Below are 55,154 nucleotides of genomic sequence, written 5' to 3'. Positions count from 1 at the left end.
TATGTTCGCCTCAGGCGGAATGCCAAGCTCCCACACCTCGACCGTCGTCGCGCTCGCGACCGCGATCGGCCGGGCTGAAGGCCTCGACTCAAGCATGTTCGCCCTCGCGCTCACGTTCGCGACGATCGTCATGTACGACGCGACCGGCGTCCGTCAAGCCGTTGGTTTCCAAGCCCGTCTATTGAACGACTATTTTAAAGGGATCAAGCACGACACGCCGATCTTGAACGAACTCGTCGGCCATACACCGTACCAAGTCATCGTCGGCGCATTGCTCGGCCTCGTCGTCGGACTATTTTTCCCAATGTAAACGATACACATGTCCAGGCATGTCGGTCCCCTCTCAAAAACTGTCCATCTTTTTGTGAACTTTCACAACAGAGACGGTATAGTGATAGAGAGGAGGAATCGACATGCCTTTTTTACAGAAATCATATGAATCACTCGACACGCTCGCCGAAGCGATCGGGCAAGCGATCCGCGCACCGATCACGATCGAAAATCGCCACCATCAGCTACTCGCCTATAGCACGCATCCCGACTCGACCGACCCGGCTAGGATTGCGACCATCATCGGCCGTCGCGTCCCGGAAGCCGTCATCGAGGATTTGTGGGAAAGCGGTATCCTGCAAGAGCTGATCGACCGAGACGAGCCTGTCGTCATCCCGGCCCGGATGGCCATCGGTCTAGGCGAGCGCGCCGCCGTCGTCATCAAGCAGCAAGAAGACGTGCTCGGCTACATTTGGAGCCTGGCCCGGACGACCCCTTTCTCCGAGCAGGAGCTCACCGTCTTGAAGGAAGGGGCAAGTATCGCCAAGAAACTGCTCATGACGATCGCCATGCACGAACGTCGCATCGATGCCGAACTCGAGCGTTTCTTTTTAGAAGTGCTCGCTTCGCCATACCTCGCTTCCGCACATCGGGAACGCTTGAACGAACTTGCCCCGATTGCCGTCGCGAGTCGCCTGACGATCATCGACTGCTTGCAGCCGATCACTCCGCAATTCGCTGAGCGGTTATTTTATGCGCTTGCGACACAAGAAGCGATCGAGGTCGTCCTCCACGCTATCGACGGCCAACAACTGCTCGTCTGGCATTATATGAAGTCCGAGCTGTCTGAAGAAGAGGGCGCCCTCCTCCAGTGGGCCGGTCGCTTCGAGACCCAGCTTCAAGACAAGTTCACTGACGCCGAACCTCGCCTCGGGATTAGCGGGCGTTTCTTCGAAAGCGATACGCTCTATGCCGCGACCGAGGAAGCAAGACGGGTCACATCGCTACGCCGGAAGTTCCCGTTCGAGCTCGCTAGTGCCCGGGCGTTCGAACAAATTGGCATCTATCAACTCGTCCCCGATTTGTCCAGACGAATCGGCCTGCGCCTCGAGACGCACCCGACGATCGAACGGTTGCAAGCGTATGACCAAGTCCACCGCACCGAACTCGTGACGACGCTTGAATGGTATTTCTATTTTGACGGGAACGTCAAACGAGTCGCCGCCCACCTCCATATCCATCCGAACACGGTCTTGTATCGGATTCGACGGATCGAAGAACTGACGAGCATCACCCAAGTCTCGCTCCCGGAACGGGCCGCTATTTATTTAGCGATCAAGGCCGGACAATATCGTCAAGACGACTGACCCCCACTTTGTGAAAAATCACAAAGTGGGGGTTGTCGCTTTTAGAATCCATGCTAAAGACAGCGATTTCACTTGGGTCTATACTAGAGGTGTGAACAAATTGTGTCAGCAGATAGAAAGGGGAATTACACATGAAAATCGGGGTACTGAAAGAGATTAAAAATAACGAAAACCGCGTCGCGTTGACGCCGATGGGTGCATCAGTCTTGACGGAACTCGGACACGAGGTGCTCGTCGAGACGGGAGCCGGCATCGGGAGCGGCTTCACGAATATGGAGTACATCGACGCTGGGGCAAGCATCGTCGATTCAGCACAGGACGTTTGGGGAGACGTTGAACTCGCCTTGAAAGTAAAAGAGCCACAGCCGTCAGAGTATCAATATTTCCGTTCAGACCTTACGCTCTTCACGTATTTACATTTAGCGGCCGAACCTGAACTCACGAAAGCGCTCGTCGATTCAGGCATGACCGCCATCGCCTACGAGACGGTCGAAGTCGACCGCACGCTTCCGCTGCTCACACCGATGAGCGAAGTCGCAGGACGGATGGCTGCTCAAATCGGGGCGCAAATTTTAGAAAAACCGCATGGCGGCAAAGGGATCCTCTTGTCAGGTCTTCCTGGAGTGCCTCGTGCGAACGTCACCGTCATCGGGGGCGGTGTCGTCGGGATGAACGCGGCCCGCATCGCGATTGGTCTCGGAGCCAACGTGACAATCATGGACATCAGCCCGGCTCGTCTCCGCCAAATCGACGACCAGTTCGGGAACACGATCAACACGCTCATCTCGAACCGCTATAATATCGCGAAGCAAGTCGCCGAAAGCGACCTCGTCATCGGTGCCGTCCTCATCCCGGGCGCGAAAGCACCTAAGCTCGTCACGAAAGAGATGGTGCAACAAATGTCACCGGGGTCCGTCATCGTTGATGTCGCCATCGACCAAGGTGGGATCTGTGAGACGATCGATCATATTACGACGCATGACGCACCGACGTACGAACGCTACGGTGTGCAGCACTATGCCGTCGCCAACATGCCAGGGGCGGTCCCGCGCACGTCGACGCTCGGTTTGACGAACGCGACGATGCCTTATATCGTCGAGTGCGCTCAAAAAGGAATCTTCCCGGCGCTTCGCGAAAATGCAGCGCTCCTCAAAGGGTTGAACGTCATCGACGGTACGGTCACATACGAAGCCGTCGCCCGTGACCTCGGCTACACGTTCGTACCGGCCTCTGAAGCCGTCACGAAGCAGCTCCACGCGTAATCGAACACATCCGAAATATGCGGACAGAAAGACGCCCGAACGGAAAATCCCGTTCGGGCGTCTTTCGTATGTTTATGCGTTTTCGACAGTGATATCCTCACCGATGATTTTCACCTCAGGTTCAAGTTCAATCTCAAACTTCTGTTTGACCGTCGCTTGGACGTGACGAATGAGCGAGATGTACTCAGTCGCTGTCGCCTGATTGATATTGACGATGAAGCCCGCGTGCTTGAGTGATACTTCCGCCCCGCCGATGCGCTTGCCTTGCAGTCCGCAATCTTGAATCAGTTTACCGGCAAAATAACCGGGCGGGCGCTTGAACACACTACCGCATGACGGATATTCGAGTGGCTGTTTCGATTCACGCTTATGCGTCAAATCGTCCATCACGTCTTTGATCGCTTCATAACCGAGCGGATCGAGTTCGAACGTCGCCTCTAGGACGATCAATCCTTCTTTTGAGACCCGGCTCGTTCGATAATCGAGGTCAAGCTCATCTTTCGAGAGCGTGAGCAGTTCGCCGTCTGGCGTCAAAACGACCGCACTCGCGATCACGTCTTTCGTCTCGCCGCCGTAGGCACCCGCGTTCATGTAGACGGCGCCTCCGACCGTTCCCGGAATACCGCATGCGAACTCCAGTCCAGACAGCTCTTCAGTGAGCGCTTGGCGCGACACGTCGATGATGGCCGCTCCTGCTTGGGCGATGATCCGGTTGCCGTCGCGGCGAATCGTGTTCAACTCGTTCAAGTTCAAGACGATGCCACGCAGGCCGCCGTCTCGAACGATCAAGTTGGACCCGAAACCGAGAATCATGAATGGTACGTTCTCGCGATGGGCGAGCTCAAGGACGGCTTGAACTTCTTCATACGTGTGTGGGGCCACGAAATAATCCGCTTTCCCGCCCAGTTTTGTATATGTGTGTGCTGACAGCGGCTCGTCTTGCTTGAAGCGCTCGGCCGGGATGATTGTGAGTAGTTGGTCTAAAAAGCTCATGCGTTGCCTCAATCCTTTACGGTCTATTTTATTAGTGCCGCAAGCGAAAAAGTTCGCCTCGGACACGTTGCTGAATGGTTTCAGTACGAAACACAGTATACAAATGTTTACCGAGAGTGACAAGCAACGTTTTCTTTACAATCTAGCAAATGGTTTACAACAATAATGATGTCGCGACGGCTACGACAATCGGGATTGTGAAATTATCCCAATCTCGATACGAAATCGCTTCTGTTAGCGTCGCTATGATAGAAATGATAAACCCATAAGTTACCACTTGCCACATCGGAATATCTTTCCACAAAAACAATAAAAAGAGTACCGCGTACGAACTTAAGAACATGGCCATGCTGCCTTGGAACGATCGCTTTTGCCCATACAGGTCATAGATCACCGTCCCGTATTTGCGTCCAATGAGGGCTGCTAAGCCGTCTCCCCATGCCAATACGAGCGAGCCCGCTAAAAAGGCGAGCGGTTCCGTCTCGAAAAAGAAGAACAAGATGACGAGGAGTGCGATCGGGTAATAGACGGTCCCGAGCGACTTCCGCTCGGTCTGATGGACCGGAGACGGGCTCTTATATAGAAGCCACGCGTTTGCGAACGTAAAGAAAACGAGCGGTATGGCGGCGATGTACCATGTGTCCATCAACCAGACGGCGAGCAATGACCAATGCCCGACCGCAATATGTACGCTCTTTCGAATTGTCTCATCCGTCCAGCCGAGGCGCTTGCCAATCTGTTCGAGACCGACGAGAAACACCAGGACAATGACGATGGACAGAATAGAACTGACCCATTCATTCATCCTTGGACCACCTTTATGTGCGATTTTTATACGTATTCATTATACCTTAATCAGGCCAGAACCTAGCTTCCTTTTCAAACATTTGGTAGAATGAGGTCAAATGACTGTATAGCCCGCGAACGAAGTCGGCTATAGAAAGGATGCCTGTATGCGCGATGCAATTTCGATTCAAACGTTGGCTGATTGCCTTCACTATATGCGGGTTGGTGACGTCGATCGGGCCATCTCACTTTTTCCTGAAGAAGTGCGTGAGCATTTCCCGAAAGAGCTTCGTAAAATCCATTTGTTTCATATTGAAAAGAACGGATTGTCGATCAATCAAATCGTGGCCTTGGCCAACACACTGACTGGAGAACATTTGTCCGCGACGACGATTCAAAACTGGACGAAACGCGAAGTTCGCAAAATCATCGGTGTCCCTCGGGTCGGCAAAAAATATTCACTGCAACAGGCTGCGATCATTTATTTGCTAGACGACTTGAAGCATTTGTTTTCGCTCGAAGAGACGAGCTCGCTGCTCGCACTCATCTTCAACAATCCCGACCGCGACGAGGACGACCTCATCTCCCCGATCGACTTCTACCGCTTGTACGCGGAGTATGCCAAGTCGACGAGCCCGATCGAGATGTTAGACACTCGTGCGAAGCGTTCGATCGAGAAGATGGGACATACCCATCCAAACATCATGCACGTCCTGAAGCTTTGTTTGTACGCGCACCGCGTGACGACACTCGAGCTCGAGGCCAAACACTATTTAAGCCGCTTCATTTGAGCCAATCAAATGAAGCTTTTTTTGTGGAACGCAAAAAAAACACCAGTCGCAGTGACTGGTGTTCGTCATATTGGTTAGACTGACATGGCGACCGGCATCCGTGATTTGACCGTCAACGTCTTCAAAACTGACAACAACTCGAACATCGAGAGCTGATCCGCCTCTTTCGTCAAACAGAAAGAATCGTCATCTTGTTTGCGAAGTTCCGCCACAAGTTTTCCAGCTTTATCGCGAACACTGAACTTGTAGCGTTCGACATCGTATTGAATCGTGTAGAGACCACGTTCATAGACGTTGTATTCACACTTTTTCCCGAATAACGAGAACTTGTCTTTCAATTGACCAATCGCTTGCCCGTCGTGGTTCATGACGACCCACTTTTGACAGTTTGGGATGTACTTCCCGTGAGCGATTTGTCGACCGGACAAGTTGTGCACTTGAACACTGCCCTCCGTGTCGCGGTGAACAGATCCGATTGCATCATTTGTTTCGTCATAAATGGTCGCCTCGCCTTGCGTAAAGACACAACCTTTTACATAAATTAATTTGCGCACCGCTTTTTCCTCCTACTACGTTCCAACCTCGATTTTTGTGTTTGTTCGGTTGGTCATTCTGTGAAACCCCAATTTAGTTTCTAGTAGTCGTGTTTCTCTGTTCAACTACTACATATTTCATATGACGAAGATGATTATTGCACCGTTTGAGGAAAAAGACAACCCCTTTTTCTTCGACACAATCCGCCAGTCTGTCAAAGCTGTGAACAGGCGCCACTTTAGCGCTTAAATCCAGCCTGTTTGAGCAGCTGTTCGAGCTCTGTTCTTGCAATCAGACGAACTTGATTTGGTTCGGCGAGTTCGTATGCACTATCCGTATAGGACGAGTTCGTGACGACCCATCCTTCGTTCGCTCCGTAGTATGGAACGGACGCGGCTACTTGCTGGACCGCTTCGAGTCCGACAACTTTTTCATAGCGTTTTGCTTGGACCGCGATCGACCAGCCGTCCGACGTTTCAAGGAGCAAATCCGCCCCGAAATCACGTGACGCCGGCGTGACCGTCACGGTGTACCCGAGCGCTGTGAATACTTCTTCTAAAAACAGCTCAAACTCACGGCCGTCCATTCGATCAATCCGATCAATCGTCGACAGGCGCATCCGCCAGATGAGCCAAGCAATCCCGAGAGCGAGCACCGTGACGACGCTCCACATCGGTACTCCCCACCACCATAATCCGATGGCGATCAATAGGCTAAGCGCCATTCCTTTCACGTCAATCGTCCTCCCTACCTTTTCTTTTATTTACTTTACCGAATCAATGCAGGAAAACAAAGGGTCTTCTGTCGAATGTATTCCAAATGTACCCGTTTGATATAAAGAAGGAGGGATCAAACGTTAATGGAGAAAAGGATGTATCTCCAAAACGAACTGCTGCACGCTTTACCTTACGGCGTCGCGCTGATTACGAAGGACGGTACGATCGTTCAGGCGAATCGTCCGTTCATGGAGCAGTTTCCTGAAGACTTACAGACGAAAACGAATATTTTCCACATGGTCAACCAGTCACCTCTCACCATGGAATTGTCGCGCCGGATGGAGCAAGGACTTCCTTGGATATACGAGATGCCGACGATTCGCGTCCATGCGATCCCATATGAACATATATATATTCTCTCCATCGAGCCGCTCCCGCTCGACACGCGGGTCACGGTCCAACATAACGCCTTTGAGGCGATGATGCATACCGAGCTCGACATGGCGATGATCATGACAGATGCCAATCTGCTCATCAATCGCTTCAATAAAGGAGCGACCGAGCTGTTCGGCTATCAACCTCACGAAGTGCTCTATGAGATGACACCGTTCGCCTTGTTCGAGTCGCGAGAACTGAGTGAGAAGCGAACGCATTATCAAGACGAGACGGAGCGCTTGTTGTCGTTCGAACAGATGCTGCGCGTCGCACTCGATCGTGGAGACCGAGAATGGAAGTTTCAGCGTAAAGATCGTACCCATTTTGTCGGCAAACTGTTCATGCAGCCGGTCTATGAACACAATCAAATCATCGGCTTCTTTTTCTTCGTCTTTGATGTCAGCCCTGAAATCGCGCTCAAAGGCGAACTGCTCCATAAAGAGCAGCGTTACCGCATGTTTGCTGAGTCCGTGATTGAAGCTGTCCTGTTTCACGAAGGGGGAACGATTCTTGACGCGAACAAGGCAGCCGAAACGATTTTCCGTATCCCGGCCGAGGACATGGTCGGACGCCAAACGATCGAATTTATCGCGGAAGGCTACCGGGCCGATGTCCTCAGACGGGTCCGTAATCACATTCAAACCCCTTACGAAGTCATCGGACGGCGCGAGGACGGTACCTTTTTAGAGATGGAAGTCTATCCGAAAGAAGTGACGTTCCAAGGCCAGACGCTCCGCGTCGCCGTCATGCGCGATATTAGTGACCGTAAAAAAGTCGAGCGCATGCTTGAACGAGAGAAAAATGCGATTGCTCGTCAGCGCGACATCATCCAATCGATTCTGCAAGCATCGAACGAGGCGTTCGTCTTGACCGAATCGAACGGTAGTGTCCTGTTCATGAACGTACATGCCCGGCGCTTACTCGACCTGCCTGGCATCGCTCCGAACAAGATGCAGGAACGCATCCCGCTCCTGACGACATTCCGGGGCCGTGATCGCACTGAAATGTTAAAGAAAATCGACCTCTTGCTCGACGGGTCGGCTCGTGAAGTGTCGCTCCGTTTTTCGATTCCGCAACCGAACGATCGCGACGAACAGTATTATGAGATGTACGGAACCGGAATGGACACAAAACGGCAGATTGGTATGGATAGTGGCTTTTTGTTCGTCTTCCGCAACCGGACTGAAGAAGAACGGATGGACCAAATCAAAAACGAGTTGGTCAGCACCGTCTCACACGAGTTGAGAACGCCATTATCTTCTCTATCGGGATACATCGAATTGATGCTGACACGTGACTTGTCGAAGGACAAGCGCGAGCGCTATTTAAAGACGATGGCGAAAGAAGCGAAGCGGTTGACGGACTTGTTGAACGACTTCCTTGATATTCAGCGCATGGAAGATGGCAATCAAGAGTATAAACAAGACCGCTTCGTCCTGAACGAGCTCGTCCGTGAAGTCGTCGAGCGCTTCCGCGAGACGACTGACCACTCGATTCATTTCGATGATGCCGACGAGTTGCTCGTTCTCATCGCCGACAAAGACCGGATCGAGCAAGTCATCATCAACTTGCTTTCAAACGCCATCAAGTACTCACCTCACAGTCATGAGATTGAAGTTCGCGTCCGGAAAGAGCACAAGCAAGCCCACGTGTCCGTCCAAGATTTTGGAATCGGGATTCCCGAGCACGCGTTCGAAGAACTGTTCAAAAAATTCTACCGTGTCGACAACTCAGATACGCGTCAAATCGGAGGCACCGGCCTCGGGTTGTCAATCTGTAAGGAGATCATCGAGTCGCACGGCGGCAGCATCGAAGTCGAGTCGAGCGTAGGCGTTGGCTCGACGTTCACGTTCACGTTAGATGTAGCGGAGGAGACGTCATGAATCAATATGCCTTTACCGGTTTCCCAGGATTTTTAGCAGGAAAGCTGATTACCCATCTCGCGACATTGCCAGATCAGATTGGAACGATCTATGCGCTCCATTTACCGGCACAACGACCAGAAGCGCTCGCTTTGAAACAAGAACTGTTAGCCACGACTTCGCTTCAAGCCGAGCAGTTAGTGCTTGTTGAAGCCGATATCACACTCCCGGAAGTCATTCTCGACCCGATCATGCGGTCGGTCATCGAACGGGAAGTGAATTATATCTTCCACTTAGCGGCCGCTTATGACTTGAGCATCCCGTATGACGTCGGCTACCGAGTCAACTTGCTCGGGACGAAGCATATGACGGCGTTCGCCAAACGGACAAAACATTTAAAGCGATACGTCTACTTTAGTACCGCCTACGTCTCCGGACGCCGCCAAGGGACCGTCTATGAGAACGAGCTATGGCATCGGGTCCAGTTTAAAAACCATTACGAGGCTACGAAGTATGAAGCGGAAGCCATCGTCTCCCGTGAACTCGGCTCGATACCCGCGACGATCATCCGTCCCGGTATCGTCATCGGTCATAGCAAGACCGGAGAGACGAAAAAATTCGATGGCGTCTACTTCGTGTTGAAGTTGATGGACCAGTTGCGTCAAGCGGCGCCGCTCCCGTATATCGGACGGCAAAACATCGAAGTGAACCTCGTACCGTATGACTACGTGGTCGAAGCGACTGCTTATCTCGCCCACGCCCCAGTCGGTCTAAAGCGCACGTTCCATTTGACCGACCCGTTCCCGCATGGGGCTCGGGAAGTGTACCGTATGATCCATGAAGCGATGTTTGGTCGCTCGCCTCGCGGAACGATTCCCCATTTCGCCGCAGAAACCGGATTTTCCGCTTTGCAGCTATCGGAACGATATGGGGTTCCAAAAGAACTGCTCGCCTATTTTAAGCATCAAGTCCATTTCGACACGACGCAGACGCTCCGAGCGTTAAACGGGACCGGCATCGTTTGCCCGGATTTACAAGACTACTTGCCTGACATCGTCGCTTATTACAACACACACAAAAAGCCCTGACCAGGGCTTTTTGTGTGTCTTCATCCAATTAACAGCTTCTCTTTCGGATAACGGATCTTCCGGTCCATCTGTCGTGCGACCGTGAACAGAATGGTCAGCGAGCCGACACGGCCGAGGAGCATCATGAACATGATGAACCCTTTCCCGGCGTCATTCAGTTCAGCCGTGATGCCGAGCGAGAGCCCGACCGTTCCGAAGGCAGACACGGTCTCGAACAAGAGGGCGGTCGCAGGAATGTGATCATTCGTCAAAATCGTGAGTGCCGTGATCAACAAAATAAAGAAGAAACTCGAGATGGCGACGACGTATGCTTTCTTGATTTGAAACGCGTCGATCGTTCGCTCGAGAATGACCGTTTCTTTTTTACCGGCGATGAACGCCCACATGTCCGCTAAAATGACAGCGACGGTCGTCACTTTGATACCAGATCCCGTTGATGCCGCCCCGGCCCCGATATACATCAAGATGAGGATTAATCCGATCGACACCGGCGCCATCATCGAGATGTCCACCGTATTGAATCCAGCCGTCCGTGTCGTCACCGCTTGAAAGAACGTGACGTTTAGCGCCTCGCCAATCGGGCGGCCGTAAAGTGCACCTTCCACTGATACCCACTCGAATAGCATAAGTCCGAACCAGGCGATCCCGTTGATGACGCCAAGCGAAGCAATCATGATTTTCGAATGCAAAGCGAGTCGCTTCCATCGTTTCACTTCGGTCGCGTCGGCAATCGTCGTGAATCCGAGACCCCCAATCATCAAGAGCATCGAAATCGTGACGACGATGGCCGTATTCTGCTCGAACTGCATCAAGCTGTCGGGCCATAATGCAAAACCTGCGTTATTGAACGCCGAGACGGCATGGAAAAAGCCATAATATAGTGCTTCGCCGAACCGATAATCGCTCGTGCTGTAAAGTTCGACCGTCAAAAATAACATTCCGATGAACTGGACGATGATGGTCGTGAAGACGATGTTGCGGACGAGGCGGACCGTTCCGCCCGGACCTGACAAGTTGAGCGATTCTTGGAGTAAGATGCGCTGTTTTAAGCCGATTTTCTTACCGAGCACACTGAGCAGCATGAGCGCGACCGTCATGAATCCGAGTCCGCCGATTTGAATCAAGGCGACGATGACGAGCTCGCCGAACGTATTGAACGATGAGCCGATGTCGATCGTCGACAGGCCGGTCACCGTGCCTGCTGACGTCGCGATGAAGAGGCAATCGATCCAAGAGACCGGTTCGGTTTGGGCGAATGGCATGTACAGTAACGTCGCTCCGATCAAGATGGCGAGTAAAAATCCAGTCGCGATAAATCGGGCCGGTTTTTCAAAGATGAGCCGGTATAGCGCCTCAATTCGTTTAAGGCGCAATTCCCGTACGGTCAATCGATGTCGCATCTCGCTATCTCCTTTAAATCGAGTTTTCTAAGCATCATCTTACTCCTCGACGTGTAAATTGCCAACTAGAAAAATGTATCGCTAACCCTTCCTATATTTTTTTGGTAATATGAGAGATAGACTTTATGAATATTGAGGAGGTTGAATGAAACCGTGGACCCTAGTACGGTAGATCATTCGCTAAAGGATGTCTCGCGAAGGTTGGAGCGTCAATCACAATGTATGCCCGCCCATCTCTATTTCCAGCTCGAAGAACTGTTGAATTGGTCACTTGATCAAGAAGTTATGAATCAATTGTACGCATTATTAAAAAAATACGATGTGCTAACCGATATAGAGCGTGAAGAACGAAATATCAGCATCCAACTGCTGATTGACGAAAACGGCGCTTAACCATCGGAACGCATTTGCGGGAGACGAGTTAAGTCTCTCGCTTTTTTCATATCTTGATTTTTTTTAGAAAGGTGGAAAACATAGACATGGATGTCGTCACTTTAGTCGGACTTTTACTCGGTTTCTTTACGTTAATCGGAGGGATGATTTTGAAAGGAGCGGGGGTCGCTCCGCTGATCAACCCTGCGGCGCTCGTCATTATTTTTGTCGGGACGGCGGCCGCGGTCAGTATCGCCGTTTCGAAAGAACAGCTACAGACGGTACCCCAACTATTTAAGATTTTATTCAAAAAACAAGAACTGCCAAGCAAATCTGGTTTGTTGACGCAATTCGTCGACCTGTCGACGCAGGCACGTAAAGAAGGCCTGCTGTCACTCGAGACGGCACTCGAGCAAGTCGAAGAACCGTTTTTGAAACAAGGCATGATGATGGTCATCGACGGTCAACCGTCTGAATATATCGCCGAAGTGATGTCGCGTGATATCGAGAATATGGAAATACGCCATAAAGCGAACGCTGATGTGTTCACGCAAGCAGGCACGTACGCTCCGACGCTCGGTGTACTTGGAGCCGTCATCGGGCTCGTCGCCGCGCTAAAAGACTTATCCGATATTGATAAACTCGGCTACGCCATCTCCGCCGCCTTTGTCGCGACGCTGTTCGGGATTTTCAGTGGATATGTTCTTTGGTTCCCGTTTGCCAACAAGTTGAAGCAATATTCGAAAAGCGAGGTCGTCGTCAAGGAAATGATGATCGAAGGAATTTTGTCGATTCAAGGCGGAGAGTCACCAAAGACGTTAGAAGATAAGTTGGCCGTGTATTTGTCTCCAAAGGAGCGAGCGAACTATGAAGCGCAAAAAGAAGCATGACCATGAAGAACACATCCCGGAAGGCTGGCTCATCCCTTACGCTGACCTGCTGACGTTACTTCTCGCTTTGTTTATCGTGTTGTTCGCCTCAAGTAACGTCGACCAGACGAAGCTCAATAAGATGTCTCAATCGTTCAATCAAGTGTTCTCAGGCGGCACGAGTGTCTTCCAAGCCTCAACGGCGTCAAACAGTGACATTAGCCGAACGGACAAGACAGATACGACCGCCAATCCGCGGACGTATGAGCTAGCCAAACTCGACGAGTTAAAAGAAGAAGTGAATCAGTACATTAAGAAAAATGGATTAGAAGACGAAATCGAGGCGACCATCAACTCAAGTGGGCTCGTCCTGACAATCCAAGACCGGGCTTTGTTCAGCATGGGGGAAGCGACACTCGACGCTGACGCCCGCACGGTCGCCCAGTCGATCAGCGGCATTCTCGAACAAGCCGGGAATCGAGAAATCGTCGTGTCCGGTCATACCGATAACGTGCCGATCAATACGGCTCGTTTCCCGTCGAACTGGGAACTCAGTTCAGCCCGAGCGACTGCGTTCATGCGAGGTCTGTTGACGAATGAGTCGCTCAATCCGAATCAGTTCACGCTCGCAAGCTACGGGGAATATAAGCCGATTGCGACGAACGAAACGGACGCCGGGCGTTCTAAAAATCGCCGTGTCGAAGTATTGATCAAGCCGCTCGTCGACTTATCAGAAGGTTCACCAAAAATGATCGAAACGCTCGTCTTACCATGAAGAAAAGCCCACTCTGCGACAGAGTGGGCTTTTTGTTAACGTGTCCATTCAAAATATTTTCGGGCGAGCTCGGTGAGAGGGCTCTCGAAGAGCCGCTTCCGCCAGTATAGATCGGCCGCTTTCTTAACGGCCTCGCTCCGCGAAGGATACGGATAGATCATACGTGACAACTTGCCGATCTTATCACCGCGTTGCATCGCATAGACGACAATCTGCATCCAATCGCCAGCCGTCATCCCGACCGCGTGTCCTCCGAGAATCTTGCCGTTCTTCCGGGTGATGATTTTGACGAAGCCTGTCTCTTGGCGATCGGCGACGAACCGATCGACTTCGGACAGCTTCGCCTCAAAGATTTCGATGTCATCCCCGTGACGCTCACGCGCCTCGGCCTCGGTCAATCCGACATGGAACACTTCCGGGTCGGTAAACGTGATCCAAGGCATCTTGCTGTAATCGACCTTGTTCCATAGCCCGAACAAGGCGTTGGCGACGACCGCCTTTCCTTCTTCGCCGGCCGCATGTGTGAACGGTAACGTCTTGATCGTATCTCCGATGGCGAAGATGTGGGACTGTGACGTCCGATACGTCGACGTCACATCGACATAGCCGTCTTTCACGTCGACTTTCGCCCGATCAAGGCGAAGTTCTTCGATGCGTGGAGCACGTCCTGTCGCCATGAGCAGTTTTTCCGCCTCATACTCGACAGTTTCCCCATCGACTTCGGCTGTGACTTTGATGCGTCCTGCCACTTCAGCAATCTGTTTGACCTTGACACCGATTTCTAGATGCAGCGCCATCTCAAGCTGTGAGCGGAGCAACGCACTGACAGACTCGTCTTCTTTCGGCAAGAACGCGTCTTGCGCCTCGAGCACGGTCACTTGGCTACCGAGCCGCGCGAACGACTGTGCCAGCTCAAGTCCGACCGTGCCGGCCCCGATGACGATGATGCTCTCTGGGAGCGTCTCTTCTTCAAACACGTTTTCATTCGTTAAGTAGGAAACGTTGTCCAATCCATCGATTGGCGGGACGGTCGGTTTCGACCCGGTCGCGATGACGAACTTTTTACCGATCAGTAAATCGTCACCGACTTTCAGTTCGTACGGGCTTTGGAACGACGCTTCTCCGATGTATACATCGACCCCGATCTTTTCGAAACGCTCCGTCCCATCGTGTTCTTGAATGATCGCCCTCGCTTTGTCGACTCGTGCTTTCGTCGTCTTATAATGATCGCGCCCGTCAAACTCGGCTCCGAGCACACGTGCGGCCTGCATCATCGAACTCGCATCTTTCGAGGCTGCGATGAGCGCCTTCGACGGGATACAGCCGACGTGGAGACAATCGCCACCCAGATGTTTTTTCTTCTCAATCAGTGCGACTTTCACACCTAAATTCGCGGCACCGGCTGCGACCGTCATCCCGGCCGCGCCTCCCCCGATTACAATCAACTGATAGTCCTTCATCCCATCAACCTCCGATATCGTTTGCTTACGTCGTCCATCCGTTTCCGGTTCACACCAAAGTCGGAATGACCGAGTCGTGAAGCAGAACGAAATTCTACTTGTCTCGCTTCATCGTCAAATAAAAATTCCACATCATCTTTAAAACGCATCACTTTCGAAGAGACGACGTAATGGAGCGTGTCCGTCGTCTCCTCGGCAAGCTCCGTCCGAGGTAGCTGCCCCATCACCATTTTGATGGTTTCGACCGTTTGATCGCGGTCTTTTCCATACGGAAGCGGGTCCATGTGCAGCGCTTTGATCGACGTTTGTGTCGATACGGCATTCGGACTTCCTTTCAACGGTTTCAATGTTTTTGCGGCCACGACAAAAAACCTCCCTCATTCTACATACAATTGTATGTATCCTGAATTCGGAAGGTTTAACCCTTTTATTGCAGTTCGCTCGGGTCGAGCGGTAACAGAACTGTCACAGTCGTCCCTTGTCTGACTTCACTTTCGATGACAAGTTTCCCTTCATGCGCCTCGATCAACTCCTTAGCGATCGCAAGGCCGAGGCCGCTGCTGCCTTTCGTCACTTGCGCTTGATAGAACATTTCCGTGATGCGCTGCAAGTGTTCTTTCGAGATGCCAGGTCCTTGGTCGATAATCGAGATGAAGGCGACCCGCTCCGACTGGACGAAGCGAACCGTGAGCGTCCCGCCGACTGGTGAGAACCGGATCGCGTTTTCAAGTAAGTTTAAGAATACTTGCTTGAGCCGGTTCTCATCGAATAGACCGACCGACTTGGCCGGGTAGCGCTCGATCAACGTAATCTGCTTATCTTCAAGCGATTGTTTCAGTTGAATCGTTACTTTGCGTAACAGGGAGACGAGATCGAGCTCTTGACGATAGAGCACGAGACGACTCTCCTCGATTTTCGTGTAGTCGAGCAATTGCTCGACGAGACCGATCATTCGCTCGGTCTCCGAATGAATGATACTCAGACCGAGCTCTGTCTCGTCTGACAGTTGTTCGTCCCCGCCTCGGATCGTCTCAGTCCAGCCTTTGATTGAAGTGAGCGGCGTCCTGAGCTCATGGGAGACGTTCGACAAGAATTCGTTGCGCGTCGATTGGTGCTGTTGCACTTTAGCGCCTAAGTAAGTCAGCGTCCGGGCAAGCGCCCCGAGCTCGTGCTTCTCGTTCGAATATACCTCGACGTCGAAATCACCTTGCGCCATCTCGTCAGCCGTCTCAATAATCTCGCGGATCGGACGGACGAAGCGGTCCGCGATTCGGATGACCGCGTATAGCGCCACGAGCCAAATCAAGACACCGATCATGAGGACCGCCATCCAAATCTCGCGGATGAGCGTATCTAAGTCTGCGAGCGGACGAGTGAAACTGATGGCGAACTCACCCGTTCCCTCGGTCATGATTGGGCTTGTCACCGACAGAAAGTGTTCTTCGTTCACGTCATAGTCTTGGACGACCGACTCTCCTCTAGCGAGACGCTCGAGCTGCTCAGGTGTATACGACGCTTGTTGTGCTCGCTGTCCGGTCGTTTTTATAATCGCGCCAGAGCGGTCGACCATCGTCAAATCGGTACCCGGATACCCGAACGTCCGGACGAGGACCGAGAACGCGCTCGGTGTCTCAAATCCGACTTGCGCCTGTGGATACAAATAAGCGCTTGTCGTCGCATGGCTGACCAACGCATCGGACTCATACTCGTAGTAATAACGGTACGTACCGTACGACAGGACGCTTACGAGCAGTAAGAGCACGAGTGTCACGACAATCATCATGCGGATGACGAGCTGTTGTCTCATCCGTCATGTCTCCGCCACTTATAGCCATGCCCCCATAGCGTCTCGATATAGGCAGGATGGCTCGGGTCGTCTTCAATCTTTTGCCGTAAGCGGCGAATGTTGACGTCCACCGTCTTCCGGTCCCCGAAGTAGTTGATGCCCCAAACCGCATCAAGAAGCGCATCACGTGATAAGACGACTTCTTCGTTTTGGACGAGATGACAGATCAAGTCATATTCGGTCGGCGTCAAATCGATCGATTGTCCGTATTTCGTCACTTGTTTCGCCGCCAAGTCGATGGCGAACGGTCCTGACTTGAGACGTTTCTTCTCTTTGCGCTTCACTTTTTCGACGCGTCGCAGGAGCGCATGAATGCGCGCGATGAGCTCGCCCGGGCTGAACGGCTTGGCGATATAGTCGTCCGCCCCTTTCCCGAGACCTTCGATTTTATCTTCTTCAAGCGTGCGTGCCGTCAACATGATGATCCCGACGTTCTCGTCTAAGTCACGAATTGCGGCGCACGCTTCAAAGCCGTCCATCTCAGGCATCATGACGTCTAGCAAGACGATATCGAACGGTTCACGATCGAACGCGGTGACCGCTTCACGGCCGTTCGTTGCCTCAAAGACATCAAATCCGGCTCGTTTTAAATTTACGATGATAAAGCTGCGAATCGCATGCTCATCTTCGGCTACTAATATCCGATTCATATTTCCACCTCTTCTGGAGTTCACTACTCTACATTATAGTTACGTTTTTGCGACAAGGTTGTCAATTGACCTCAAATCGTATTAGGATGGAGTCATTAGATTCTGAAGGAGGACTCCTTACCACTATGAGTTATAACATGATTGTTTTAGATATGGACGATACGCTCCTCACGAGCGACCACACGATTTCCCCTGTCACGAAAGCGGCGTTACTTGACGTCCAAGAACGCGGCCACAAAGTCGTTTTAGCAAGCGGACGTCCGACGTACGCCATGTGGGAAGCAGCTCGTGAACTCGAGCTCGCCAAATATGGTAGTTACATCTTGTCATTCAACGGTGCTTCAATCATCAATTGTGAAACAAATGAAGAAATCTTCTCAAGCACGTTAATGCCAGACACAGTCGCCCACCTCCATGATATCAGTGTCCGGGAGGAAATCGCGATTCATACGTACATCGGTAACGAAATCGTAACCGATCAGCCGAACCCGTATACCGATCTCGAAGGCGAATTGACGGGCATGCCGGTCATCCACGTCAACGATTTCAAAGAAACCGTCACGACCCCTGTCGTCAAATGCCTCATGCTCGGCGATGGAGAAACGCTCGCCCCAATCGAGACGAAGCTACAAGTCGAGCTCGAAGGCAAGCTCGCCGTCGCCCGTTCGAAACCGTTCTTCCTCGAGTTCACGGAAGCCGGTGTGACGAAAGGGACGAGCCTCGCCTTTTTGGCTGACCACGTCGGAATCGACCAAGCACACGTCATCGCTTGCGGAGACGGCAACAACGACTTGACGATGATCGAATGGGCCGGACTCGGTGTCGCCATGGGTAACGCCAACGCCACGGTCAAAGGGAAAGCCGACTTCATCACGAAGTCAAACAATGAAGATGGAATCGCCCACGTCATCGAGACGTACATGAGCAGTGTCGTTACGAATCGTTAAGCAATAACCGTTTGAACCAAGGAGGAATCACGATGAATAAAGGATTGAAACGAGCTGGACTCGGACTAGTCGGAACGGCCGTCGCCGGTGCTGCCTACGTCTTCTTGTCACCGAAGCCTGCGTCCCGTCTCGTCAAAACTTCATTTACTGGAGGCAAGGAAGTCGCGATCAAAGGATTCGACGAAGTCGTTCAAAAGACGTCGGTCCGTAAAGACATCGATTACTATTCTGCCTACGAGAACGGGACGTTCGATTTGATTCGCTATGAAGGCGATAAGCATGTCGTCCCGACAATCTTTTGGGTGCACGGTGGCTCGTTCGTTGGCGGTGATAAGGCCGATGTGTTCAAGTATGCGACGTCGATCGCAAGCAACGGCTACAACGTCGTCAGCATCAACTACGCCCTCGCCCCGGACGTCACGTATCCGGTGCCACTCCAGCAAATCGAAGAGGCGTACACGTATATTGCCGACAACAACGATCGCTTCCGACTCGATCTCGACCGCGTCTTTTTCGCCGGAGACTCGAACGGAGCGCAGCTCGTCGCCCAATTCATCGGGATTCAACTGAACGATGACTATGCACCGTCAGCCGAAGTGAATCAAGTCGTCCCGCAAGACTCGATCCTCGGCGCGGTTCTCTTGTCTGGCCCGTATGATTTGAAACGGACGATTCTCGAGTCTTCGAAAGCCGTCAACCGTTTCTTGTTCAAGCGGATCGGTTGGGCCTACTTCGGGACGTACAATTGGGAGAACCTCCCCATCGTCAACGAAGCGTCTCCTCTCGTCAACATCCCGGCCACGTTCGTCCCGACGTTCATCACCGACGGGAACACGGGGTCGTTCGAGACACAAGCGAAAGAGTTCGCGACGATTCTCTCCGGACGGACTGACGTGACGAGCGTCTTCTATAATCGAGATGAATACGAACTCGGAAACAGCTATCACTTCGAGATGGATCAACCAGCAGCCAGTTCAACGTATCGTCGCTTGATCACGTTCTTGCGTGAAACGACCAAATAAAAACAACCCCGACTTTTTTCAAAGTCGGGGTTGTTTGCGTCATTTGAGCAAATCCATTGCGCGGGCAATCAGCTCGTTGCGAGAGTCTGAAGTTTTCCGTAACGCTTGTAGCCGGTCGATGAGTGCTTGACGAAGCTCGTCTGACTGAACGAGTTCCAAGCATTCAATCTGAGCCAACCAGGCGTCTGCATGCTCAGAGAGGACCGTTGGGACGAGAGCGTCGATCGACTCACCTTGTTCACGCATGAGCCGGATGCGATTGAAGAGTGGGTCGTCTTCCGTCCACGTCCGGGCGTCCCGTTCGATTTGAACCGGTTTCTCTAAGACGACGAGCTCTTCGACGTCCGTGCCCGGGAAGATCGACGGTAGCGAATCGTGTCTCACTTCAAGCGTCGCGAGCTCGATTTGTTTGCCGTCGATGTGCACGCTCACGTCTTCTAGCGTGATCTCGTCTGTCGTCTCGCTGACGATGCGGCCATCGAGGCGAACGTCCGCTTCCGCGAGCGCTTCTTGGATTGGTCCATCTAAAACGAGTAGTCCGTGATTGCTCAAATTGCGAAGCTGGCCGTGGTCAACTTTCACGCAGTCCCCCCATTGAACGAGGGCAACTCGGCCTGTGTTCGTCACGTGTCGAACCGTTCCGACACGGTCGGTCCCATCTTCGAGCCGGATCGTCGATTGACTTCCTGAGGCGAGCGCCTTCTCAAGCGATGCGATTCCGCCCGTGTGGACGGCCATCCGTGATTCGAGTTCATCGAGCGCATCCGTCAACGCCTCGAAGTCAGGGATGACGAACAGTTCACTTTGCATATTCGTCACATCCTGTTTCGTCTCTAGCGCATGCTCGAGGTTGAACGGATGTTTCGTGACGGCGTCGGTCAGGCAGTGACGGCTCTCGCCGACCGAAGACAACAGTCCGGCCCCGTAAATGAGCGGGCGCTCGATGTCGCCGATCAGTCCGAACTCGACCGTCCACCAAAAGATACGTGCCACTTGCTGCGCTTCGGAGAAGCCCGTCACTTGCGCTTTCGCTTCATGCAGCGCTTCTAAGGCGGCTTTGACATCCGCTTCCGTCGAGTTGGCATTCTCTTTCACGATCGTCAGTCGTTTGAGTGCCGCGAACGAGGCGTGTTCCTCACGGTTCATGAACGCTTTCGCGCCAAGTTGACCGAACCGTTTCACGATTTTAGAAAACTCAGGGTCCATCAGCATCGGCGCGTGACCGGCCGCCTCATGGATAATGTCTGGTGCCGGGCTGTACAAGATGTTCTCGACTTTCCGGATGTCGGTCGCGACCGGTAACATCCCGTTCCCTTGGAAGTCAAAGAACGCGACGCCAGGAATCAATCCGTCGACCGCGACCGTCGACCAACCGGCCGCTCGCATCTCGGTGGTCATTTTTTCGACGTCCGGGAGGCGTTCTGGTCCCATGCCTGTCTTTTTCAACCCTTCGATGTAGAACGGATGGGCCTTGCCTTCGAGCGTATGCAAATTGAGCCGTAATACGAAGCGCCAGACCGCGTGATCGGTCGGTGTGTACTCGTTGTAAAACTGGGGCGAGATATGAGGCGCCAAGTGGCGTGGGATTGATTGTGTGAGCATGATATTTCCTCCTTTTGTCTACTGGACGTCAAAAAGTCCCTATCGATTCACTCGATAGGGACGACTTAGCCGCGGTACCACCCTGATTACTAGACGTTGTCTAGTCACTCTAATCCGATAACGGGGGACCGCTCACATGTGAGAGCTCACAAACTGTAATTCGATTCATCTTTTGGGCGTGTTCGCAGCACCACACGCTCTCTGGGCCAGGGAAGATGTCTCTACTTCGGTTTGATCATCGCTTTTGTTACTGTTATGCAGTTATGCTTCTATGCGAACTTGCTTTTAAGCGTTAAAGTATCTTGTTGGTTGTAACTTTACCAAATCGTTTTGTCGACGTCAACAAAAAACAGTCCGCAACTGCGAACTGTCACAAACACCAATCAATTTCAGGTTGTCCCCACTGTTTCATCAAATCGTTCACTTGCGAGAACGGACGGGATCCGAAGAAGCCGCGGTGTGCCGACAGCGGACTCGGGTGGACCGATGTCAAGATCGCGTGCTGCGGCCCGATCAGCTTTTGTTTCTTTTTGGCATCGTTTCCCCAAAGAATAAACACGATCGGTTGCTCACGCTTCCCGAGTTGCTCGATGATCGAGTCCGTGAACTGAACCCATCCTTGTCCGCGGTGTGATCCGGCCTTACTCGCTTCGACCGTGAGCGCGGTGTTGAGCAACAATACGCCTTGGCGGGCCCAGTTCTCTAGATTCCCGCTCTTCGGCACGCTACAACCCAAGTCTTCATGCAACTCTTGAAAGATGTTGCGCAGCGATGGCGGAAAACGGACACCGTCTTGGACCGAGAAGCTGAGTCCGTGGGCCTGATTCGGACCGTGATACGGGTCTTGGCCGAGGATGACGCATTTGACGTCTTTAAACTTCGTGTAGACGAACGCGTTCCAAATGTCTTCCCGCTGCGGATAGACGGTCGTCGTCGCATACGCCTCATCGACGAACGCTTTCAAGTCAACGAAGTACGGCTGCTCCATCTCTGCTTCAATGATGTCACTCCAGTCGCCGAGCAAGCGGTCTGATAACTGTTCTCCCATTTGATTCGCCCCTTTCCGTCTTATCATACCCGAATCGACGGCACACAAAAAGACGAGCCCAGTGGACTCGTCCGATGATTATACTGTGACTGTGCCTGCTACTTCTTTCGCAAGTGCTTCTGCTTTCGCTGTCGCGTCAGCAACGATGTCTTCGATCTTGTCTGGGAACTGGTTCATTCCTTCAACCGCAAGTGTCGTCACTTCGTTCACGCCGACGAACGCAAGCGCTTGACGGAGGTACGCGTCTGCAAAGTTGAGGTCTGTGCCTGTGTAGATGCCGCCTGTCCCTTGAATGTGGATCGCTTGTTTGTTCTCAAGGAGACCGACCGGCCCTTGCTCTGTGTAACGGAACGTTTTGCCGGCTGAGAGGACGCTATCGAGGAACATCTTCATGCGTGCTGGGAAGAAGAAGTTCCACATCGGCGTCGCGAACACGTAAAGGTCTGCTTCCATGAACTTCTCGAGCATGCCGTTCATCGTCGCGACTTTTGAAGCTTCGACGTCTGTGAGTGCTTCACCAGACGCGAATTTTCCCCAAGCGCTTAACACGTCGCCATCGATTTCTTGGACGTCGACATCGTAAAGCTCGATTGCTTCGACTTCAAGCGATGCGTTTTCTTGTTGAAGCTTCGTCATGAACGCTTCTGCGACTTGTTTGCTGTATGACAATTCTGTCGGTTTTGGGTTAGCTGATACGTATAATACTTTTTTCATAATGGGTTCCTCCACTGGTAATCTCTATTTTGATAACAACAGTTAGAACTATATCATCTGTATATCTCACCGTCAATTATTTCAACTTCAAGATAATTGACAAAAAAACAGGCAGGCGTTATTTGCCTGCCGCGTTGTAGCCGACGCGTTTCAATAAATCGATCAACGTCTCAGTCTCTTGTTCGCTGAGCGGTCCATAAATATCTTTGAAGATTTCAATATGCTCAGGATAGACGACGTCCATCAATTGCTTGCCTTCGCCTGTCAACGACGCGTACGTGACACGACGGTCTGACGGACAGGCGACGCGCTCGATGAGCCCTCGCTTCTCAAGCTTGTCGATCACATACGTGACGCTGCCACTCGTGATCAAAATTTGATCGCCGATTTGTTGCAGCGGCGTATCTCCTCGTTTATACAATACGGATAGAACACCGAACTCTGTTGAATTCAATTGGTGGCGTCTAAGATCGTCTTTGACACGATCACTGATTGCGTCCATCGCTCTTGCTAAGACGACCCATGCCTTCAATTCGAGTGATTCAATCATGTCGGTTTCACCTCAATTCGTTCATCATTTACCTTTAGTATAGCAGGACATGAGCAGTATACGTCGCTAAAAACACTTCGTCAAGAAACTTCTCCGTTGTCGCGTCTCCTTGAAACGTTTAGAATAGAACTATTGTGATTTTTAGAAAGGGTGGACGGTATGCGTGAGTATTATGAGATTTCATTGACGATTAAAGCAGGCTATTTGAGTTCGGTCATCGAGTTGTTGAACCGGGAAGGCATCGCCCCTGACTATGCCCTTGAAAAAGAAGGCGCGGTCTTTTTACTGTTCAACCACTTGCCATGGCCGAACGTCACGCGCGAACCGCACGCAGTCGAGCGTTTCTTGTTGACGTTGTCGCGCGAAGACTACCTGTTCGTCAAGACGAAACGAAAATCGCCCGTACCCGGCCATGAACCGGTTGCCTGCATGGGAGCGTACGATTCGCCTTTCCACGAATATTTGAAAATCGAGCTCGCCGTCGACGAATCCGATGCGAGCCATCTCGATATGTCGGCGTTCCGCCATTACTAAACAACGCACGCGCGTTGTTTTTTTGATGACTAGGTTTGAGCGCGGACGGGAATATAGGACAATATCTGACTGATAAAGGGGAATGTCTTGAATGGATACAGTTATGTTGATCGTCAACCCATCGTCTGGGAAAGAATTAGGGAAAGAGCACGCGCCGTTCGCTGAAGAAGTGCTGCGCGAACGTTACGGAAACGTCGACGTCCGTTTTACTGAAAAAGCCGACGACGCCACACACTTTGCACGAGAAGCGGCGTCGAAACAATATAAAGCCGTCATCGCCATGGGCGGCGACGGCACGTTGAACGAGACGGTGGCCGGTCTCGCCGAAGCCGATCATCGTCCCGACTTCGGAATCATCCCGCTCGGAACGGTGAACGATTTGGCACGGGCTCTCGGCGTACCGAGTGACCCGAAAGAAGCGATTGAAGCGCTGCGAACGGCAAAACCGTCACCGATGGACATTGGGAAGTATGAACACGGCTACTTCATGAACGTCATCGCCATCGGCCTCATCGCTGAGGCGGTCGATGAAGTCAGCGTCGAAGAGAAGACGAAATGGGGCCCGTTCGCCTACTTGATTGAAGGCATCAAAGCGTTCCGGGAACACAGTCCTTACTCGTTATCAGTTCAGGCCGAAGAGCACACGTTCGACGGGGACGCTTTTCTCGCCGTCATCGCGCTGACGAACTCGGTCGGCGGCTTTGAAAACTTCGAGCCTGATGCGAAGTTGAACGATGGCCTGCTTCACGTCTACTTGTTTGAGAATCTCGGTTTCACAGACGCCTTCCAGCTCGCTCCGGCCTTATTTACCGGTAAGCTTAAAGAAACAGACAGTGTGACCGCATTCCAGACGAAGCGGGTGTATATCGATTCGCCTGATTCGCTTCCGGTCAACGCCGACGGGGACACGGGCGGGAAACTCCCGCTCACGTTTGAAGTGCTCCCAAGCCATCTCCAAGTGCTGAAACCAGTCTAATCTCTCGCCTCGGGACAGAAGGCTCGTTCGAGAAAGGAGAGATCGTTCGATGAACATCACACTCGTTCCGCTGCTCGAAGCGTCAGACGACATCGTCAAGACGTTCAACCGGTGGAACAACGATCCCGAAATCGTTCATTTGATCCGCCCTGCTCGCTCGGAAGAAGAACTCGCGGCCGAGCAACGGATGACCGTCGCCGACTTGACGGATCGACTTCAGACACACGATATCTTTCTCATTTACGCTGACGACAGGCTCGTCGGCGAGGTGAACGTGATGTATGACGCAAACCATCTATACGTTCAAGAACCAGGGAGTGCCTGGCTCGGACTCGTCATCGGGGAAGCGGCGGGTCGCGGCAAGGGTGCGGGCAGCGAGGCACTCCGACTTTTGGAGGAACGGCTTCGTCACCAAGGCACCCCGCGCATCGAGCTCGGCGTGTTCGGGTTCAACGAGGCGGCACACCATCTCTATAAGAAGCTCGGTTATGAAGAAATTGCGCGCATCCATGCGTTCACGTACTGGAACGAACAATTTTGGCCTGATATCCGCATGGAAAAGCGACTGACATGACAAAGACCTTCCTCAAGCGAGGAAGGTCTTTCGTCAGTTGTTCAAGTTTTCGACTTCGACGACGCGGAACCCTTTTTGTTCGAGTTTGGCGACGATCTTGTCTTTCTTCGGCTCATCACAGTCAGGCGGCAACGTGATCAAAACACGGCGAAGGACTTTACTCTTCGCGTCGAGCGTCATCAAACTCGCGATAGACGAGTATTTGCTGACGACTTTCGTGATTTTCTCGAGCGCACCTACCTGCTCGCTAAGTGCGATCGTGACGACGTAGCTGCCTGTGTCACGGCTCCACGCCTCTTCGAGCATGCCGAGCATCTTCCCGTGTGGCAAAATGCCGTAAAATTCATTGCTCTCGTCTTTTAGGACCGCGATATACGGTAACTCTTTGATCGAGAAGAAGACTTTGAAGAATCCGTCCGACTCGTGGACGTATTTCTGCGTATTTTTAATCAATTCCATGACGTTGTCGTCAAGGCTCGCGCCACTCATTCCGTGACGGTAAATATGCATCTTATAAATGTTACCGCGGAAAAATATTCCCGTCTCATCGAGGACAGGGACACAGCGGTATCCTGTCTTTTCAAGCGTATCGAGCGCTTCACGTAACGTCGCCTTTTCACTGATTGTGACGACGTCTTTTTTTGGAATGCATAAGCTATGCACTAACATGCGGTTTTCCTCCTAGCAAATTAAAAGTGGTCTACACCCTATTCATTACTATTCCCCAAATATGATTGAAATCCTGCCATCTTTTTTAAAACTTCGATTCAACCTTTGGCGGTCATGGGATTTGTCGTAACGCCTAAAAGTCGTTATAGTGAAACTATCCAAACAGACAAAGGGGATTGAACGACTATGACGATGAAAAAAGCATTAACGATCGCTGGTTCAGATACGAGTGGCGGTGCAGGCATTCAAGCTGACTTGAAGACGATGGAAGAGCTCGGTGTGTATGGCATGACCGCACTCACGGTCATCGTAGCCCAAAACCCGCATAACGCTTGGCACCATGAAGTCTTCCCGATTGATACGACGTTGATCGAGAAGCAGATTGACACCGTCCTCGCCGGAATCGGCGTCGATGCCGTCAAGACAGGGATGCTCCCGACTCCAGAAATCATCGAGCTCGCGGCTCGTAAAATTAAAGAGTACGGCATTCAAAACGCAGTCGTCGACCCGGTCATGGCTTGTAAGGGAGCCGACGAGATCCTCAACCCGGACGTCGCCGTCGCGATGCGTAAGCACCTCGTCCCTGTCGCCAAAATCATCACGCCGAACTTGTTCGAAGCGCGTATGCTCGCTGGCCTCGACAAGACACCGTCGACGATGGAAGAAATCAAAGAAGCCGCACGCTTGATCCATGAGCTCGGTGCTGAAATCGTCATCGTTAAAGTCGGTGGAAAACTTGGGTTCGACACGGCGTTTGACGTCCTCTATGACGGTAACGAGTACCGTCTGCTCGAAAGCGAAAAGATCGAACCTGCTTTCACGCACGGTGGCGGTTGCACATTCTCTTCAGCCATCGCCGCATCACTCGCGAATGGACATTCCGTCGACGAGTCGATTCGCATCGGGAAAGAGTTCATTACAGAAGCGGTCCGTCACTCGTTCCGCCTCAACCAATACGTTGGGCCGACGAACCATACCGGTTATCGTCAAAAACTAGCAACACAATCATAAACAAGGTGGCCCGGGGCGAACGTCCTGGGTCATTATTGCCATTGGAGGAGACTAGCGTGAAACCGATTCAACCTGAAACGATTCAAACGTATTTAAACGCACACGTGTCGACGCCTTTATACGCTCACGTCGAGACGACGAACGGCGCTTACGCCACACATAACGACCCGGATTTCCATAACGCCGGGATGTTTATCCGTAACGTCGTGATCGAGTACAGTATCGGTCAAATCAAAGGAGACGGACCGTATCGAGTCGGACTAAAGCTCGATCACGGCTGGCTCTACGTCGAAGGATTGACCGACTTTGAACAACACGGTGAACAGTTGCTGCTCGCCGGGCACGACCGTCTCGGACGCCTCGCCTGCGCGCTGCATCTAGACGTCAAACCGCTCCCGCAAGGAGCATCGGAGGTGGACAGCCAATGAACGGACCGTTACTTGTTATTTTCCCACACCCGGACGATGAGGCGTTCAGCTCGGCCGGAACGATCATTCAACATCAGAAGAACGGATTCCCCGTCACATACGTCTGTCTGACACTTGGTGAGATGGGCCGTAATATGGGCTCGCCAATCTTCACGACGCGTGAAGAACTGCCAAGAATCCGTAAACGCGAGCTCGAGGACGCCTGTGCCGTCATGGGCATCGACGACCTCCGGATGTGGGGACTGCGCGACAAGACCGTCGAATTCGAAGACGAGACCGAACTGACGAATCGCTTCAGCAAGTTGATCGCCGAAGTGAAACCGACCCGCGTCATCTCATTTTATCCAGGCTATGCCGTCCATCCCGACCATGAGGCGACAGCACGAGCGGTCGTCCGGGCGCTCCAAGAGATGGACGAAGCGAAGCGTCCCGAATTTTTAGGTGTCGCTTTTGATCACCGGACGGAAGATGAGCTCGGCAAACCTCACGTCCTCATCGAAGTCGGTCAGGAGAGTGCCGCCAAACGTGAGGCGTTGCTCGCCCACCGTTCACAGACGGAAGGGTTGCTCCGTGCAATCGACAACGCAGAAAACGCCCACGTCATGGAGTTACTCCAACGTGAGCGCTTCTATCATTATCCGTTCTCATGATTCAAACGCGTAACGCGTCATATACAGCAACAAACCTACAGTCCCTAACCCGATCAACGTTCCTAGCACGACGACGATATGTCCCATGTTCTCACCTCTACTTGGTTTTACGAACTGAATGAGTAATAAGTTTCAATAACGCGTGTGCGAACACGCGTTATTTTTATTAAAAGTACAAGACGTAGATAACGGCAGCCAAGACGAGCCGGTAAATCGCGAACGGCGTCAGTTTCACTTTGTTGATCAACTTCAAAAAGAATTTGATGGACAGCAACGCGAACAAGAACGCACTGACGAAACCGATCAGGAAAACAGGCAGCGTGTCGACCGTGAAATAGCTCCACTTGCTGTAAAGCGAGAGCGCGCTCGCCCCGAACATGATCGGGACGGCCATGATGAACGTGAAGTCGGCCGCAGCCCGGTGACTCATCCCGAGCAACACTCCGCCCGAAATGGTCGAGCCCGAACGTGAAAAGCCTGGCCAAAGCGAGAAACATTGAATCAAGCCGACTCCAAGCGCTTGTTTGTATGTGATGTCGTCGAGTGTCGGCGTCGTCTGTCGTTTCACGCCGGACAAGTCGGCGGCAATCATGAAGAACGCACCGATGACGAGTCCGATCAATACCGTCTTAATCGAAAACAGATGCGTGTCGATGTAGTCCTCAAACATGAGTCCGAGCACGGCCGCCGGGAGCAGACCGATAAAGATATGTAGCAGGTTCAACTTTTTCGTCGGCCCTTCATGTCGAATCGCGAGCAATTCTTTCGGATTCAATAACGCTTTGAACCGACTCCTGAAAACGACGATGACCGCTAAGATCGAACCGAGCTGAATCACGATCTTGAACGTGTTGGCTACTTCTTGACCTAGAAAACGACTCGAGTTGAGCCAAATATCGTCGACCAAGATCATATGTCCGGTCGAAGAGACAGGCGCGAATTCCGTCAATCCTTCGACGACGCCTAATAAAAAACCGATGAATAATTCATACCATTCCATTGCATTGTCCCCTACTCCAGTATTGCTTTTTATCATACACGGACGGGACGACGTTCTCTCTCGGTCTTAAGACGTAAAAAAAGAGGACGTAATGCCCTCTTTCCCCTTACATCCATAAAGGAAGCCGGCTAATGTGCAATCTTAGCCGCTTCTTGAGACCACCCCCCGACTCAGGACGGCTTGACACGCGCACACGAACGAACCGATGACGAAGAAAGCAGTAAATAGCGACAATCCCGCACCCCCGATGAACAATACACCGAGTCCGATAATCCCGCCATGCAAGAGCATCGATACCGTTGACTCGGTCGTGGCTCGAATCATGGACGGAAGAGCGCGATGGAGCACCCCGAAGTAGAGCGGTTCGACCGCCCCGACGAGTAGCGCCATCAGTGCCATCCAGAGCAGTCCGAACTGATTTGGGAACGTTCCGAGCAGTATAAACCCGATCCCGATACCCCAAGCGATGAGTTGTTGCCAGCGAGCGACCGGGGCAACTTTCAATAACACCGGGGCAAGCAGTTGACCGGGAATTTGAATGAGCAACAGTACGGTTGAGACCGCCCCGAACCAGTAGATCGGGACATTGACGTCACGCGCGTACAGCTGCCAAAACTCATCCACGAAATTGAATGCACTAACGACCAACACGAACGACCCGGTCAGCATGAGCAGTGACTTGTCGTTCCAAATGAAGCGGAAACCAGCCTTTAACTGCCGCCATGTCACCGCTTCTTCGTGGACCACCCGTCTCGGTTCGACGAGCAATAGACTGCACATCGTCGCGATGAACAGGCTCACAAGCGATAGCATGTAGTTGAACTCAAACGGAAACTTGGTCGCGAGCAAACTTCCGTTAAAGGCGGCGATGACGGCCGCGACGAGCCCGATGGCATTCAGGCGACCTAGCAATCGCTCAAACGCATCCGTATCTCCGTCTTGCTCGAGCGTTTCATACAACAAAGCGTTCTCGGACCCGCTGCGCAGCACCGCCCCGATGGCGGACAAACTAATCGCCAAGACAAACCCAATCAACGAAAACGACAGCAACAACACAATAAACGATAGCCATTCGAGCGCAATGCCGATTTGCAGCAGACGTCGTCGTTTCCAGCGGTCGGCTAAGACGCCGGTCGGCACTTCAAGGAACACGACGATGACGGCATAGACGATTTCCGTGTAGACCACTTCTTGAATCGTGATGCCGCGCGACTCCCAAAACAGACGTTCAATCGTATAGGCCGGAATCAACGCCTCAAACCAGCGCATCGCACCAAGCAACCCTACGTTTCGACGGACTTAGCTAGGGGACCGTGCTCTTCGTCTCATCATGATCTCCTCCTTGTTTACCTATTCCCGATTCCACAAAAAAGCCACGGAACATGTCCGTGGCCGATAGATTATTTTAATAGGTTGAGCATCTCACGGTTAAACGCCGGAATGTCGTCCGGTTGACGGCTCGTGACGAGCTGATTTTGGCAGACGACGACTTCTTTGTCGGCATACTTCGCACCGGCATACTCCATGTCGACTTTAATCGACTTGTACCCGGTCGCGTCGCGGCCTTCGAGCGTCTTCGCCGTGATCAACAGTTGCGGCCCGTGACAGATAGCGAATACCGGCTTCTTCGCATCCATGAACGCTTTCGCGAACTGGACGAAACGTTCGTCTTCGCGCAACAAATCAGGTGAGAATCCGCCTGGTAAGAGCAGAGCGTCAAAGTCTTCTGGAGACACGTCGTCGACACTTTTGTCGATCGTGACTTTTGCCTCGCCTTGTTTGCCTTCGACGGTGTTACCGGCTGCCTTTTCGATCGTGACAACTTCGTGCCCCGCCTCCACCAATGCGTCGCGTGGACCTGTGAACTCTACGTCTTCAAACATATCCGTGATTAGCGTTGCTACTTTTGCCATATCGGAAACACTCCCTAATTTTTGTTTTATGCACATAAGGACTGTTCCACCCGTCACGGACCGTTAAACATTCAGCGGAATTTTGAGACGTACGGATTGTCCCGCTCGAAGAAGCGGTACGCATAGTCACGCGCCTCGCCGCTGTTCGGGATACCGATGCGCGGACCGGCCTCAATCTCGTTCACACCGTCCCCTTCGATAATATAGAGCGGTTCATGTTGGAGCGAGTGTCCGTACAAGTCCATCGTGATCCCGAGCGCCTTCGTCAGTTTACCGGGTCCGTTCGTCCGGTCGAACCGTTTGATGCCAGGACGATTGAATTCAATCAACTCCTGCCCGGCGACGGGTTCGATTGCCCGGATCAACACGGCTTCCGGTGAGCCGATCGGACCGCTGACGACGTTCAAGAGCGTATGCGTGTGCATTTGATACGTGTATACATGTCCAGACTGCCCGAACATGATCTCGGTCCGATTCGTCCGTCTGCCGCCAAAACTGTGGGCTGCCTGATCGACCGCCCCGAGATACGCCTCCGTCTCGACAATCTTGCCAATGATCTGTCCGTCGAGATGATCATGGACGAGATAGTGCCCGAGCAACGACCGGGCCAGTTCGAGCGTCGGTTGTTCATAAAATGATGGGTCGAGCCGTTTCATCGTCATCCCTCCTCGTCCTTATTTTCTCAAACGAGGCTTGGCGACACAAAAAAGATGCCCCCATGTCAAGAAACTTCCGTCTAGAAGGATTTTTATGCTTGAAGTAGAACTGTAGTATCTAGAAAGCGAGGCGAGTAAAGATGGGGTATCTGTTGGAATTACGAAAGACGGTCGGTAGTAGACCATTGATTAGTGTCGGGGCAACCATCCTGGTCATGAATGAGAAACGAGAACTTTTGTTTCAACATCGTTCCGATACGTTAGATTGGGGCTTTCCAGGCGGTTCAATGGAATTGAATGAAACGTTAGAAGACGTCGCTACTCGTGAACTAAAAGAAGAGACCGGACTGATTACAAACCAATTTGAACTTATCGGTGTTTGTTCGGGTCCACGTTACTATTTCAAGTATCCAAACGGAGATGAAACATATGGCGTCATCCATCTGTTCCATGCGAAACGAGTAAGCGGAACACTGGAAATGAATGACGGGGAGAGTCTAAATCTTCAGTATTTTTCAAAAGACGCTCTTCCGGATCACATTGAAAAAAGAGCAGGCGCGCTCATGGAGCAGTTTGGCGCTTCGTTGTGGGAGTTAGATAGTTCATTCGTAACGAATAGTCCGGAGAACATGTTTCGTTCAAAAAAATAAATCCAGGACCGCAATTGCGGTTCTGGATTTATTTGTCCTGTATTCGATTAAGATGCGAGCTTGATCGCATCACGCTGCTTCCCCAACTTCACGTAACCGAGCACGATCGAGAAGATCGGGCTGAGCCAAAGGAAGAACGCGAACGGTGCGTATTCGAGCACCGGCACGCCGAGTGTCGCGGCGAAGAAGGCACCGGACACACCCCAAGGAATGAGCGGGTTGATGACCGTCCCGCCGTCTTCAAGCGCACGCGACAAGTAACGTGGGTCGATGCCGCGGTCGATAAATCCTTGTTTGAACGCTTGCCCCGGGAGCAAGATCGACAAGTACTGCTCACCGGCGAGCAAGTTGACACCGATCGAACTGAGCACGACTGACAGCACCGAGCTGCCTGGTGACTTCAGACGCTCTAGTAACGCATCGACGATGGCTTGGAACACGCCCAGCTCACGGAGCAGTCCACCGAAAGCGAGGGCAATCAACACGAGGCTGACCGACCAAAGCATCGATTCGAGGCCACCGCGGTCGAGCACGGCCGCGATCGTCTCGTTCTCGACGCCCGACTTGAATCCGGCCTGCATGACACCGAACCAGTTGGAGACGTTCCAGTTACCTTGGACGAATCCGGCCGTCAACACACCGGCGAACATCCCGACGAGCATCGTCGGCAATACCGGCATACGACGGAAGGCGAGAACGGCGACGAGGACTGGGGCGAGCAGTGTCAACCATGACAAGTTGAACCGTCCGGCGAGTGCCGTCTGTGCTTCCGCGATTTGCGTCGTGTCGGCTGCTTGACCGCCGCGTCCGAGAACTGTGAATAAGATGAGTGTGATTACAATCGCGGGAACGGTCGTCCCCATCATAAAGCGGATATGGTCGAACAGTTTGACACCAGCCACAGCCGGTGCGAAGTTCGTCGTATCCGATAGCGGACTCATCTTGTCACCGAAGAGCGCACCTGACACGATGGCTCCGGCGGCGAGCGCCGGGGAAATCCCGAGTGCCATCCCGATCCCGAACAAGGCGACCCCGACGGTACCGACCGTCGTGAAGGCACTGCCCGTGAACGATGACACGATCATCGTGATGAGAAGCACGCTCGGTAAGAACCACTGGGCTGAGATTGTATTTAAACCGATGGAGAGGATCGTCGCCACCGTGCCAGACATTTGCCATACTCCGATCAGCATCCCGATCAACAATAAAATCATGATCGGCATAATCGCTTCACGAATCCCGTTGATCATCGCGGTCTCGATGCGTTTAAAGTCGCGCGTACGATAATACGCGTATCCCCCTATTAGTACCATTGTGCCAAAGATCGCCATATGTGGCGTCGCTTTGGCCAAAAACATCAGTGCGAGCAAGGAAATCCCGCTCATCAGCACGACGAATACAGCCTCTTTCCCTTTCATCTGCATCGACGTCCCCTCCTTTCAGTTACATTATTTTCTACCTAACCGCTTAAACGCTTTTATGCATGAAAGTGTGTCAGTGATGTTCTTTACTATACCTACTTCTCTTTTCCCTGTCAAACGTCTTTTTATGGTAAAGTAAACGCTCGAGGGTGACCTCCGGAGTTCGTAACCTCCTCCGACATCAAAACTAGCGAAAAAGGAAGTGTGCACGTTGCAACACGAAAAAGCATTGGTCGTCTTCAGTGGCGGTCAAGATTCAACCACTTGCCTGTTTTGGGCAAAACAACAATTCTCTCATGTGGAAGCCGTGACGTTCGCCTACGGGCAGCGCCATGATGCGGAAATCGAGGTCGCGAAAGAGATCGCGGCCGAACTTGATGTCCCGCACCACATCCTCGATTTGTCCTTACTCGGACAACTCACCTCAAACGCGTTGACGAGACATGATCTCGACATCGACAATGCGGACGTCCCAAATACGTTCGTCGATGGACGCAACCATTTATTCTTATCTTTTGCGGCCGTCATGGCCAAACAACTCGGTATGCATCACATCATCACCGGCGTCTGTGAGACCGACTTCTCGGGCTACCCGGACTGTCGCGACCAATTCGTCAAATCATTGAACGTGACGCTCAACTTAGCGATGGACTACCCGTTCGTCATCGATACGCCGCTCATGTGGCTCGATAAAAAGCAGACGTGGGAACTCGCGGACCGGCTCGGAGCGTTCGACTTCATCAAAGAGCGGACCCTCACCTGCTATAACGGTGTGCTCGGTTCAGGCTGCGGCGAATGTCCGGCGTGTGTGCTCCGTCAAAACGGGCTCGCTGCATACGAGGAGGTACGCGTATGAAACACGCCCCATTCCTCGCCCCGACGAGCGTCGAAGCCAAACAAGACGGCTCGCTCATCTACTGCCCGCACCGCGTCCAAATCGTCAAAGAAGTGACGTTCGATGCGGCCCATCACTTGTTTGATTACGATGGGAAGTGCCGAGCGCTCCACGGACATACGTACAAACTTCAAATGGGGATCAGCGGTTTTCTCGACAATCGTGGGATGACGCTCGACTTCGGTGACTTGAAAGCCATCTTTAAAGAAGAGCTCGAACCGTATCTCGACCACCGCTATTTAAATGAGTCCCTTCCATATATGAATACGACAGCAGAAAACATGTGCTACTGGATTTTCGATCAGCTCGCTAAGCACTTGCCTGACGAACGCGACGTCCGCGTCGAATTCGTCCGCCTTTATGAGACACCGACGTCCTACGCCGAGTTCCGGCGCGAATGGCTGGTGGACTGATGAAGATCCCTGTCCTCGAAGTGTTCGGGCCGACGTTTCAAGGTGAAGGCCGCGCCATCGGACAGAAGACGATGTTCGTCCGGACCGCCGGTTGCGATTATCGCTGCGCCTGGTGCGACTCCGCCTTCACCTGGGACGGTTCGGAAAAACCCGACATGCTCTCGGCTGACGAAGTGATCGAGCGCCTTGACGCACTCGGGATGTACGATTACGTCACGATCTCAGGCGGCAACCCGCTCCTCATCGCCGGTATGAAAGATTTGGTCGAAAAGTTGAAGGCACGCGGCGTCAAACTCGCCGTCGAGACACAAGGTAGCCGGTATCAAGACTGGCTCCAAGACATCGACGACGTGACACTCAGCCCGAAACCACCGTCGTCCGGCATGACGACCGATTGGGAAAAACTCGACGCCGTCGTCGAACGGCTGCGTCCCGAACAGACGACGTTCAAAATCGCCGTGTTCGATGAGGTCGATCTCGCCTATGCGAAAGACGTCCAAACCCGCTACACCCCGGACGTCATGTACTTGTCGGCCGGCAACCCTGAGCCCGGGGCGGACGGTGACATCACCGACGCGCAGCTCAGACGTTTGAAAGAGTTGTGGGAAGACGTCGCGCGTGACCCGTCATGGCAAAGCGTCCGTGTCTTGCCGCAGCTACACACATTACTGTACGCCAACGAACGTGGCGTCTAAGGAGAATGAATATGAGACCAGAAGACTTACAAGACTTGTCGCTCCTCGGCCAGAAGAGCGTCCCATACATTTTTGAATACGCCCCGGACGTGCTCGAGGCGTTCCCGAACCGGCATCCGGAAAACGATTATTTCGTGAAGTTCAACGCACCGGAATTCACATCGCTCTGTCCGATCACGAATCAGCCGGACTTTGCGACGATCTACATCTCGTACATCCCAGACGAAAAACTCGTCGAGTCGAAGTCACTCAAGCTTTATTTATTCAGCTTCCGTAACCACGGCGACTTCCACGAAAACTGCATCAACGTCATCGGGAAAGATCTCGTCAAGCTGATGGAACCGCGCTACCTCGAAGTGTGGGGCAAGTTCACGCCCCGCGGCGGCATCTCGATCGACCCGTACTACAACTACGGCAAGCCGGGCACGAAGTACGAGCAAATGGCCGAACATCGCCTGTTCAACCACGACTTGTACCCTGAGACGGTCGACAACCGTTAAGCAAAAAGTAGGCGCTCATCCAATTGAGCGCCTACTTCTTTTTGTAACGGTTGATTTGTTGCTTGATTGGTTCGCGGAACACGGTCGCGACGAGTGTCAACACGACAAAGACAGCGAGCGCGAGGATGACCAGCTTCATATCCCCGCTCGCGAGGCTACTACCGAGAAAATTATTAGCGAACGCCCCCGGAATCATACCGACCGAGGTCGCGAAGACATAAGCCGGGAGTCGCACTTTCGCCAAACCTGAGGCATAACTGACCAAATCAAAGTTGACGAGCGGGATCAATCGTAAGATCAAGACGTAAAAGAATCCGTCTTCTTCGATTTTGTGCTGAATCTTCTCATAATCGCTCGATTCGAAATGGCGCAGAAACCGGTCTCCAAAGCGAACCGCTACATAATAAGCGACGAGTGCGCTGAGCGTGGCGCCGATGACCGTATAGACGACACCGGGCAGCGTCCCGAACGCCAACCCGCCCGCAACCGACAAGACGGACGTCGGAAATAAAATCAACGGGCGAACGGTGAACAATAAAATATAAATGAGCGGGGCGAGCCAACCGAATTGAACGATATAATCTCGGATCTCCCCCGGTCGCAAGTCGATCCACTGATAGAGAAACGTCGCTGTCCCAAATACGAGCAAAACGACGGCAATGACCCATTGTGTTTTCCACTTGTTCATCGGTCGACCTCCCCTCTTTCTTTCATCATATCGCCTCACCTCGAAAAAGTAACGCCTTCCTTTTTTTAGGAATCACAGTGTGGTACGGTTAGAAAAAGCAGAAGGAGGAATCCCAATGTACCTGGCAGATGCCATCAAATTGAAACACCTGCTCTTGAAGCAGATTGATAAGTTGTTACAAGAAGTCGAACGGGTCGCGTTCATCGAGCTCGAGAAGGATGAGCCGCTCCCGACGATCCAATCCCGCTCGCTCGAAGATATCGAGGTCGAGCTCCAATCGATTCGGACCGACATGCGTCGTCTCGACCGCCTCGTCTGTGAAGCGCACTTGCATAACGTCATCGAGACGAACGATGGACCGCTCCCGCTCGTCGAGGCGATCGAGTTCGCCGTTCAGTTGCGAGCTCAGGCTCGGATGTATCAAGACCTGGCCGAACGTCCGAAACGCGAATTTCAATCGGGTCACGGTGAAGGCAATTCTGTCATCAAGCACGCGCTTTATGATCCGGAACTGTACCGTCTGAAAGCGCTCGACGTCGAGAAACGGGCCAACCGTATCTCAAGCGCTATCGATGCGGCCAATCACCGGACCGAAATCGATTTTGATGCGAGCCGATATATGTAAGCTAAAAACGCGCCGGGACCTTCCCGGCGCGTTTTACATGTGATGATGGTCGTTATGATGATTGTGGTGGTCATGATGGTGCGAACCAGAACGACGTCTCGGCGCCGGCTCATCGGCGAACTTCTCGCCGTCCAAAATACCGAGCCGCTTATATTGGCGGTCGACCCGTTCTTTCGTCTCGTCTCCTACGTGCGGTGATTCCATGACGAGTTGATAGCTACCGAGCGCCACCCGGAACGGCTCCATCTGCGTGCGATGGACCGGAAACGACTTCACGTCCCGTAAATAATCGGCGAGACGGTTTGCTGATGCGTCATCGGGATGATCTGCGAGGTCTGAGGCGAAGCGTTGCATGTCTTTCAATAGGCCCTTCGTCTTCGTCACTTGGCGAATCATGCTTATAATAGCGATTATAATCACGGTTAGAATGCCGATAATAAAAATCGGAAAAATACTGAACATCCCACTAAAAAACGAATCTCCCATCCCTGTCGAATCGATGTATACTTCTTCCCCGAATGCGAACGTGTTGACCATAATGTCTCCCCCTTTTTTCCTATATACGGACGCCGCTTCATTTGGTTTCATGCCTACAAAAAAAGCCGCGGCACTCGCCACGGCTCAACTGTCAGTTCAATTGTTTCTCCATCATGATGCGCGGTGCGCCATCTTCCGTGTACGCCCCCATGATGTCGTAGCCACAGAGCAGGTTCAAAATGATGACACCTTTGTTCGTGTTGCGCGCTTTCGTCCGAATCGAGTGGAATCCTTGCGCTTTCACCCATTCGAGTTGCGTATCCATCAACTTGCGGCCGATCCCGTACTTTTGAAACTCAGGATGCACGCCGCCAGCCCAGCTATAGAAGCGATATGGCTCAGCCTCGTAGCCGATCTTGAATCCGACGGGCCGGTCGTCAGAAAATGCGAGTAACACGAGCGGGTTGGCATGGCGGTACAGTCGTTCTTTAAAACGAAGTTGGTCGATGTCGCCGTACAGATGGCGATACAGGTTGAAGAATTCCTCTTCAAACTCGCTAAAGTTCGTCGTCACATCTTTCACGATAAATGAACTGGTCGTACTCATCTTTCCATCCCCTTTCGAAATATGGACAAGTTACTCGTACGCCTGTTTATTTCGCCATCTACTCGGATTTTCCTGTTTCTCGCTCAAATGCGTTCAAACCTTTTTGTTTGTACACCCCGAGCGAACGTTTCGGGAGGCTCCGCACCATCCAGTTTTTGAACACACGTTGTTTGTCCTCGATCGATAGTCCGTATCCTTCCGTCACGATATGACGGGCCCGCGTCGTCACATCATAAAGCGAGATGGCGGCAGCGACCGAGATATTTAAACTTTGGACATAACCTTGCATCGGGATGACGTAATTCCCGTCCGCTTTCGCGAGTGCCTGCTCCGACACACCGTGATGCTCGTTCCCGAATAAGAGCACGGTCGGTTTTGACACGTCGACGTCTTCGAGTGGGATCGCCTCTTCGCTGAGCGCCGTCGCGAGTATTTGATAGCCGTCCGCTTTCAACTGATCGATCGCCTCCTCAATGGAAGCGTGTTCGACGACGTCGACCCAGCGATCGGCACTCTTGGCGATAATCGAGTTCGGTTTGAACTTGGCCCGTCCCTCGACGACGTGAAGCGTCTGCACACCGAACGCGTCCGCCGAACGCAATACGGCCGACTGATTGTGCGGATCGTCAACGCCCTCGGTCAATACCGTGATGTGATTCGTCCGCGTGTTCAATACGTCTTGCATCCGCTTGACGCGGTCTGGCATAAGCATCGAGAACAAGAGCCGATCCTCTTCTTTCATCACGCCCGTTCGTAACAACTCTTCAAGCAACGTGGCCTGCTCTTCTTTTGACAATGCTGATGTCGTCTGTCTCCATCCCATTCTTCTCGCCCCTTTCAACCTCTAGTATTTTAGCGGGATTCGTTTCGACTGACAAGCGACGTCGTAAAACAGCGTATTTTCATCCTTCCTTGAAAATTTATAAATTTTAGGAAACCGGTTGCACAAATTTATGCAATCGATTACAATCATTAATGCAAGCGATTGCATTGGCGATCGTTCTTAACAGAGAAAAAGTTCCTAACAGGAAGGAAGCGTATAGCATGAAACAGCTCATCTCATTTGATTTTTGGCAAAAACTCGGTAAGGCCTTGATGGTCGTTATCGCCGTTATGCCGGCAGCAGGACTCATGATCTCGATCGGTAAATTGATCGGCATGTCAGCCGGAGACGTCAGCATCTTGCTCACGACGGCACGCATCATCGAAGACTTAGGTTGGGGCATCATCGTCAACTTACATATCTTGTTCGCGGTCGCCATCGGTGGCTCGTGGGCGAAAGACAAGGCCGGCGGTGCGTTCGCCGCACTGATCGCCTTTATTTTGATCAACCGTGTCACAGGCGCCATCTTTAACGTCAACGGTGCCATGCTCCAAGACCCGGAAGCGACAGTCCAATCCCTCTTTGGGGCCGACCTCGTCGTCGCTGACTACTTCACATCAGTCCTCGGTTCACCTGCCCTGAACATGGGTGTGTTCGTCGGGATCATCGCCGGTTTCCTCGGTGGTGCTCTTTATAACCGGTTCTATAATTTCAGTAAATTGCCGAACGCCTTGTCGTTCTTCAACGGGAAACGGTTCGTCCCGTTCGTCGTCATCCTCGGTTCGGTCGTCGCGGCGATCGCGCTGTCGATCATCTGGCCAACGATTCAAGGGGCACTCAACAGCTTCGGCCAATGGATTGCCACGTCACGTGACACGGCACCGGTCCTCGCGCCGTTCATCTACGGTGCGCTCGAACGTCTGTTGTTACCGTTCGGTCTCCACCACATGCTCACCGTTCCGATGAACTACACGGAGCTCGGTGGCACGTACACGATTTTAACAGGCGCGACAGCTGGTTCAGTCGTCGCCGGTCAAGATCCGCTTTGGTTAGCTTGGGTGACGGACCTCGTCAACCTTCGCGCCGCTGGGGATACGGCTGCTTATAACACGCTGCTCGCTGACGTCGTACCGGCCCGTTTCAAAGTCGGTCAAGTCATCTTGTCGTTCGCCGCACTCATCGGTGCCGCTTATGCGATGTACCGTAACGTCGATGAGGACAAGAAAGCCCAGTACAAGCCGATGTTCCTCTCGGCCGGTCTCGCCGTCTTCTTGACGGGTGTCACTGAGCCGATCGAGTTCATGTTCATGTTCGTCGCTCCAGTCCTTTACGTCATGTATGCACTCATGGCCGGTGCCGCCTTCGCCTTGGCGGACATTATCGACCTTCGTGTCCACGCGTTCGGTGCGATCGAGCTATTGACGCGGATCCCGATGATCATCAAAGCCGGACTCCTGCAAGACTTGATCAACTTCTTCCTCGTCTCGGCTGCGTTCTTCTTCATCAACTTCGGGGTGTTCAACTTCTTCATCAAGAAGATGAACTTGCCGACGCCTGGACGTAACGGCAACTATATGGAAGAAGCGACAGAGCAATCGACGGTGACCGGCAACGAGCAGGTCATGGGGATTATCGCGCTACTCGGTGGGGAAGATAACATCGAGGACGTCGATGCCTGCATGACACGTCTTCGTGTCACAGTGAAAGATATGTCGCTCGTCTCAGAAGAGCGCGAATGGAAAAAGAACGGCGCCATGGGTCTTATCTTGAAAGACCGCGGTGTCCAAGCAATCTACGGCCCGAAAGCCGACGTGTTGAAGTCTGACATTCAAGACGTCATCGGTGCATAATCAACAGGCCAGCTCGTGCGAGTTGGCCTGTTTTTTCTAAAGGAGGACTACTGTGAATATTTTGACGCTCAACTGTCACGCCTGGTTAGAAGATCGGCAACAAGAGAAAATCGACTCAATCGTAGAACGGATCGCGAGCGAGGAGTATGACATCATCGCGCTCCAAGAAGTGAACCAACATAAAGAAGCGCCGCTGATTGACGGTCTCATCCGTGAAAACAACTTTGCCCACGTCCTCGTTGAAAAACTCCGTGAGCAAGGGGTCGCCTATTACATGACATGGGATTTCGCCCATTACGGATATGACATCTACGAAGAAGGCGTCGCGATCTTATCGCGGACACCGTTCGTCTCGACCGAGTCGTTCTTTGTCTCCCAAACGACCGACCCGAACGATTACAAGTCTAGAAAAATCGTCAAAGCCGTCGTCAGTGGCACTGACGAACCGACGGCCGTCTACTCGTGCCATCTCGGTTGGTGGCATGATGCGGACGAACCGGCTCGTCACCAGCTCGATGAACTGCTTCGCCGCGTCGAAGATGACGACCGGGCTCTCCTGCTCGGCGACTTCAACAACGACGCGTTTCTGCGCGGTGAAGGCTACGACTATTTGATCGACCACGGTCTTCAAGACTTGTTCTTTCTCGCGGCTGAGCGTGAAGGCGATGCGACCGTCCAAGGAAAAATCGCCGGTTGGGACGAGAACAAGCAGGCGCTTCGCATCGACTTGATGTTGACGAACGCCCCGATCCACGTTTCGCGTCACGCCGTCGTCTTTGACGGCGACAACGGACCAATCGTGTCAGACCATGCCGGTGTCGAAGCGACCGCGTTTTGGCGATGAGACAACCCCTTTCTTTCTGAACTGGAGAGAAAGGGGTTTTGCTTTGCCAAAAAATCCTGTATGGTTGGAAACGACTGATGTCTAACAACCTTTGAACGAAAGAAGTGATTACATCTTGACGACCACCCCATCGCTCAGTCGCAACGACTGGACGCTCATCTTATCACTGGCGTTGCTCACGTTCGTGCTCGGCACGAGTGAGTTCGTCATTGTCGGAATTTTACCCGATATCGCGGATGGACTGACCATCTCGATTGCCACCGCCGGGACGCTCGTGTCCGCCTTCGCCATCAGCTTTGCCATCGGCACCCCGCTCATGATGTCGTTCACGAGCCATATGCCGAAACGACGACTTATGCTCGGACTCACGCTCGGCTTCATCGTGCTCAATTTCTTGAGTAGCCAAGCACCGAACTACGGTCTTCTGCTATCGACACGCATGGTGACCGCGGTCGTGACCGGTGTGCTCATCTCGCTCGCCATGCTTGTCGCCAGTGAATCGGTACCGCCGACGAAGCGCGGCATCGCCGTCTCGTTCATCTTCGGCGGCTTCACGATGGCGAACGTGTTCGGTGTTCCGCTCGGGACTTTCATCGGGCAACGCGCGGGCTGGGAAGCGACGTTCTTCATGACGACCGCACTCGGTGTCGTCGCCTTATTCGCGGTCTACCGCGTCGTCCCCAACCAGTTATCGAGCGCGAAGACATCGATCTCTGACCAGCTCCGGCTCTTGACGAATCCGCGTATTTTGATCGCCTTCTTCATCCCGGCTCTTGGATTCGGTGCGACGTACGTCGTCTATACGTATCTCGTCCCGATCTTAAAAGGCGTGCTCGGCGTTCCGGTCGCATGGATCAGTCCGATCCTGCTCGCCTACGGTTTCATCTCGATCTTCAGCAACATGGCGGCCGGGAAAATCGCGAGCCATAACCCGATCGGTCGGCTCCGGTTCGTCTTTCTCATCCAAGCGGTCGTGCTCGCGGCGCTTTATGTGACGACGTCGAACGTGACGCTCGGTCTCATCAACATCGCCCTCATGTCGTTCATGGCGATTCTGCTCACGACGTCGACGCAAATTTATTTGATCGATTTGGCCGAGAAGTTCAACCCAGACGCCAAAGGTCTGGCCTCGTCACTCATGCCTGTCGCGAGCAACGTCGGCATAGGCATGGGGTCTGCTCTTGGTGGTCTCGTCTATGCGAACGCACCGGTCATGATGCTCGCCCTCGTCGGTGGCGCCGTCGCCTTACTGACCGCGGCTTTGACGTCACTCAGTCATCGTCTCGACCAACGCTAAACAGCGTGCCCGAACCCGGGCACGCTGTTTTTTTAGAGCCAATCTACGATTTGATCGATCGTCTCATCAAGTTGCTGTTTCGCGCTGAGCGGGCTGTCGTTATCCCCGTCTTGCGGCCCGTACATCCCAAAGTTGGCATGATTGCCACCTTCGATCTGATGGAACGTGGCGTCACTCGGCACGCTGTCACGGCTCGCCTCGATATCGGCCGGTGTCGCCAGACCATCCAATTCACCCGAGATCGACAAGACGCGCAAGTCGCTATCCGTCATCGAGCTGATCGGATACGAGGCGAGGAAGATGACCCCGTCGACTTTATCTTCGTTTTCGAGCGCATAGCCCGAGGCGGCCGAACCGCCGAGCGAATGACCGGCGACGTACCAGCGCTCGATATCGGGATATGCCTCGATGATTGTTTCCGCTGCATCGATATCTAAGATGCCGAGGTTCAAGCGCAGCGACGGGATGGCGACAAAGTGCCCTGCTTCCGCCAATCTGGTCCCGTAATAGGCATACGCCTCTTTATCGACTTTTGCACCCGGATACAGGATAACACCGACCTCGCTCGCCGGGTCACCGAACTCTAGTCGGTTGTCGACTTGTTCGGCTTCGGCCGCATAGCCAAGCGCTTCATCCGTCGGTCCGTACGTCAGTTGCGTCCAAACGACGAAGCCGATCACGGCGACAAGGATGACGGCAAGCAACGACAGCCCGATCCACTTCAGTTTTCTCTTCATTATATACCTCCATTTGCATCCACTTCGTCGTCACGGTACACTAATAGTAAAAAAGGGAAATACCAGGGGGACACCATGACGAAAAGTTCTGTAACCACGACGATTCAGTGGTTTATTTTTATTTTAGCTACCAATATTGTACCACCGCTCGCCATCGCCGCCCTATTTGAACTGTCGCCGGCCGAGACGATGACGTTCATCTCGCGCTCGCTGTTCATCTTCGCACTGTTCAGTATCATCCAGACGCTGTTCGGTCACCGTCTGCCGATCTTAGAAGGACCGGCCGGCATTTGGTGGGGTGTGTTCACACTTTATGCCTCGATCGGCCCTGCCCTTTACGGTAGCGGGCAAGAGACGCTCCAAGCGCTCGGCTTCATGCTGTTCTTGAGCGGTGTGCTCGGCGTGGTCATGACCGTGACCGGACTGCTACGGCGCATGTTGTCGCTATTCACGCCTCAAGTGCTCGGTGTCTATATGATTTTGCTCGTCCTGCAATTATCCGGTGCCGTCATTAAAGGCGGTTTCGGTGTGAGCGAGGACGGCATCAATATCGTGCAAGCCGTCGCGACAGCCGGGCTCGTCTTATTCGCACTCACGCTCGAGCGGAGCCGCTTCAAACAATACGGTCTCGTCATGACGCTTTTCGTCGGATTCGGATTGTTCAACCTGCTCGGTCTCGGCAACCCAATCGTTCGTTCGGACTCGTTCTTCCTCGTTCCCGAGCTGTTCCCGTTCGGGGCTTGGGTATGGGATTGGAACTTACTTCCGACCGCTTTCGTCATCACACTTCTACTCATGACAAACGTGCTCGCGAACATTAAATTGATTGAGCGCATCGTCAGTTCACGGACGAAACAACAAGTCGAAGGCAACGTCGCCGCGTCCGGCGTCGTCAGCGGCGTCAGTCAGATGGTCGCTGGTTTGTTTGGAACGCCTGGACCGGTCGCGATCTCTGGGACAGCCGGTTTCTTATCGTCAACGGAGAGCGTACACCGTGCCCCTCACCTCGTCGCTCACGGCTTAATGATGGTGCTCGCTTTAATCGGACCGTTCGTGTCGCTCATCGCAAGCATCCCGGCCGCGGTCGGGTACGCCATCGTCACCCCGCTCATCGCGACGATGATCATCATCGGGATTAACGAGGCCGCGTTCGAGTTGAACCAAAAGACGGCGTCGCTCACGGTCGGCCTGCCGCTCGTCATCGGGGCCGGGGCGATGTTGCTCCCGCCTGGAGCGATGAATGATTTACCGCCGCTCCTTGCGACCGTGTTCTCGAACGGTCTCGTCCTCGGGACGGTCGTCGCCTTGACGACCGCCATCCTAAGCCGAATCCACGACTAAAAAAGAACTGACCTCGCGCCTGAGGTCAGTTCTTTTCGGTTACGTGCATATGGAAAGCTTTGTCGTGCGGCAAGACGGCACCGTCTTCCGCCTCGAAGTGTTCGCGGTCCTTGAAGTAAGCCGCAACCGTCAACGTGTCCCGATGGAGGGCACGCTTGAACGCTTGCTCGGCCGTGACCGGTGTCCCGTCATCGTTCTTCAGTTCGAGACCAAGCAGCTTGTAGCCGATCGTTTGACCACCGCGGCTCATCTGGCACGCCTCGATCGCATACGAGACGAGTGTCGGTGTGATGACGGTGTGGACGAACTCGCTCTTCACTTTCTTCCGAACGAGCTGTTCGACACCGAAACTTAGTAACCCGGCAATGACACCGTCAATCATGACGGCTTTCGTGCGTTTACTCGTCACTCGCTTCATTGGCTCATTCCCTGCATCATTCCAGACGTCAACACTTCCGTGCCTTGTCCTTCTTCTGCCGCCATGATCAAGGCTCGGGCCACATGTAACGCTTGGATTGGGGCCGCGTTTGGCACTTTTTCGAGCAACAGCGGTTGGAATGGGCGGCTGACGACTTCAGCCGCTTTCTCACCGAGCCGGAACGACTCGCGGTCGCCGAGTAAGAGCGACGGGCGAGCGATAATCAAGTGCTCGAACCCGAACACTTTGAGCCCGTTCTCAAGTTCACCTTTCACTCGGTTGTAGAAGAACGGCGAGCGCAATGACGCACCTTGTGCCGAGACGACAGCGTAACGTGTGGCGCCGTGCTGTTTCGCGACACGCGCGACTTCGAGCGGTAACTCGAGGTCGACATGTTTGAACGCCTGCTGCGATCCGGCGACGGCAATCGTCGTACCGAGTGCACAGTACACATCGTCAATGTGAGGCAACGTCTCATCCATCTTCTCAAAGCCGACAATTTCATGTAATTTCGGGTGACTCCAACGTTTCGATCGGCGGACGACGATCCATACCGCGTCATACCGTTCTTGTTCGAGCAACTGCTCGACGAGCTCGCGTCCGATCAAACCGGTCGCGCCGACAACGAGTGCTGTTTTTCCCATCCTAGTTCCCCCTTGTTACGTACTCCTTTCAGTCTAGCTGACTTGCCGTTCATCGGCAACGACCTCGTCGGGACTGAACCGATCGACGAGACGGAAGAAACCGTTCAAGAACAGGGCTGTGAATGAGCCGGCAACGATGGCGCTATCCGTGAACAGTTGAATCGATTCCGGCATATTGGCGACAATACCTGGGTTGGCCGTGATGCCGAGCCCGATGCCGATCGAGAGCGCGATCGTGATCAAGTTCTCGTTTTTCGCAAAATCGACTTGGCTAAGGATGCGAATCCCCGACGCGGCGACCGTTCCGAACATGACGAGCATCGCCCCACCGAGCACCGGTTTCGGGATGAGCGTCGTGAACGTCGCGACTTTCGGCAAGAAGCCGAGCAAGATCAAAAGTCCGCTCGTCCAAAAGATGACACGACGTGATTTGACACCCGACAGCTGGACGAGTCCGACGTTTTGACTGAACGTCGTGTACGGGAAGCTGTTGAAGATCCCGCCGAGGATCGTCGCCACACCTTCGGCTCGGTACCCTTTCGTCAATTCGTTCGATCCGATCGGTTTTTTCGTGATGTCACTCAATGCCAAGAACACACCGGTCGATTCGATCATCGAGATGATGGCGACGAGCGTCATGACGAGAATGGCCGACACGTCAAACGTCGGCACCCCGAAGTAGAACGGCTGCACCATTTGGAACCAGCCGGCCTCACGGACCGGGCTGAAATCGACGAGACCGAGGAACGCGGCGACACCGGTACCGATCAAGACGGCGAACAAGACCGCTGCCGCCCGACTGAAGACGGTACCGACTCGGTTCAAGACGAGAATCAAACCGATCGTCAATCCGCCGAGCGCCAAGTTTTGCATCGAAGCGAAACCAGGCTCACCCGGTGTCCCGCCGCCGATATCATTGATGGCGACCGGGATGAGCGAGAGGCCGATGATCGTCACGACCGAACCAAGGACGACCGGCGGGAAGAATCGGGCCAGTTTGCCGACGAAGCCTGAAATCAAGATGACGATGACACCGCTCGCAATCAACGCCCCATAAATCGCTGTAATACCGCTCGAACTGCCGATGGCGATCATCGGACCGACCGCTGTGAACGTACAACCGAGCACGACCGGTAGCCCAACACCGGTGAAGCGGGTCGTCCATACTTGAAGCAATGTCGCGACGCCGCACATGAACAAATCGATGGCGACGAGATACGCGAGCTCAGTCGGTCCGAGCCCGATGGCCCCACCGACGATAAGCGGGACGATGGCCGCGCCTGTGTACATCGCGAGCAGATGTTGGAACCCGAGACTGGCCGTTTTGAACGTGTTCATCGGACCACCTCTACGAATGAGATGCTATCTGCTCCAAGTTTGGCGATACGGGCGAGTGATTCGACACGATACCCTTTGTCGATCAGTTTTTCCCGTCCTGGCTGGAACGACTTCTCGATGACGATGCCGACACCCGCGACGGTCGCACCGGCCGACTCGACGAGCTGCGTCAAACCGAGCGCCGCTTCCCCGTTCGCGAGGAAGTCATCGATGACGAGGATACGCTCATCCGGTTGGACGAAACGACGGCTCAAGCTGATGCGGTTCGTCTCTTGTTTCGTGAACGAATAGACGTCCGCTTCGACGAGGTCGTCTTGGAGCGTGAGTGATTTTCGTTTGCGGGCGAACACGAACGGGATGCCGAGCTCGAGCGCCGTCATCATCGCCGGGGCGATCCCGCTCGATTCGAGTGTGACGATTCGGTCGATCTGGTCATCACGGAATCGGTCTGCGAATTCACGACCGATCGCCTGCATCAATTCAGGATCGACTTGGTGGTTCAGGAACGCATCGACTTTCAATACTTGGTCCGACAAGGCACGGCCTTCGTCTCTAATTTTGTCTTCTAACTGCTTCATTGTGTTTCCCTCCAATAAAAAAATGCGATTCGTCACCCCTACCCGGGGACGACGAACCGCATGAAAACACAAAGAATGCACACGACAAGCGTCACCCGTAGTCGAACCATTTACGGTGGTTCGGTAGAGACTTGTGAGCCATATTCTCACGGATATACGAGTGCGAATCTTTTTAGTTATATAAGATAAAGTTTATTGTAGACGAGATTGTAGAAATTGCAACCCGTTTATGAAAAGACTGCTAAAAGTCCGATTTTTCTGAAACTGCTGTATACTGAAGATACTGGAAAAACGAGAGGAGCCACATCCATTATGAAGCTATTCGTTCTTGGTGCCACCGGCCGGACCGGTCATCAGTTTGTCGATCAAGCGATCGAGCACGGCCATCATGTGACCGCCTTCGTGCGCGAACAGAAAAAACTCATCCCGACCCCACAGCTCGAGATCATAGAAGGCGACGTCTCGGACAGTTCGGCGTTGACCGACGCGCTCAAAGGGCACGACGCCGTCATCAGCTGTCTCGGGACCGATTTGAGTGACGCCGATTTCTTGGCCAGCGTGACCGATGCACTCGTCCCCGCCATGAAAGCGAACGATGTGACGCGCATTCTGTACCTCGCGTCTGCCGGGATTGACAAAGAGATTCCCGGGATCGCCGGAACGGTCGTGACGTTCATGCTCCGGAAGCCGCTTCGCGACCACCGGGCCGCGGTCGACCTGTGGCGCAACTCGTCGTTCGACTACACGATCGTGCGGCCGATGCAACTGACGGACGGTCCGCGAACATCGGTGTACCGGACGGACATCGACGGGATCCCTGCCGACGGTAAACAGATTTCACGCGCTGACGTCGCCCAGTTCATGTTGAACACGGTCGAAGAGAACAGTTTCGTCCGGCAGTCGATCGGACTGGCGTACTAATTTTTTTGAATCCATGCTACAATATCGGATAGTCAACTTTGAAGGGAACGAATACGAATTATGAGTATATTAACAGTACAAAACTTGAGCCACGGTTTCGGTGACCGCGCCATTTTAAATGACGTGTCTTTCCGTCTATTAAAAGGTGAACACATCGGCCTCATCGGAGCAAACGGTGAAGGAAAATCGACGTTCATGAACATCATCACGCGCAAACTGCAACCGGATGAAGGGAAAATCGAGTGGGCGAAAAACGTCCGCGTCGGTTACCTCGACCAGCACGCCGTCCTCGCACGCGGGATGACGATTCGTGACGTGTTGAAAAGCGCGTTCCAATACTTGATCGACATGGAGACACGCATCGGCGAACTCTACATGGAAATGGGCGACGCGTCACCTGAACAGATGGACGACATGCTCGCTGAAGTCGGCGAACTGCAAGAGACGCTCGATTCGAACGACTTTTATATCATCGATGCGAAAGTCGAAGAAGTCGCCCGCGGACTCGGTATTTTAGACGTCGGTCTCGACCGCGATGTCGCTGACCTGTCAGGTGGACAACGGACAAAAGTGTTGCTCGCGAAGCTACTCCTTGAGAAGCCGGACATCCTCCTCCTCGATGAGCCGACCAACTATTTGGATGAGATCCATATCGAGTGGTTGAAGCGTTACCTCCAGAACTACGACAATGCGTTCATCTTGATCTCGCATGATATCCCGTTCTTAAACAGCGTCATCAACTTGGTCTACCATATGGAGAACCAAGATTTGTCGCGTTACGTCGGCGACTACGACAAGTTTATGGAAGTGTACGAGATGAAACGGTCGCAGCTTGAGTCGGCTTATAAACGCCAACAAGCGGAAATCGCTGATTTGAAAGACTTCGTCGCCCGTAACAAGGCCCGCGTCTCGACACGAAACATGGCGATGTCACGTCAAAAGAAACTCGACAAGATGGACGTCATCGAGCTGAGCGCGGAACGTCCGAAGCCAGAGTTCCGTTTCTTGCAGGCGCGCACGTCAGGCCGTCTCATCTTTGACGCAAAAGGTCTCGTCATCGGTTACGATGAGCCGCTCTCACGTCCGCTCGACTTGCAGATGGAGCGCGGTCAGAAGATCGCCCTCGTCGGCGCGAACGGAATCGGGAAGACGACACTCTTGAAGAGTCTGCTCGGCTTGATCAACCCACTTGAAGGAACGGTCGAACGCGGCGAGTTCTTAGAGATCGGCTACTTCGAACAAGAAGCGGCCGTCAGCAACAACACGTGTATCGAAGAGATCTGGAGCGAGTTCCCGTCGCTCAACCAGCAACAAGTCCGGGCCATGCTCGCGAAGTGTGGTCTCATGACGAAACATATCGAAAGTAAAATTGCCGTCCTCAGTGGTGGCGAGAAGGCGAAAGTCCGCCTCTGTAAGCTCCAAAACAACGAGTCAAACTTACTTCTTTTCGATGAGCCGACGAACCACTTGGACGTCGACGCGAAAGAAGAGTTGAAGCGTGCGTTGAAAGAGTATAAAGGCAGCATCTTGCTCATCAGTCACGAACCGGAGTTCTACCAAGACATCGTCACCGACGTCTGGAACTGCGAATCGTGGACGACAAAAGTATTCTAAAACGTGTAGAGGAAGTGTCGCATGACAGGCCCAATCCAATTGAACGAACGCATCGTTCTCTATGACATCATTCGAGGGTTTGCCCTGTGCGGCATCTTCCTCGTCAACATCCCGAGCATGCTCGGGAGCGACTGGATCTTCGGTAAACCGATGTATGAAGGCAGTGACCTCGTCGTAAGGACACTGTTCGACTTGTTCATCCAGACGAAGTTCTATACAATTTTCTCTTTACTGTTCGGCATCGGCTTCTCGATTTTTCTCGAGCGTTCGTACGCGCGCGGGGACTCGGCGAGCCGCTATGTCCGACGCATCGTCATCCTTTTCTTGTTCGGACTTGCTCACCTGGCCATCTGGTCGGGTGACATCTTACATACGTATGCGATGTGGGGGTTGTTGCTCCCCTTGTTTTATGGATTGAGCAACCGCGCGATTTTGACGTGGGCGTGGAGTTTGTTGATCGGGAGTTTTCTCTTGTTCTATGGCTCATCTGTCTTGATGGAGTGGACGACGGGGTATTTCAATCCCGGCTATCCGTTCCCGACCGCGTATAACGCCGGTTTTGGTGCTTGGTTCGATTACCGGCTCGACGTCGAGATCTTTAGCGCGATCTCAAACTCTCTGCTTGTCGGGATTGAAATCTTTTGCCTATTCTTATTCGGTCTCTATATCGGGCGTGAGCGGAAGCTGCTCACATGGACGCTTCAAGGATTGACGCGGACGGCCATCATTTGCAGTGTTCTCGCCTTGCCGTTTTTCGGGGTCATCCTTTGGCATCGTTACGGCGGCGGCGATTACTACTGGACGAACCTAACAGCCGTCCTCATCTCCGGAAAACTGCTCGCGACGACGTACGTCTGTCTGTTCACCGTCGCCGTCCGGAAAGGACTCACATTCCGTCCGCTCCAGGCGCTCGGCCGGATGGCGCTGACGAACTACTTGACGCACACGCTCGTCGTCGTCCTTCCCGTCATCGCGCTCGGGTATTACGGACGTCTGTCGCTCACTGAAGGATTGTTCTTGAGCATCGCGATTTTGATTGCCCAAACGTTCTTCTCGATGTGGTGGCTCAAATCGCATCGCTACGGACCGTTCGAGAAGTTATGGCGGATCGGGACGTACGGGATTCAGAAGAAAGTATCATAGCATGCAGAAAGGCTCGAAGCATCTCGCTTCGAGCCTTTCTCATTTCTTAGTTCGTCGCCGCTGCTGTCAACACAGGAACGATTTGTTTTTTACGTGATACGACGCCAGGAAGTGTCGCAAGGCCGTCTAACAGTTCGACGTTGAACGCTTGTTCGAACAAATCATGCTTCGCACCGACAACGAGTGCTTCTGAATCATTCGTCAAGATGTTCGTGATGGCGAAGACGAACAAGTCGAGCTGTTTGTCAGCAATCGTCTTAGCCATCGCCGCCTCGACTTCACTTTTACGGCTCAACACGTCGTTCGCGTCAACCGTGTTCACTTGGGCGATCTCAATGCGGTAGTCGCCCATCGCGAACTCTTTCGCGTCGAGCGAGATGAGTTCAGGCACCGTCTTCTGGCTCAAGTCGGCTCCTGCTTTCAACATTTCGAGACCGTACGCCTCGACGTCAGTTCCGGCGATGTCTGCAAGCTCTTTCGCTGCTTTGACATCCTCGTCCGTGCATGTCGGTGACTTGAACAAGAGCGAGTCCGAGATGATCGCCGATAGCATCAATCCGGCCATGTCAGATGCGATTTCGACACCGTGTTCTTTGTACAGCTTGAGCAAGATCGTCGCCGTGCAGCCAACCGGCTCCGCCCGGTAGTAGAGTGCGTCTGCCGTTTGGAAGTTAGCGATACGGTGGTGATCGACGACTTCTAAAATGCGTACGTCAGCAATGTCGGGCGCACTTTGTTGGAACTCGTTATGGTCGACCAAGATGACCGAGCTCGTTTCGTCCGATACACGTTCGACGAGGCGCGGCGCCTTGACACGGAAGTGGTCGAGCGCGTATTGCGTCTCCCCGTTCACCTCACCGAGACGGACCGCCTCGGCGTCCATGCCTAATTTCTTTTTCAGTTCAGCGTAAGCGAGCGCCGAACAGATTGTATCCGTATCTGGATTTTTATGTCCGAAGACAAGTACTGTACTCATGATGCATTCTCCTCACTGTTGTAGTTTTCCCTTATCCATTATACCGTCAATCCCCATTCTTTCAATTCCAAAACAAAAAGAGCCTAGACTCGGCTCTTCACGATTGTTCGTCTTCGTCTGTCTCTTCGAGGTCCGAATGATCACCTTTTGAATCTTCTTCGTGCGAGATATCCGGTTGGTCCCGGTTCAACTTCTCTTGTTCTTCTTGTTCACGTTTGTCTTTGTCTGACATCTGTCTCATCCTTTCGGTACTGAGTCTTGTCGTAGACTGTTCCCCGAGGTTGACGCGGTCAAACGGATGTCTCACATCCGTAAACAAACTGTCATGTCAGTCAGCTTGGACGAACACGACTTCATCCCCGCGGATCTCGACGTTGACGTCTTGTCCTTGGAACAACCATTCGTCCTGCTCGGCGACGACGAAACGAATTCCATCTGCGTTCGTCTCGACGACGGCGTTATCAATCTCTTCTGTGATGACACCGACCGAGAACCCGTGCGTCAAATCAGTCGAACCCCCGTATTTAGCGAACAGACGAACCGTCTGTCCCGCCTCGACTTCCATTTCGTCTTTAAAAAATTGGAGTGCTTCTTCCGTCACGTTGATTTTCATGTAACATCCTCCTCTCGACTTCTGTCTTCATTCTAATCGTTTCTCAAAAAGCGAGCGAGGAAGTTGCCTAGAGTGTCGTGCCCGAAAGATACGTGACGGTCAGACTTTGCGCCCTAACCGCACCGCCGTCCATCCCATCGAACGTCACGTCGAACAAGGCGCGACCGATTTCTTCATGCGGCGCGTGCATCGTCGATAAACCGAACGCCTGGCTGATTGGGTGGCCGTCAAACCCGAGGATGGCGACGTCTTCCGGTATGCGGACGCCACGCCGGTGCATCTCCCCTAAAAAACCGAGCGCGACGTAATCGGACGACAAAAAGAGCGCGCGGGGACGCTCTTTTCGTTGAAGGAACTCTGCCGCTAAGCGGATCCCGTCTTCACTCGTCAAGTAACCGGTCCATACCCATCGCTCACGCGCGGACGCCACTTCATCGAAGTAGGCCCGCTGACGCGCGATTGAGCTCGGACTAGACTGCCGCGATAAGACGATACCGATATCCGCATAGCCGGCTTGCGTTAACACATGCAATCCGGCGACGAACGCCGCGTAATGGTCGACATGGACCGAGGAAATCGTCTCAGGCGCACCGACCGTCGCGACCGAGATCGGGCCGAAACTACGGTACGTCTCCAATTCTTCGAACGACATCGCATGCGACAACAGAATTGCCCCATCGACCTCACGATGCTTCAGTAAGTCGAGTGCTTGCCGCTCTTGATCAAGCTTGTACTCGGTCTGCCACATGACGAGACGATACCCTTTCACGAGCGCCGCTTTCGCGAGTCCGTTGACGAACAGTCCGTAGTACGGATGGTCCATATACGGCAACACGACGACGAATCGCTGCGTGCGCCCAGTCGACAGCGTCAGCGCCTGCTGATTCCGTAAATAGCCAAGCTCTGCCATCGCCGCATGGACACGCTGTCGCTTTTCTTTTGAAACGTATGGATGTTCATTAATCACCCGCGAGACCGTCGTCACCGACACGTCCGCTTGTTTCGCGATATCTCGAATGTTCGCCATCCCGCCTCACCTCAATCTGTCAGTCTTTCCATATAGTGTACCCATTCTACTGACCGACTGTCATCTCTTGCCATCACTTGTCGCCGAATCGCTTGGGCGAGACGAAACCGCTCTTCGACGGATAAATGAAGAAACTCATCTTGAAACTGGGCGCACAACATGCGTCCGAACGGTGTGTACAATTGATTGATGACCAGTTCATAGACGATCCCGCTACACCAAGCCTTCCACGTCGTCGGATTCATCAGG

Annotated in this window: 63 protein-coding genes, 1 riboswitch and 1 other annotated feature (1 of these 65 cut by a window edge); of the genes, 30 read left to right on the top strand and 33 right to left on the bottom strand. The window is 53.0% G+C overall.

From position 1 onward, the window contains the following. The 3 genes from EVJ23_RS10905 to ald form a co-directional block, all read left to right on the top strand. On the top strand, nt 1-310 hold the 3' portion of the coding sequence (locus EVJ23_RS10905; protein WP_070329193.1) for a divergent PAP2 family protein. 116 nt of this gene lie to the left of the window's left edge; 310 of the gene's 426 nt are visible here — the last part of the coding sequence; its start codon lies beyond the left edge, outside the window; the stop codon is at nt 308-310. 103 nt (nt 311-413) lie between these two features. After that, nucleotides 414-1,637: a PucR family transcriptional regulator gene (locus EVJ23_RS10900; RefSeq protein ID WP_131465989.1), complete on the top strand. Its 1,224-nt coding sequence runs from the start codon at nt 414-416 to the stop codon at nt 1,635-1,637. A 131-nt stretch (nt 1,638-1,768) separates the two neighbouring features. Further along, nucleotides 1,769-2,899: an alanine dehydrogenase gene (gene ald / locus EVJ23_RS10895; protein ID WP_071398884.1), complete on the top strand. Its 1,131-nt coding sequence runs from the start codon at nt 1,769-1,771 to the stop codon at nt 2,897-2,899. Nucleotides 2,900-2,971: 72 nt separating this feature from the next. On the opposite strand, the gene murB is transcribed toward ald, so the two are convergent. Together murB and EVJ23_RS10885 are read right to left on the bottom strand one after the other, a co-directional pair. Further along, nucleotides 2,972-3,892 (bottom strand): UDP-N-acetylmuramate dehydrogenase, encoded by a 921-nt coding sequence (murB, locus tag EVJ23_RS10890; protein WP_131465987.1) that lies wholly within the window; start codon nt 3,890-3,892, stop codon nt 2,972-2,974. Nucleotides 3,893-4,046: 154 nt separating this feature from the next. Then, nucleotides 4,047-4,697: a diacylglycerol/polyprenol kinase family protein gene (locus EVJ23_RS10885; RefSeq protein WP_070329189.1), complete on the bottom strand. Its 651-nt coding sequence runs from the start codon at nt 4,695-4,697 to the stop codon at nt 4,047-4,049. Nucleotides 4,698-4,845: 148 nt separating this feature from the next. On the opposite strand from EVJ23_RS10885, the gene EVJ23_RS10880 reads away from it, so the two are divergent. Beyond that, nucleotides 4,846-5,469 carry a DUF1836 domain-containing protein gene (locus tag EVJ23_RS10880; RefSeq protein WP_070329188.1) on the top strand — a complete coding sequence of 208 codons (624 nt, stop codon included), beginning with the start codon at nt 4,846-4,848 and terminating at the stop codon, nt 5,467-5,469. 74 nt (nt 5,470-5,543) lie between these two features. Here EVJ23_RS10880 and EVJ23_RS10875 read toward each other — a convergent pair whose 3' ends face one another. Then, on the bottom strand, nt 5,544-6,023 hold the full coding sequence (locus EVJ23_RS10875; protein WP_070329187.1) for an LURP-one-related family protein: 480 nt from the start codon (nt 6,021-6,023) through the stop codon (nt 5,544-5,546). A 218-nt stretch (nt 6,024-6,241) separates the two neighbouring features. Then, complete coding sequence (locus EVJ23_RS10870) at nt 6,242-6,727, bottom strand: restriction endonuclease (protein WP_236633762.1); 486 nt, start codon at nt 6,725-6,727, stop codon at nt 6,242-6,244. 135 nt (nt 6,728-6,862) lie between these two features. Between EVJ23_RS10870 and EVJ23_RS10865 the strand changes: the two genes are divergently transcribed. After that, on the top strand, nt 6,863-9,037 hold the full coding sequence (locus tag EVJ23_RS10865) for a PAS domain-containing sensor histidine kinase (protein WP_131441645.1): 2,175 nt from the start codon (nt 6,863-6,865) through the stop codon (nt 9,035-9,037). Further along, complete coding sequence (locus EVJ23_RS10860; protein WP_131465983.1) at nt 9,034-10,104, top strand: SDR family oxidoreductase; 1,071 nt, start codon at nt 9,034-9,036, stop codon at nt 10,102-10,104. The genes EVJ23_RS10865 and EVJ23_RS10860 overlap by 4 nt, the downstream gene beginning before the upstream one ends. Before the next feature lie 20 nt (nt 10,105-10,124). On the opposite strand, the gene EVJ23_RS10855 is transcribed toward EVJ23_RS10860, so the two are convergent. Further along, a complete protein-coding gene (locus EVJ23_RS10855; RefSeq protein ID WP_131465981.1) occupies nt 10,125-11,504 on the bottom strand; it encodes a TrkH family potassium uptake protein in 1,380 nt (459 codons plus the stop codon). A 201-nt stretch (nt 11,505-11,705) separates the two neighbouring features. Between EVJ23_RS10855 and EVJ23_RS10850 the strand changes: the two genes are divergently transcribed. The 3 genes from EVJ23_RS10850 to EVJ23_RS10840 all read left to right on the top strand — a co-directional run bounded on the left by EVJ23_RS10850 (nt 11,706) and on the right by EVJ23_RS10840 (nt 13,520). Further along, nucleotides 11,706-11,897 (top strand): hypothetical protein, encoded by a 192-nt coding sequence (locus tag EVJ23_RS10850; protein WP_233589722.1) that lies wholly within the window; start codon nt 11,706-11,708, stop codon nt 11,895-11,897. An 86-nt stretch (nt 11,898-11,983) separates the two neighbouring features. Beyond that, nucleotides 11,984-12,766, top strand: coding sequence for a flagellar motor stator protein MotA (motA, locus tag EVJ23_RS10845; protein ID WP_070329182.1), 783 nt, complete (start codon nt 11,984-11,986; stop codon nt 12,764-12,766). After that, nucleotides 12,744-13,520, top strand: coding sequence for a flagellar motor protein MotB (locus tag EVJ23_RS10840; protein ID WP_070329181.1), 777 nt, complete (start codon nt 12,744-12,746; stop codon nt 13,518-13,520). The genes motA and EVJ23_RS10840 overlap by 23 nt, the downstream gene beginning before the upstream one ends. A 35-nt stretch (nt 13,521-13,555) precedes the next feature. Here EVJ23_RS10840 and EVJ23_RS10835 read toward each other — a convergent pair whose 3' ends face one another. From EVJ23_RS10835 to EVJ23_RS10820, 4 genes are all read right to left on the bottom strand, one after another. Further along, entirely contained in the window at nt 13,556-14,980 is a 1,425-nt protein-coding gene (locus tag EVJ23_RS10835; protein WP_070328307.1) for a dihydrolipoyl dehydrogenase family protein, read from the bottom strand. Beyond that, the gene (locus tag EVJ23_RS10830; RefSeq protein ID WP_070328308.1) at nt 14,977-15,342 is read right to left on the bottom strand and encodes a DUF1499 domain-containing protein; all 366 of its coding nucleotides are present in this window, start codon (nt 15,340-15,342) and stop codon (nt 14,977-14,979) included. Before EVJ23_RS10830 ends, EVJ23_RS10835 begins: the two co-directional genes overlap by 4 nt. Nucleotides 15,343-15,407: 65 nt before the next feature. Further along, a complete protein-coding gene (locus EVJ23_RS10825; RefSeq protein ID WP_070328309.1) occupies nt 15,408-16,787 on the bottom strand; it encodes a sensor histidine kinase in 1,380 nt (459 codons plus the stop codon). Continuing rightward, nucleotides 16,784-17,476, bottom strand: coding sequence for a response regulator transcription factor (locus EVJ23_RS10820; protein WP_131457893.1), 693 nt, complete (start codon nt 17,474-17,476; stop codon nt 16,784-16,786). Before EVJ23_RS10820 ends, EVJ23_RS10825 begins: the two co-directional genes overlap by 4 nt. A gap of 125 nt (nt 17,477-17,601) precedes the next feature. On the opposite strand from EVJ23_RS10820, the gene EVJ23_RS10815 reads away from it, so the two are divergent. Both EVJ23_RS10815 and EVJ23_RS10810 read left to right on the top strand, forming a co-directional pair. Next, a complete protein-coding gene (locus EVJ23_RS10815) occupies nt 17,602-18,423 on the top strand; it encodes a Cof-type HAD-IIB family hydrolase (protein WP_131465979.1) in 822 nt (273 codons plus the stop codon). Between the two features lie 32 nt (nt 18,424-18,455). Next, nucleotides 18,456-19,445: an alpha/beta hydrolase gene (locus EVJ23_RS10810; RefSeq protein ID WP_131465977.1), complete on the top strand. Its 990-nt coding sequence runs from the start codon at nt 18,456-18,458 to the stop codon at nt 19,443-19,445. A 39-nt stretch (nt 19,446-19,484) separates the two neighbouring features. Here EVJ23_RS10810 and EVJ23_RS10805 read toward each other — a convergent pair whose 3' ends face one another. The 4 genes from EVJ23_RS10805 to EVJ23_RS10790 form a co-directional block, all read right to left on the bottom strand. Then, nucleotides 19,485-21,047: an aromatic amino acid hydroxylase gene (locus EVJ23_RS10805; RefSeq protein WP_131465975.1), complete on the bottom strand. Its 1,563-nt coding sequence runs from the start codon at nt 21,045-21,047 to the stop codon at nt 19,485-19,487. A gap of 53 nt (nt 21,048-21,100) precedes the next feature. Then, nucleotides 21,101-21,295: a binding site (T-box leader), on the bottom strand. Between the two features lie 122 nt (nt 21,296-21,417). Continuing rightward, nucleotides 21,418-22,095 carry a uracil-DNA glycosylase gene (locus EVJ23_RS10800; protein WP_201739015.1) on the bottom strand — a complete coding sequence of 226 codons (678 nt, stop codon included), beginning with the start codon at nt 22,093-22,095 and terminating at the stop codon, nt 21,418-21,420. Between the two features lie 78 nt (nt 22,096-22,173). Then, the gene (locus tag EVJ23_RS10795; protein ID WP_131465972.1) at nt 22,174-22,809 is read right to left on the bottom strand and encodes an FMN-dependent NADH-azoreductase; all 636 of its coding nucleotides are present in this window, start codon (nt 22,807-22,809) and stop codon (nt 22,174-22,176) included. Nucleotides 22,810-22,927: 118 nt separating this feature from the next. Beyond that, nucleotides 22,928-23,359, bottom strand: coding sequence for a MarR family winged helix-turn-helix transcriptional regulator (locus EVJ23_RS10790; RefSeq protein WP_016509745.1), 432 nt, complete (start codon nt 23,357-23,359; stop codon nt 22,928-22,930). Between the two features lie 159 nt (nt 23,360-23,518). Here EVJ23_RS10790 and EVJ23_RS10785 point away from each other — a divergent pair, with 159 nt between their 5' ends. The 3 genes from EVJ23_RS10785 (at nt 23,519) to EVJ23_RS10775 (ending at nt 25,443) form a co-directional block, all read left to right on the top strand. Continuing rightward, a complete protein-coding gene (locus EVJ23_RS10785) occupies nt 23,519-23,893 on the top strand; it encodes a hypothetical protein (RefSeq protein WP_070328315.1) in 375 nt (124 codons plus the stop codon). A gap of 91 nt (nt 23,894-23,984) precedes the next feature. Further along, entirely contained in the window at nt 23,985-24,869 is an 885-nt protein-coding gene (locus EVJ23_RS10780; protein ID WP_201739014.1) for a diacylglycerol/lipid kinase family protein, read from the top strand. Nucleotides 24,870-24,918: 49 nt separating this feature from the next. Further along, the gene (locus EVJ23_RS10775; RefSeq protein ID WP_131465970.1) at nt 24,919-25,443 is read left to right on the top strand and encodes a GNAT family N-acetyltransferase; all 525 of its coding nucleotides are present in this window, start codon (nt 24,919-24,921) and stop codon (nt 25,441-25,443) included. Nucleotides 25,444-25,476: 33 nt separating this feature from the next. On the opposite strand, the gene cbpA is transcribed toward EVJ23_RS10775, so the two are convergent. Next, entirely contained in the window at nt 25,477-26,112 is a 636-nt protein-coding gene (gene cbpA / locus EVJ23_RS10770; RefSeq protein ID WP_070328318.1) for a cyclic di-AMP binding protein CbpA, read from the bottom strand. A 186-nt stretch (nt 26,113-26,298) separates the two neighbouring features. Between cbpA and pdxK the strand changes: the two genes are divergently transcribed. Genes pdxK through bshB2 form a run of 3 tightly spaced genes read left to right on the top strand, consistent with a single transcriptional unit; the run spans nt 26,299 to nt 28,201 of the window. Next, nucleotides 26,299-27,123, top strand: a complete 825-nt coding sequence (pdxK, locus tag EVJ23_RS10765) for a pyridoxine/pyridoxal/pyridoxamine kinase (protein WP_070328319.1) — start codon at nt 26,299-26,301, stop codon at nt 27,121-27,123. A 56-nt stretch (nt 27,124-27,179) separates the two neighbouring features. Continuing rightward, the gene (locus EVJ23_RS10760; RefSeq protein ID WP_016509734.1) at nt 27,180-27,551 is read left to right on the top strand and encodes a YojF family protein; all 372 of its coding nucleotides are present in this window, start codon (nt 27,180-27,182) and stop codon (nt 27,549-27,551) included. After that, the gene (bshB2, locus tag EVJ23_RS10755) at nt 27,548-28,201 is read left to right on the top strand and encodes a bacillithiol biosynthesis deacetylase BshB2 (RefSeq protein ID WP_016509728.1); all 654 of its coding nucleotides are present in this window, start codon (nt 27,548-27,550) and stop codon (nt 28,199-28,201) included. The genes EVJ23_RS10760 and bshB2 overlap by 4 nt, the downstream gene beginning before the upstream one ends. A gap of 166 nt (nt 28,202-28,367) precedes the next feature. Here the strand turns inward: bshB2 and EVJ23_RS10750 are convergent, their stop codons facing one another. From EVJ23_RS10750 to EVJ23_RS10735, 4 genes are all read right to left on the bottom strand, one after another. Continuing rightward, nucleotides 28,368-29,201 (bottom strand): undecaprenyl-diphosphate phosphatase, encoded by an 834-nt coding sequence (locus tag EVJ23_RS10750; protein WP_070328320.1) that lies wholly within the window; start codon nt 29,199-29,201, stop codon nt 28,368-28,370. Between the two features lie 141 nt (nt 29,202-29,342). Beyond that, nucleotides 29,343-30,470: an MFS transporter gene (locus EVJ23_RS10745; RefSeq protein ID WP_131465968.1), complete on the bottom strand. Its 1,128-nt coding sequence runs from the start codon at nt 30,468-30,470 to the stop codon at nt 29,343-29,345. 131 nt (nt 30,471-30,601) lie between these two features. Next, nucleotides 30,602-31,114 (bottom strand): type 1 glutamine amidotransferase domain-containing protein, encoded by a 513-nt coding sequence (locus EVJ23_RS10740; RefSeq protein ID WP_131465966.1) that lies wholly within the window; start codon nt 31,112-31,114, stop codon nt 30,602-30,604. 71 nt (nt 31,115-31,185) lie between these two features. After that, nucleotides 31,186-31,776 carry a DNA-3-methyladenine glycosylase gene (locus tag EVJ23_RS10735; protein WP_071398860.1) on the bottom strand — a complete coding sequence of 197 codons (591 nt, stop codon included), beginning with the start codon at nt 31,774-31,776 and terminating at the stop codon, nt 31,186-31,188. A 134-nt stretch (nt 31,777-31,910) separates the two neighbouring features. Here EVJ23_RS10735 and EVJ23_RS10730 point away from each other — a divergent pair, with 134 nt between their 5' ends. After that, entirely contained in the window at nt 31,911-32,420 is a 510-nt protein-coding gene (locus tag EVJ23_RS10730) for an NUDIX hydrolase (RefSeq protein WP_131441732.1), read from the top strand. 47 nt (nt 32,421-32,467) lie between these two features. On the opposite strand, the gene nhaC is transcribed toward EVJ23_RS10730, so the two are convergent. Beyond that, on the bottom strand, nt 32,468-33,844 hold the full coding sequence (gene nhaC / locus EVJ23_RS10725; RefSeq protein WP_131444130.1) for a Na+/H+ antiporter NhaC: 1,377 nt from the start codon (nt 33,842-33,844) through the stop codon (nt 32,468-32,470). Between the two features lie 208 nt (nt 33,845-34,052). On the opposite strand from nhaC, the gene queC reads away from it, so the two are divergent. Genes queC through queF form a run of 4 tightly spaced genes read left to right on the top strand, consistent with a single transcriptional unit; the run spans nt 34,053 to nt 36,344 of the window. Beyond that, nucleotides 34,053-34,697 (top strand): 7-cyano-7-deazaguanine synthase QueC, encoded by a 645-nt coding sequence (queC, locus tag EVJ23_RS10720; RefSeq protein ID WP_035386372.1) that lies wholly within the window; start codon nt 34,053-34,055, stop codon nt 34,695-34,697. Beyond that, the gene (queD, locus tag EVJ23_RS10715; RefSeq protein ID WP_016509716.1) at nt 34,694-35,149 is read left to right on the top strand and encodes a 6-carboxytetrahydropterin synthase QueD; all 456 of its coding nucleotides are present in this window, start codon (nt 34,694-34,696) and stop codon (nt 35,147-35,149) included. The genes queC and queD overlap by 4 nt, the downstream gene beginning before the upstream one ends. Beyond that, nucleotides 35,149-35,844, top strand: coding sequence for a 7-carboxy-7-deazaguanine synthase QueE (gene queE, locus EVJ23_RS10710; protein ID WP_201739236.1), 696 nt, complete (start codon nt 35,149-35,151; stop codon nt 35,842-35,844). Before queD ends, queE begins: the two co-directional genes overlap by 1 nt. A gap of 11 nt (nt 35,845-35,855) precedes the next feature. Next, nucleotides 35,856-36,344: a preQ(1) synthase gene (gene queF, locus EVJ23_RS10705; protein ID WP_070328325.1), complete on the top strand. Its 489-nt coding sequence runs from the start codon at nt 35,856-35,858 to the stop codon at nt 36,342-36,344. A 31-nt stretch (nt 36,345-36,375) separates the two neighbouring features. Here queF and EVJ23_RS10700 read toward each other — a convergent pair whose 3' ends face one another. Beyond that, nucleotides 36,376-37,032: a TVP38/TMEM64 family protein gene (locus tag EVJ23_RS10700; RefSeq protein WP_131465962.1), complete on the bottom strand. Its 657-nt coding sequence runs from the start codon at nt 37,030-37,032 to the stop codon at nt 36,376-36,378. Between the two features lie 115 nt (nt 37,033-37,147). Between EVJ23_RS10700 and EVJ23_RS10695 the strand changes: the two genes are divergently transcribed. After that, entirely contained in the window at nt 37,148-37,657 is a 510-nt protein-coding gene (locus EVJ23_RS10695; RefSeq protein WP_131465960.1) for a hypothetical protein, read from the top strand. 33 nt (nt 37,658-37,690) lie between these two features. Here the strand turns inward: EVJ23_RS10695 and EVJ23_RS10690 are convergent, their stop codons facing one another. From EVJ23_RS10690 to EVJ23_RS10680, 3 genes are all read right to left on the bottom strand, one after another. Further along, nucleotides 37,691-38,194 (bottom strand): hypothetical protein, encoded by a 504-nt coding sequence (locus EVJ23_RS10690; RefSeq protein WP_131465957.1) that lies wholly within the window; start codon nt 38,192-38,194, stop codon nt 37,691-37,693. A gap of 91 nt (nt 38,195-38,285) precedes the next feature. Continuing rightward, the gene (locus EVJ23_RS10685) at nt 38,286-38,741 is read right to left on the bottom strand and encodes a GNAT family N-acetyltransferase (RefSeq protein WP_236633530.1); all 456 of its coding nucleotides are present in this window, start codon (nt 38,739-38,741) and stop codon (nt 38,286-38,288) included. 58 nt (nt 38,742-38,799) lie between these two features. Further along, nucleotides 38,800-39,564 carry a TrmH family RNA methyltransferase gene (locus EVJ23_RS10680; protein WP_070328329.1) on the bottom strand — a complete coding sequence of 255 codons (765 nt, stop codon included), beginning with the start codon at nt 39,562-39,564 and terminating at the stop codon, nt 38,800-38,802. Between the two features lie 221 nt (nt 39,565-39,785). Between EVJ23_RS10680 and EVJ23_RS10675 the strand changes: the two genes are divergently transcribed. The 3 genes from EVJ23_RS10675 to EVJ23_RS10665 all read left to right on the top strand — a co-directional run bounded on the left by EVJ23_RS10675 (nt 39,786) and on the right by EVJ23_RS10665 (nt 43,555). Further along, nucleotides 39,786-41,414 carry a PTS transporter subunit IIBC gene (locus EVJ23_RS10675; RefSeq protein WP_131465955.1) on the top strand — a complete coding sequence of 543 codons (1,629 nt, stop codon included), beginning with the start codon at nt 39,786-39,788 and terminating at the stop codon, nt 41,412-41,414. A gap of 52 nt (nt 41,415-41,466) precedes the next feature. After that, nucleotides 41,467-42,258, top strand: a complete 792-nt coding sequence (locus EVJ23_RS10670; protein ID WP_070328331.1) for an endonuclease/exonuclease/phosphatase family protein — start codon at nt 41,467-41,469, stop codon at nt 42,256-42,258. A 91-nt stretch (nt 42,259-42,349) separates the two neighbouring features. Beyond that, nucleotides 42,350-43,555, top strand: coding sequence for an MFS transporter (locus EVJ23_RS10665; protein WP_131465953.1), 1,206 nt, complete (start codon nt 42,350-42,352; stop codon nt 43,553-43,555). A gap of 32 nt (nt 43,556-43,587) precedes the next feature. Here EVJ23_RS10665 and EVJ23_RS10660 read toward each other — a convergent pair whose 3' ends face one another. Continuing rightward, nucleotides 43,588-44,292 (bottom strand): alpha/beta hydrolase, encoded by a 705-nt coding sequence (locus EVJ23_RS10660; protein WP_131465951.1) that lies wholly within the window; start codon nt 44,290-44,292, stop codon nt 43,588-43,590. A 75-nt stretch (nt 44,293-44,367) separates the two neighbouring features. On the opposite strand from EVJ23_RS10660, the gene EVJ23_RS10655 reads away from it, so the two are divergent. Beyond that, nucleotides 44,368-45,633 carry a purine/pyrimidine permease gene (locus tag EVJ23_RS10655; RefSeq protein WP_071398849.1) on the top strand — a complete coding sequence of 422 codons (1,266 nt, stop codon included), beginning with the start codon at nt 44,368-44,370 and terminating at the stop codon, nt 45,631-45,633. A 25-nt stretch (nt 45,634-45,658) separates the two neighbouring features. On the opposite strand, the gene EVJ23_RS10650 is transcribed toward EVJ23_RS10655, so the two are convergent. From EVJ23_RS10650 to EVJ23_RS10635, 4 genes are read right to left on the bottom strand one after another with little or no spacing between them, the layout of a single operon-like run. Further along, the gene (locus tag EVJ23_RS10650; protein WP_131441701.1) at nt 45,659-46,051 is read right to left on the bottom strand and encodes an RDD family protein; all 393 of its coding nucleotides are present in this window, start codon (nt 46,049-46,051) and stop codon (nt 45,659-45,661) included. After that, a complete protein-coding gene (locus EVJ23_RS10645; RefSeq protein WP_131465949.1) occupies nt 46,048-46,695 on the bottom strand; it encodes an NAD(P)H-binding protein in 648 nt (215 codons plus the stop codon). The genes EVJ23_RS10650 and EVJ23_RS10645 overlap by 4 nt, the downstream gene beginning before the upstream one ends. A 33-nt stretch (nt 46,696-46,728) precedes the next feature. Continuing rightward, the gene (locus EVJ23_RS10640) at nt 46,729-48,033 is read right to left on the bottom strand and encodes a nucleobase:cation symporter-2 family protein (protein WP_071398846.1); all 1,305 of its coding nucleotides are present in this window, start codon (nt 48,031-48,033) and stop codon (nt 46,729-46,731) included. Beyond that, nucleotides 48,030-48,611, bottom strand: coding sequence for a xanthine phosphoribosyltransferase (locus EVJ23_RS10635; RefSeq protein ID WP_131465946.1), 582 nt, complete (start codon nt 48,609-48,611; stop codon nt 48,030-48,032). Before EVJ23_RS10635 ends, EVJ23_RS10640 begins: the two co-directional genes overlap by 4 nt. A 78-nt stretch (nt 48,612-48,689) precedes the next feature. Beyond that, a riboswitch (purine riboswitch) is annotated at nt 48,690-48,791 on the bottom strand. A 132-nt stretch (nt 48,792-48,923) separates the two neighbouring features. On the opposite strand from EVJ23_RS10635, the gene EVJ23_RS10630 reads away from it, so the two are divergent. Genes EVJ23_RS10630 through EVJ23_RS10620 form a run of 3 tightly spaced genes read left to right on the top strand, consistent with a single transcriptional unit; the run spans nt 48,924 to nt 52,289 of the window. Further along, on the top strand, nt 48,924-49,532 hold the full coding sequence (locus tag EVJ23_RS10630) for an NAD(P)-dependent oxidoreductase (protein WP_131465945.1): 609 nt from the start codon (nt 48,924-48,926) through the stop codon (nt 49,530-49,532). 60 nt (nt 49,533-49,592) lie between these two features. After that, complete coding sequence (locus EVJ23_RS10625) at nt 49,593-51,146, top strand: ABC-F family ATP-binding cassette domain-containing protein (RefSeq protein WP_070328340.1); 1,554 nt, start codon at nt 49,593-49,595, stop codon at nt 51,144-51,146. A gap of 21 nt (nt 51,147-51,167) precedes the next feature. Further along, a complete protein-coding gene (locus EVJ23_RS10620; RefSeq protein WP_131465943.1) occupies nt 51,168-52,289 on the top strand; it encodes a DUF418 domain-containing protein in 1,122 nt (373 codons plus the stop codon). A gap of 46 nt (nt 52,290-52,335) precedes the next feature. On the opposite strand, the gene EVJ23_RS10615 is transcribed toward EVJ23_RS10620, so the two are convergent. From EVJ23_RS10615 to EVJ23_RS10600, 5 genes are all read right to left on the bottom strand, one after another. Then, nucleotides 52,336-53,265: a manganese-dependent inorganic pyrophosphatase gene (locus EVJ23_RS10615; protein ID WP_131465941.1), complete on the bottom strand. Its 930-nt coding sequence runs from the start codon at nt 53,263-53,265 to the stop codon at nt 52,336-52,338. Nucleotides 53,266-53,362: 97 nt separating this feature from the next. After that, the gene (locus tag EVJ23_RS15380; protein WP_016507966.1) at nt 53,363-53,497 is read right to left on the bottom strand and encodes a hypothetical protein; all 135 of its coding nucleotides are present in this window, start codon (nt 53,495-53,497) and stop codon (nt 53,363-53,365) included. Nucleotides 53,498-53,593: 96 nt separating this feature from the next. Next, on the bottom strand, nt 53,594-53,878 hold the full coding sequence (locus EVJ23_RS10610) for a HesB/YadR/YfhF family protein (protein ID WP_016507928.1): 285 nt from the start codon (nt 53,876-53,878) through the stop codon (nt 53,594-53,596). 67 nt (nt 53,879-53,945) lie between these two features. Further along, the gene (locus tag EVJ23_RS10605; RefSeq protein WP_131465939.1) at nt 53,946-54,905 is read right to left on the bottom strand and encodes a LacI family DNA-binding transcriptional regulator; all 960 of its coding nucleotides are present in this window, start codon (nt 54,903-54,905) and stop codon (nt 53,946-53,948) included. Nucleotides 54,906-54,916: 11 nt separating this feature from the next. Continuing rightward, entirely contained in the window at nt 54,917-55,150 is a 234-nt protein-coding gene (locus EVJ23_RS10600; RefSeq protein WP_131444158.1) for a hypothetical protein, read from the bottom strand. Nucleotides 55,151-55,154: the final 4 nt, after the last annotated feature.

Origin of the sequence: Exiguobacterium sp. SH1S1, assembly GCF_004337245.1 — a bacterium.
Lineage (GTDB): Bacteria > Bacillota > Bacilli > Exiguobacteriales > Exiguobacteriaceae > Exiguobacterium > Exiguobacterium aurantiacum_A.
This window is presented reverse-complemented; position numbering and strand designations above follow the sequence as displayed.

Bases quoted from the DNA above. Each gene is read 5' to 3' on its own strand.
- EVJ23_RS10900 (WP_131465989.1), top strand. From the start codon at position 414: ATGCCTTTTTTACAGAAATCATATGAATCACTCGACACGCTCGCCGAA.
- ald (WP_071398884.1), top strand. From the start codon at position 1,769: ATGAAAATCGGGGTACTGAAAGAGATTAAAAATAACGAAAACCGCGTC.
- murB (WP_131465987.1), bottom strand. From the start codon at position 3,892: ATGAGCTTTTTAGACCAACTACTCACAATCATCCCGGCCGAGCGCTTC.
- EVJ23_RS10885 (WP_070329189.1), bottom strand. From the start codon at position 4,697: ATGAATGAATGGGTCAGTTCTATTCTGTCCATCGTCATTGTCCTGGTG.
- EVJ23_RS10880 (WP_070329188.1), top strand. From the start codon at position 4,846: ATGCGCGATGCAATTTCGATTCAAACGTTGGCTGATTGCCTTCACTAT.
- EVJ23_RS10870 (WP_236633762.1), bottom strand. From the start codon at position 6,727: ATGGCGCTTAGCCTATTGATCGCCATCGGATTATGGTGGTGGGGAGTA.
- EVJ23_RS10865 (WP_131441645.1), top strand. From the start codon at position 6,863: ATGGAGAAAAGGATGTATCTCCAAAACGAACTGCTGCACGCTTTACCT.
- EVJ23_RS10860 (WP_131465983.1), top strand. From the start codon at position 9,034: ATGAATCAATATGCCTTTACCGGTTTCCCAGGATTTTTAGCAGGAAAG.
- EVJ23_RS10855 (WP_131465981.1), bottom strand. From the start codon at position 11,504: ATGCGACATCGATTGACCGTACGGGAATTGCGCCTTAAACGAATTGAG.
- motA (WP_070329182.1), top strand. From the start codon at position 11,984: ATGGATGTCGTCACTTTAGTCGGACTTTTACTCGGTTTCTTTACGTTA.
- EVJ23_RS10840 (WP_070329181.1), top strand. From the start codon at position 12,744: ATGAAGCGCAAAAAGAAGCATGACCATGAAGAACACATCCCGGAAGGC.
- EVJ23_RS10835 (WP_070328307.1), bottom strand. From the start codon at position 14,980: ATGAAGGACTATCAGTTGATTGTAATCGGGGGAGGCGCGGCCGGGATG.
- EVJ23_RS10825 (WP_070328309.1), bottom strand. From the start codon at position 16,787: ATGAGACAACAGCTCGTCATCCGCATGATGATTGTCGTGACACTCGTG.
- EVJ23_RS10820 (WP_131457893.1), bottom strand. From the start codon at position 17,476: ATGAATCGGATATTAGTAGCCGAAGATGAGCATGCGATTCGCAGCTTT.
- EVJ23_RS10815 (WP_131465979.1), top strand. From the start codon at position 17,602: ATGAGTTATAACATGATTGTTTTAGATATGGACGATACGCTCCTCACG.
- EVJ23_RS10810 (WP_131465977.1), top strand. From the start codon at position 18,456: ATGAATAAAGGATTGAAACGAGCTGGACTCGGACTAGTCGGAACGGCC.
- EVJ23_RS10805 (WP_131465975.1), bottom strand. From the start codon at position 21,047: ATGCTCACACAATCAATCCCACGCCACTTGGCGCCTCATATCTCGCCC.
- EVJ23_RS10800 (WP_201739015.1), bottom strand. From the start codon at position 22,095: ATGGGAGAACAGTTATCAGACCGCTTGCTCGGCGACTGGAGTGACATC.
- EVJ23_RS10795 (WP_131465972.1), bottom strand. From the start codon at position 22,809: ATGAAAAAAGTATTATACGTATCAGCTAACCCAAAACCGACAGAATTG.
- EVJ23_RS10790 (WP_016509745.1), bottom strand. From the start codon at position 23,359: ATGATTGAATCACTCGAATTGAAGGCATGGGTCGTCTTAGCAAGAGCG.
- EVJ23_RS10785 (WP_070328315.1), top strand. From the start codon at position 23,519: ATGCGTGAGTATTATGAGATTTCATTGACGATTAAAGCAGGCTATTTG.
- EVJ23_RS10780 (WP_201739014.1), top strand. From the start codon at position 23,985: ATGGATACAGTTATGTTGATCGTCAACCCATCGTCTGGGAAAGAATTA.
- EVJ23_RS10775 (WP_131465970.1), top strand. From the start codon at position 24,919: ATGAACATCACACTCGTTCCGCTGCTCGAAGCGTCAGACGACATCGTC.
- cbpA (WP_070328318.1), bottom strand. From the start codon at position 26,112: ATGTTAGTGCATAGCTTATGCATTCCAAAAAAAGACGTCGTCACAATC.
- pdxK (WP_070328319.1), top strand. From the start codon at position 26,299: ATGACGATGAAAAAAGCATTAACGATCGCTGGTTCAGATACGAGTGGC.
- bshB2 (WP_016509728.1), top strand. From the start codon at position 27,548: ATGAACGGACCGTTACTTGTTATTTTCCCACACCCGGACGATGAGGCG.
- EVJ23_RS10750 (WP_070328320.1), bottom strand. From the start codon at position 29,201: ATGGAATGGTATGAATTATTCATCGGTTTTTTATTAGGCGTCGTCGAA.
- EVJ23_RS10745 (WP_131465968.1), bottom strand. From the start codon at position 30,470: ATGCGCTGGTTTGAGGCGTTGATTCCGGCCTATACGATTGAACGTCTG.
- EVJ23_RS10740 (WP_131465966.1), bottom strand. From the start codon at position 31,114: ATGGCAAAAGTAGCAACGCTAATCACGGATATGTTTGAAGACGTAGAG.
- EVJ23_RS10735 (WP_071398860.1), bottom strand. From the start codon at position 31,776: ATGACGATGAAACGGCTCGACCCATCATTTTATGAACAACCGACGCTC.
- EVJ23_RS10730 (WP_131441732.1), top strand. From the start codon at position 31,911: ATGGGGTATCTGTTGGAATTACGAAAGACGGTCGGTAGTAGACCATTG.
- nhaC (WP_131444130.1), bottom strand. From the start codon at position 33,844: ATGCAGATGAAAGGGAAAGAGGCTGTATTCGTCGTGCTGATGAGCGGG.
- queD (WP_016509716.1), top strand. From the start codon at position 34,694: ATGAAACACGCCCCATTCCTCGCCCCGACGAGCGTCGAAGCCAAACAA.
- queE (WP_201739236.1), top strand. From the start codon at position 35,149: ATGAAGATCCCTGTCCTCGAAGTGTTCGGGCCGACGTTTCAAGGTGAA.
- queF (WP_070328325.1), top strand. From the start codon at position 35,856: ATGAGACCAGAAGACTTACAAGACTTGTCGCTCCTCGGCCAGAAGAGC.
- EVJ23_RS10700 (WP_131465962.1), bottom strand. From the start codon at position 37,032: ATGAACAAGTGGAAAACACAATGGGTCATTGCCGTCGTTTTGCTCGTA.
- EVJ23_RS10695 (WP_131465960.1), top strand. From the start codon at position 37,148: ATGTACCTGGCAGATGCCATCAAATTGAAACACCTGCTCTTGAAGCAG.
- EVJ23_RS10690 (WP_131465957.1), bottom strand. From the start codon at position 38,194: ATGGTCAACACGTTCGCATTCGGGGAAGAAGTATACATCGATTCGACA.
- EVJ23_RS10685 (WP_236633530.1), bottom strand. From the start codon at position 38,741: ATGAGTACGACCAGTTCATTTATCGTGAAAGATGTGACGACGAACTTT.
- EVJ23_RS10680 (WP_070328329.1), bottom strand. From the start codon at position 39,564: ATGGGATGGAGACAGACGACATCAGCATTGTCAAAAGAAGAGCAGGCC.
- EVJ23_RS10675 (WP_131465955.1), top strand. From the start codon at position 39,786: ATGAAACAGCTCATCTCATTTGATTTTTGGCAAAAACTCGGTAAGGCC.
- EVJ23_RS10660 (WP_131465951.1), bottom strand. From the start codon at position 44,292: ATGAAGAGAAAACTGAAGTGGATCGGGCTGTCGTTGCTTGCCGTCATC.
- EVJ23_RS10655 (WP_071398849.1), top strand. From the start codon at position 44,368: ATGACGAAAAGTTCTGTAACCACGACGATTCAGTGGTTTATTTTTATT.
- EVJ23_RS10650 (WP_131441701.1), bottom strand. From the start codon at position 46,051: ATGAAGCGAGTGACGAGTAAACGCACGAAAGCCGTCATGATTGACGGT.
- EVJ23_RS10645 (WP_131465949.1), bottom strand. From the start codon at position 46,695: ATGGGAAAAACAGCACTCGTTGTCGGCGCGACCGGTTTGATCGGACGC.
- EVJ23_RS10640 (WP_071398846.1), bottom strand. From the start codon at position 48,033: ATGAACACGTTCAAAACGGCCAGTCTCGGGTTCCAACATCTGCTCGCG.
- EVJ23_RS10635 (WP_131465946.1), bottom strand. From the start codon at position 48,611: ATGAAGCAGTTAGAAGACAAAATTAGAGACGAAGGCCGTGCCTTGTCG.
- EVJ23_RS10630 (WP_131465945.1), top strand. From the start codon at position 48,924: ATGAAGCTATTCGTTCTTGGTGCCACCGGCCGGACCGGTCATCAGTTT.
- EVJ23_RS10625 (WP_070328340.1), top strand. From the start codon at position 49,593: ATGAGTATATTAACAGTACAAAACTTGAGCCACGGTTTCGGTGACCGC.
- EVJ23_RS10620 (WP_131465943.1), top strand. From the start codon at position 51,168: ATGACAGGCCCAATCCAATTGAACGAACGCATCGTTCTCTATGACATC.
- EVJ23_RS10615 (WP_131465941.1), bottom strand. From the start codon at position 53,265: ATGAGTACAGTACTTGTCTTCGGACATAAAAATCCAGATACGGATACA.
- EVJ23_RS15380 (WP_016507966.1), bottom strand. From the start codon at position 53,497: ATGTCAGACAAAGACAAACGTGAACAAGAAGAACAAGAGAAGTTGAAC.
- EVJ23_RS10610 (WP_016507928.1), bottom strand. From the start codon at position 53,878: ATGAAAATCAACGTGACGGAAGAAGCACTCCAATTTTTTAAAGACGAA.
- EVJ23_RS10605 (WP_131465939.1), bottom strand. From the start codon at position 54,905: ATGGCGAACATTCGAGATATCGCGAAACAAGCGGACGTGTCGGTGACG.
- EVJ23_RS10600 (WP_131444158.1), bottom strand. From the start codon at position 55,150: ATGAATCCGACGACGTGGAAGGCTTGGTGTAGCGGGATCGTCTATGAA.